We start from the raw sequence: 57,671 nt of genomic DNA on the forward strand, positions 1-57,671 counted from the left end.
GCGCCTTGCCCCCCCTCGTATCTAACAACAACCCCCTCCACCCCCCCCCCCCCCCCCCCCCCCCCCCCCCCCCCCGCTCCCACATTTTTGACCGAGTAAGTTATTCCAGAGCCGACGCCGGCCCAAAGAACTCATACCGGCTCTGCGCTTCCGGCACACCCAGGGCCTTCAAGTGACGCTTGATCGCCGCCATGAAGCCTTTAGGCCCCAGGAAGTACGCATCCACATCGCGCTCCTGCGGCAGCCACGCCGCCAGTTGCTCCTGGCTCAGCATCCCGACCTTGTCCGCCGCCGGGCTCACGCCATCATCCTCGGCGTAGCAATAGAAGCGCTTGAGTTGCGGATGCTGCGCGGCCAGGCCATCCACCCACTCACGGAACGCATGCACGCCGCCATTACGCGCGCAGTGGATAAAGTGAACCGGACGCTCGGTGGCCAGCGCCGCTTCGAGCATCGGCAATGTTGGCGTGATGCCCACGCCGCCGCTGATCAGCACCAATGGCTTGTCGCTGGCCGCCAGGGTGAACTCCCCCGAAGGCGGGAACAGATCGATGGTCGCACCCACATGGAACTGGTCATGCAGGTAGTTCGACACCCGCCCACCGGCTTCGCGCTTGACGCTGATGCGGTACTGGCCCGAATCGCCACGCGCCGACAGGGAATAGTTGCGGCGCACTTCCTCGCCCTCCAGCACCAGCTTCATGCCGATGTACTGCCCAGGCTCGGCGGCCAGGATCGGGCCGTTATCCACAGGCGCGAAGTAAAACGAGATAATTTCCGCGCTCTCCTCCACACGCTTGACCAAGGTGAACGGCCGCGCGCCACGCCAGCCGCCCGGTGCTTGTTCCTTCTCTTTATAGATAGCCGCCTCGGCACCGATCAGGATGTCGGCCAATTGGCCATAGGCGGCGCCCCAGGCACTCATCACTTCAGGGGTGGCGATTTCGCTGCCCAGCACTTCGGAAATTGCCCGCAGCAGGCAGGTACCGACAATCGGGTAATGCTCCGGCAGGATCTGCAGGGCCACGTGCTTGTTGATGATCTTTGCCACCAGATCGCCCAACTGGTCGAGTTGGTCGATATGCCGGGCGTACATCAGCACGCCGTTGGCCAAGGCCCGGGGCTGGTCGCCGCTGGCCTGGTGGGCCTGGTTGAACAGCGGGCGTACTTCTGGGTATTCGGACAGCATCATCCGGTAGAAATGGGTGATCAAGGCTTCGCCGCCACTTTCCAGCAGGGGCACGGTGGATTTGACGATGGCACGGTCTTGGGCACTAAGCATGGCAGACTCCTGAGTCTTCTTACTGAATACCCTTTACTACTCAGTATTCGTGCCAACAAATAAAACCATATAAATCATATACTTAACATTAATGTAGTCAGTATGACTCCCCACACTATATAGTCACTATGACTACAAGGAGTCATTATGACTGCGAAGCCGCTGCTCACCACCCTGCTGCCCCTGGTCGCCGACCTGTCCCGCGAGTTGCCCGAAGGCGAGCGTTACCGGCGCCTGCTCCAGGCCATGCGCGCCCTGCTACCCTGCGACGCGGCCGCCCTGCTGCGCCTCGACGGCGAATGGCTGGTGCCGCTGGCGGTGGATGGCTTGAGCACCGACACCCTCGGCCGGCGCTTCAAGGTCAGCGAACATCCGCGTTTCGCCGTGCTGCTCAGCAGCCCCGGCCCTACCCGCTTTGACAGCGACAGCGAACTGCCCGACCCCTATGACGGCCTGGTGGATGGCCTGCACGGGCATCTGGAAGTCCACGACTGCATGGGCTGCCCGCTGTTTGTCGACGACCGGCCCTGGGGCCTGCTGACCCTCGACGCCCTGGATACCGAGCGCTTCGAACGGGTGGAACTGGACGCCCTGCAAGCCTTCGCCAGTCTCGCCGCCGCCACCGTCAATGTCGCTGAACGCATTGAACGCCTGGCCCTGCGTGCCGAAGACGAACACCAGCGCGCCGAAATCTACCGCCAGGCCAGCGGCCAGCAGCACAAGGAAATGATCGGCCAGAGCAAGAGCCACAAACGCCTGGTGGAAGAAATCAACCTGGTGGGTGGCAGTGACCTGACGGTATTGATCACCGGCGAGACCGGCGTGGGCAAGGAGCTGGTGGCCCAGGCGATCCATGCTGCATCAAACCGCGCCGAGAAACCGCTGATCAGCCTCAACTGCGCCGCCCTGCCGGAAACCCTGGTGGAAAGCGAACTGTTCGGCCACGTGCGCGGGGCGTTTACCGGCGCGCTCAACGAACGCCGGGGCAAGTTCGAGCTGGCGAATGGCGGCACGCTGTTTCTTGATGAAGTGGGCGAGTTGTCCCTCACCGTGCAGGCCAAGCTGCTGCGGGTGCTGCAAAGTGGCCAGTTGCAGCGCCTGGGGTCTGACAAGGAGCACCAGGTGGATGTGCGCCTGATCGCTGCCACTAACCGGGATCTGGCCGAAGAAGTACGCAGCGGCCGCTATCGTGCCGACTTCTATCACCGTTTAAGCGTGTATCCCCTGCAAGTGCCAGCCCTGCGTGAGCGCGGTCGCGATGTGCTGTTGCTGGCGGGCTTTTTCCTTGAACAAAACCGCTCACGCATGGGCCTGGGCAGCCTGCGCCTGACCAGCGATGCCCAGGCGGCACTGCTGGCTTATACCTGGCCTGGGAATGTGCGCGAACTGGAACACTTGATCGGCCGCAGCGCCTTGAAAGCCCTGGGTAACTGCCGGGAGCGCCCGAAGATTCTCAGCCTCAGCGCGGCGGATCTGGACTTGCCGAACGCCACCGCGCCACCGCTCGAAGCGCAGCCCGACCCCGTGCCGGACGTCACCGGCGACCTGCGCCTGGCCACCGAGAACTACCAGCGCCAGGTCATCAGCGCCTGCCTGGAACGCCACCAGTACAACTGGGCCAGTGCCGCCCGTGAGCTGGGCCTGGACCGGGCCAACCTGGGACGAATGGCCAAGCGCCTGGGCCTGAAGTAATGAACGGTGATTCTCAGGTAAAGGAGATCAAATGTGGGAGCTGTCGAGCCCCCCACACTAAACCTGCTTCGCCTTGTAGATTGGATTGATCGGCGCGCCAGCCTTGGGCTTGCGAAACACCAACACATTCCCCAGCATCACCAGCACCAACCCCGCCAACGCCGGCGGCGTCCACTGATAGCCCTCGGCAAACGCCGAGACGTTCAACGCCACCACCGGGAACAGCACGGTGCAATACGCCGCCCGCTCCGGCCCCATGCGCCCGACCAGGGTCAGGTAGGCGGTAAAGCCAATCACCGAACCCGGGATCACCAGGTACAGCAGCGAACCGATGTACCGGCTGTTCCATTCCATGTCGAACGGAATGCCCTGCACCGCGCAGTACATCGCCAGCATCGACGCACCATAGGCCATGCCCCAGGCATTGGTGGTCAGTGGCTTGAGGCCCGCCTTCTGCTGCAGGCTCGACAGCATATTGCCCGCCGAGAAACACATGGTGCCGAGCAATGCCAAACCCAGGCCGAGCAAGGTTTGCGGGCTGGCGGTGTGCCCCACCAGTTCCGGCCAGAACAACAGCCCCAGGCCCAGCAAGCCAAGGCCGCCGCCCATCAACACATTGCGTGCGACCTTCTGCCCGAAGAACACCCGGGCGTTCAGCGCGTTCCACAAGGTGGCCGTCGAGAACACCACCGCCACCAGGCCGCTGGGAATCCACTGGCTGGCGGTCAGGAAGCACATGAAGTTGACGCAAAACAGGCACAGGCCCTGGGCCAGGCAGATCAGATGCCCGCGCCGGTTCATCACCTGCAGCTTGCGGCTGAGCAGCAGCATCACGAACAGCACCAGCGCCGCGAGGCCAAAGCGATAGACGATGGACACCGGAATCGCCACCACGCCCAGTTGCCACTTGAGGGCAATCCAGGTGGTGCCCCAGATCAATACGGTGAGTAAATACAGGAAAAGGTTCATGGCGGGCTCCGAGGGTTGAGCCACAGTTTCGCCCCTGGCGGCACCAGGTCTCTTGCACATTCTTGCGCTTTTGTCGGCTGCCGGGATCACAGCCGCCGCCGCGGGGAGTAGGATGCAAGCCGTCAGAGAGTACGAATATGCCGCCACTGGAAACCCTGCAAGTCTTTCAATCCCTCAACCGCTCGCCCAATGCTCGCCTCGAGCTGTGCGCCGAGCTCGGTGACGGCTTGTCTGCAGCCTTGTGGAGCAACCATCACGACGCCCAGGATTACGAAGCCCCAGACCACCACACCTTGTCCTGCTACATCGGCGGCGGCACCGGCACCTTTCGCCGCGACCAGCCCGGCACCAAGGGCGGCCCGGACAAGCTGTGCATCTTGCCGGCCGAGCATCAGTCGGCCTGGGTGATCAACGGCGAAATCCGCCTGGCCCACGTGTATTTCAGCCCCGAGCAATTCGCCTTGGGCTGCGTCACCTTGCTAGACCGCGAACCCCGCGAGTTGCAACTGCGCGAGAGCACCTTCCTCGACGATGCGCGGCAGGCCCGGCGTTTTCACCAGTTGATCGGCCTGAACTGGAAAGAGCCCGGCGAACGCCTGCTGACCAGCAGCCTGGCCCATGAAATGCTCAGCCATACCTTGCTCAGTCAGGTGGGGATGCGCGAGGGTTTGCGTTTGAAAGGCGGGCTGGCCGCCCACCAGCGCCGGCAACTGGTGGAGCACATCGACCAGCAACTGGCGGAGCCGATCAGCCTGGGGCAGTTGGCAGGCTTGTGTGCGTTGTCGGAGTACCACTTTGCGCGGATGTTTCGCGAGAGTTTTGGACTGCCGCCCCATCAATATCTGCTGGCGCGGCGCCTGGCCCGCGCCCGGGAGTTGTTGCGGGGTGGGTCGTTGCCGCTGGGCGAGATTGCCCTGGCGTGCGGGTTTTCCAGCGCGAGCCACTTTACCAACCGGTTCCGCCAGGCGATGGGCGCCACCCCTGGTGAATACCGGCAGGCGTTCCTGCCTTGAAATGCAATCTGCCTGACGGCACAGATCCAATGTGGGAGCGGGCTTGCTCGCGAAAGCGCTGGATCAATCAGTACATGTGTTGACTGTCACACCGCATTCGCGAGCAAGCCCGCTCCCACCTTTGGAACTTCAGTGCTCAATAGTCCGTGCTGTTGGCCAGTGCCGTGGCCAGGCGGTTTTCCAGCGCCTTGACCCGCGCACCTGCGACCACGTAATTGTTGGTTACCATCGAAAACACCAGCTTGCGCCCATTGGCATCGGTGACATACCCGGTCAACGACGACACACCGCTCATGGAGCCGGTCTTGCCGTGCAGGTTGTTTTCCGCAGCGGTGCCCCGCAGGCGGTAACGCAGGCTGCCGCCCACCAGTCGCTGCGGATTACCGGCAACCGGCAACGCGTTGTACCAGGCGCTGAACCAGGGCTGTTTGCTGGCGGCCAGCAGCACATCCGTGAGGTTCTGCGACGACACCAGGTTACGCCGGGACAACCCCGAACCGTCCACCTGGTTCAACGTCGCCGTATCAATCCCCTGACGTTTCAGGAACCCGGCCACCGCCGCCACACCGGCAGGCGCCGTACCGGCATTCACGGTCTTGCGCCCCATGCTCTTGAGCAAGGCTTCAGACATGTTGTTATTGGAAAGCTTGAGCAACGGCGTGATCAGTTCCTGCAACGGCGCCGACTCATGCAGCGCGAGCACCGTCGCCGTGGTCGGCGTCACACCCCCGATCATCCGACGCCCCTGCACGACAATCCCCTGCTGCGCCAAGGCCTGTTCAAACAGGTTGGCCACCAGTTGCGTCGGCTCCCACACACTGACCAGTTGCGGGCTCTGCCTGCCCGGCGCCAACGCGCCACTGAGGCGCAACAGGTTGGTGCCGTGCTGGCGATTGATTCCATAGCTGTTGCCTGCGCCGCTGACCGCACGGTTGCTGAGCTGCACGTAATCGGTAGCCGGGCTGATCTCCACCGTCACCGGGCGCCCTGCCACGACCGGCGCCCTGGCCGTGACCAGCAGGGAGCCCGCATCAAAGTCGTCATTGGGCGACACCGTCAGCGCCGAAATCTGCGCGCCGTAGTAGGTGCTTTCATCGTCCTGGGACCAGTCGGTGCCCAGGCGCTCGGCGTCGAAGAACGTGTCGTCGAACACCAGGTCGCCCCGCACCTGCCGGATGCCCTGCTGCGCCAGGTTGGCCGCCAGCGCCTGGTAATCCGCCCACTGGATCGTCGGGTCGCCCAGGCCGCGCAGGTAGAGGTTGCCGTCAAGCACCGCGCCCTGGCGGATGCCGTCGCTCAACAGTTGCGTGGAAAACCGATACTGCGACCCCAGCACATCCATCGCCGCCGCAGTGGTCAACAGCTTGAGGCTCGAAGCCGGGCTCAGCCGTGTGCGTGGGTTGTGCTGGTAGAGCGTGTTGCCGCTGCGGGCATCACGCACCATCAGCGATACGCTGGCGCCGTGCAGTGCCGGGTCGGCCAGCAACTGGTCGAGGCTGGCACTGGTGGAAGTTTTCGGCGCCGTGGCGCAACCGCCCAGCAACAAGCTCAAGCCCAGCAGCAGCCCGCCGGCGTGTGTCCATCGTCCCAACCGCATAAACCTGGTAGTCCTTGAATTTCGAGAGTGCGCAGCTTGTGGAATTCCTCCCGGTCAATCAAGGCCCGTAGGTCGTGACGGAAAACGTATTGGCATGAAACAGCGGGTCCGGCTTGGGCTCGGCCTTGCTCGGCGCCGGCTGGGTAAAGTCCATGGCCGGCAGGAATACCCGCTGGCTCGCCGGGTCGAACGCCATGTTGTAGGCCATCGGCAAGGTGCTGACGCTGGCGCGTACGGCGTAGTGGTCGGCATCCGTTTGATCCACCAGCGTCAGGTTGGCATCGACGCCACTGGGGATCAGCAAGCGCCGGTGTTGCTCGTCGTAGGCCAGGGCGTTGACGTCGCGGGTGATCGGCAGCTTCGCCTTGACTTCACCGGTTTTCCGGTCGGCAACGATCAACACCGGCACTTCACCGCGACACGCCACAAACAGTCGCTGGCGCGCCACGTCCTGGGCCAATGCGCTGGGCTTGGGGCAACCGGCAAACTGCCAGGTGTCGAGCAACGCAAAGGTGCTCGCCGAATAGCGGGTGACCTTGCCTTCATCGCGCATCGGCAGGAAGAAGCTGCCGTCGCCCTTGATCAGCAGCGGGTCGATTTTCTTCACCGCCAGTTCATGGGCGCCGGTGATTCGTTCCTGTTTCGGGTCGAATTCAAACAGCGTCGAACGATCCGCCCGACGCCCACTGACAATAATCACCTTGCCCGTCGATGGCTCGTACACCGCGCTGTTGAGGTTGCTTTGCGCCACCGGGATGCGCTTCAGGAATGTGAGTGTGGATAACTCCACCACACTCAGACTGCCGTCGGTGTTGAGCACGAATACGCGGTCTACCTCAGGCACGAACACCACGCCGTTGGCGCCTTCGGACTGCGCCACCGTCTCGACCAGGCGCTGCTGTTTCACATCAAACACGCTCAGGCCGTTTTCCCGGCGAGCCAGGAACAGATACGGCCGGGTCGGGTCCAGCCCGACAAAGCCCCAACTGTGGCCGGAGCCGGGCAATGTCACCCGGTGTTCGCGATGGTAGGTCGAGTCATCAGCCGATGCTGCGCCGCTGATCAACAGTGCTGCCAGTAACCAGTGTTTCATCAGAACTCCAGGGTGCTGGAGACGGACACCTGCCGCGCATCGCCGATGGACACGAACTGCGTGTTCACGGCCGAGGTGTAATAGGTACGGTCAAACAGGTTCTTCACGTTGAGCTGGAACTTGACCTTCTGCCCCTCGATTTTAGTGTCATAGGTGGCGAACGCATCGGCCACGGTGTAGCTCGGCAGGTCGAAATCGTTGGCGGCATTACCCGCTCGCTCCCCCACATAACGTGCACCGGCGCCCACCCGCAGTTGGTCACCGCCAAGGATGCTGCCGAAGTCATACACCGCTGACAGCGAGCCGGTGTTCTTCGCGACGTTTTGCAGGCGGTTGCCCTTAAGGTCCGGGTCTTCGGTGACAACAGCATCGGTGTAGGCGTAGCTGCCGATTACGCTCCATTTATCCGTCAGTTGACCGCTGGCGTCCAGTTCAAGGCCGCGGGAGCGGACCTTGCCGGCTACGCTATAGATCGCGGTCGGGCCGTCGCCCACCTCGACCAATACATTGCGCTTCTCGATGTTGAACAGAGCGGCGCTGGCAGTGATACGACCCGGAATGTCGAGTTTGGTACCCAACTCCCAGGACTTCGACTGTTCCGGTTCAAGGCTGCCATCCAGCACCGTTTTGTTATCCAGCGGTGCGATGGTGGAGTTGGGCTTGAACGACTCTGTGTAGCTGCCATAGAACGACAGCTCGTCGGTGTAGCGGTACACCAGGCCCGCGCGTGGCACCCACTTCTGGCCATTGCCGTCGGTGTTGGCGGTGAACGGGACACCCTTGCCAGCGTATTGGTCGTACATCTGATAACGCGCGCCACCCACCAGGATCCACTGGTCAGTGAGGTGGATCGCATCCTGCAGGAACAGCGAGTCGCTGCGCAGCAGGTCCATCTGGTTGCTGTCCGGCGCGCTGACGGTGGTGCCCGCCACTTCATTGCCATAGACCGGGTCGTTGTAGTTGAACGTGCCACGGGGCGCCTGGCGGATCAGGTCGGCCCGGTAGATCTTGCGGTATTCGTCATCCAGGCCGAAGGTCAGGTCGTGCTGCATGCCTGCGACGTTGACCTTGCCTTCAAGGCTGGCGGTGGCGAAGCGGTCGGTGGTCAGTGCGCCCTGGGTGCCGTCCATGCTGCGGGTCAGGGTGCCATTGGCGTTGACCTTGACCACACGCACCTGGCTGGCGTCGTAGGTCTCGCGGTTCCAGCTGTAGCCGAAGTGGGCTTTCCAGTCGTCATTCAAATCGTGGTCGGCCTCGAAGCGGTACAGGTCGGAGCGGCCTTCCATGTTGTTGAAGGGCTCGTCCAGGCGGCGAGTCGACGGGATGTTGAGCGGGTGGTTGGTCTTGGGGTCGATGGCGGTGCCCCGGTCGAACGGCGAGAGAAACTCCCGGTGCTCATAGGCAAACAACAGCTTGGTGGTGTCGCCGTACCAGGCCAGCGACGGTGCGATCAGGCTCTCGCGGTGAGTGCCGTAGTTGCGCCAGTAATCTTCGTCTTCGTGATCGACGATCAAGCGGTACGCCAACCCGCTGTCACCGATGGGCCCTGTGGTGTCGAGGTTGCCGCCGCTGCCGTTCTTGCCGTCGCCAAAGGTTGAGCCGCGCACGGTCAGCGAGGTGGATTGGATCAGCTCGGGTTTCTTGCTGACGATATTGACCACGCCGCCCGGATCCTGGATGCCATACAGCAACGACGACGGGCCCTTGAGCACTTCGACGCGCTCGGCGGTGGAGTTCAGCGCGCGGCCCTGCACCAGCGGCATGCCGTCCTGCATGATCGAACCGTTTCGGTTGTCACCAAAACCCCGCAGCATCACCGCGTCCTGGGTGCTGCCCAAGGTGTTGGCCTGGGTGATGCCACTGATGTTGGTCAGGGCATCGTCGAGATTGCGCGGCTGTTGATCGCGCATCACCTGGGCCGGTACAACGTTGACAGTCTGTGGGGTTTCCAGCAGCAGGCCGTGGGAACGCATCACCGAACTGGTAGGCGGCGGTTGATAGCTGGTGGTATCCGAGGCCAGGGCGGCACCGTTGATGGTGGTGGCGCCGAGGTTCAGCGCGCCGTCGGTGGGCAGCGGTTCCAGGGCCAGGGTGCGGGCGTCGATCTGGCGGAAGGTGAAGCCGGAATTACCCAGCAGGCGTTGCATGGCCTGGGCCGCACTCATCTGCCCGGTGATGGCCGGGGCCTTGATGGCGTACGGCGCTTCGTCGGTGTAGACCACGCTGATGCCGGTCACCCGGGTGAAGTCGCTCAAGGCCTGGGGCAGCGGCTTGGCGGCCAGGGCAAAGTTGAACAGCGTGCTCTGCTGCTGCGCCTCGGCCGCCTGCGCCACGCCCAAGGGCAACAGCGCCAGCCCCGAAACTGCCAATACCGAGGCTCCCAGCCAATGTTTAACCGAACCCGCCGACGTTGCCCTGGACTTCATGCTTGAGAACCCGTGTGTAAAAACGCTGTTAATGCGAATTAATCGCAGTTTCAAGCACTACACGGATGGCCGACAGGTTTACCTCACACCGATTTGAAAATAATTTCAGTCACGCCGGCTGGATCCGAAATCCGAAGCGCGGAACGTGCACATGCACGGTGCCGGCGCGCTCATCGGTGCGCCGCAGAATCAGCTCTTCGCGGCCGGCAAACAGCAACTCCCCGGCCACCGGATCGGTGCCGTAGTCGGTGGCGCTGATGGTCACTTGCTGGCCGGGCTTTAAGCCGTTCGGGTCTTCGAAGATTTCTTCCGGCAGGTTGGCCGGCGTGGCATTGCGCGCGACTTCCAGGGCTTGCTCGGCACTCATCTGGCTCGACGTGCCATGCCCGAAACCCAACACCCGGGCGAGCCAGGCGGCCACCGCAGGATAGGTTTCCACCAGCGGCGAGGTGACCGACGATCCCATGAGGAACCACAACGGGTGCGCCAGGGCGAAGTCGGCAATCGACGGCTCGCCGAACAGGAAGTCGCCCTGCTGGTGCTGCAACTGCTGATTGATACGACCGATGATCACCGGCCATTGATGCTTGGCCTGATCCAGTTGCACACGGGTGGCCGTGCCGCCACTGAACAATTTGCTGCGGTCGGCCACCAGCACCTGGAGCATTTCCGGCGGCACTTTGGCGAACTTGACCGCCAGGGATTCCGGCTGGAACACCAGGCTCACGGCATGGGAGAACACCGTCGAATCAGCCCAGGCGGCGAAGCTTTGGCTGACCAGTTCCAGGCCTTGGGGAAACAGCGCCGGCGCGGACTTTTCCTGCTCCAGGCGGCGGGCGATCAGTGCGGTGTCGCAGTAGATATCGGCGCCCACCTGCAACACCGGGGTCTTGCGATAACCACCGGTGAGGGCCGTCAAGTCAGGCTTGGGCATCACCGGCGAGATGTGCACCGAACGCCAGGACAAGCCCTTGAAGCCCAGCAACAGGCGGGCTTTTTCGGCAAATGGGGATTGCGGGTAGTGGTGGAGGATCAACTCAGTCATGCCAGGCTCCGCTCAATGAGTGAGCGTCCAGCTTAGCCTGCAAACCCGGCAAAGGCGCGCATGGGAACCTATCAGTCAAACTGATGGGCCGATCGCCGCCAGGCACTCCTTGGCGCTTTTCTTGAGTTTCTTGATCAGCCGTTCCTGGCGCAGCGCCTCGGCCTTGCTGATGCATGCCTCGGTGTACACCAGCGCCACGGCGGGGCTTGAGAGGAAAAACCGTGCGCCCTTGCCACTCTGGTGCATGGCAAAGCGGCGCACCGGGTCATTGCTGATACCGCAATAGAGCGAGCCATTGGCGGCGCGCACCAGGTAGACAAACCACGGTTTGGCTTCAGAAGGAGTCGTCACGGATCAATTCGGCAAACCAAAGGAACGCCAATCTTATCAACGACTGGCCTGGAACGCCTTCAACCCTTTCAGCGCCTGGGCCCGCACGGCGTTTTTCACCAGCGGCGTCCAGCCCAGCAACAGGCCTTTGGTGCCCAACGCCTGCCGCGACCAGCGCCACAGGTCAAAGTGGTCGTGGTGCTCGCAGATCTTGCCGTCACGAAACACAAAGCGCGCCCGGATATCGTTGACTACGGTGTTGCCCGTCGCACTGAACAGGTAGGTCGCCACCCAGTGGGCGCTGCCGGTGATTTCATCGCTGCGCACACTGTCGAAGGTCAGGGAAAAGTCCTTGGCCCGGGTGGTCAGCATGCGCCACATGTCGCCGGCATCACGGCCACGCAGTTCACCGAATGCCGGGTCGCTGAACACCACGTCGTCGCTGTAGCAGGCGCTCATGGCTTCGGCATCCAGGCGCTGGAAGGCACTGTAGAACTCGGTGATCAAGGCGTTATGGGCGTCTCTCATGGGCAGGTTCCGCAAAAGAAGTTGGGATGGCCGGTACGATAATCCCCAAGGCCGGGGAACACTACTGGCATCAACGCCAGGAATACCTCATCCCGTCCCTTCAGGGCACCATTCCGCTGCTGCGAGCATAGTGGAACAAATCCACATCGGTGGAGATACACAGCCGGTTCATCGCGGTACTTTTCTGTTTGCTGATGGTGGAGATGCTGCGGTTGACCCGCGCGGCAATCTGGCTGACGGTCATGCCGCTGGCCAGCATGCGCACCACTTCGCGTTCCTTGCCCGACAGTTGCGGCGGTTGTGATTGATCGCCCGTGCCGGCCTGCACCAACTGGGTCCGCAGGGACTCGCTGACGAAGGTCTTGCCCTCGCAGACTTCCTTGATGGCCGTGGGCAACTCCTTGGCCGACGCACTCTTGGCGACAATGCCTCGGGCGCCCTCGGCGAACGAGGCACGCAGGGTGGCGATATTGGCGAACATCGTCACCAGGATCACCGGCACCCCGGGGTATTGGCGTTGCAACAAGCCCAACAACACATAGCCGTCAGCCTGCTGCCCGCCCGGCATGGCGAAGTCCGTCACCAGCACATCGCAAGGGGTGCTGCCCAGTACCCGCAACAGCTCATCCGGGCCGTTGGCCTCACCGACCACCTTGCACTTGCCGTTGGCCTCGATCACCACCTTCTGCCCGATCCGAACAATGGGATGATCGTCAGCAATAATTACGCGAAGCATAGAAATCCATGAGTGATGGCAAATTGATTTGCGCAAAATAACCCTGTCCGTCCCGGGCAACAACCGCCCACCTGGGAGCGGTTTTCAATGGCGTCCCGTGTTCTTAAGCGGGTGATTTTTTACTTACAACAAAAAAGGAAACCACCTACAAACTAAGCCCACAGACAGAGGTAATACCCCCTACAGAATCGCTGAAAATGTCATAAATCTGTCAAATAGCGCAGATACACCAGCAGGTCCTGGTCGAACCGCTGCAATGCCCGCCTGTTGCACCGGATCCCGTGCTTGCGCACCTGTTCGATCAACTCCCCCGCACAGCGATCCAGCTCCGTCTCGCCAAAAAACGCCAGGCTTCCCGCCAGGCGATGCAGGCAGTCGACCAATGCATGCGGGTCGACGATGCGGCAAGCCTGTACCAGGCCGGCGTAATCAGCCTCGGCCTCGCGCACCAGGGTGCGCAACATCTGGTTCACCACCTGTTCATCACCAAATGTCCTGATCAGTTCGGCACGAGTCGGCCAGTGCGCCGCGGCGCAGGCTGTGGCAGGCGGGTTCGTACTGGCGCCCGGCGGCTGTGGCAGCCACTGCTCCAGCACCCCGCGCAATTGTTCCAGGGTCAGCGGCTTGAGCAGCCAGGCATCCATGCCGGCCTCAAGGCAGCGGCGCGCATCGTCCGCAGAGAGTTTGGCGGTCAAGGCAATGATCGGCACACGCGGGCGGCTGTGTACGGCCTCTCGCCGCCTGATCTCACGAGCCATGCTATAGCCATCCAGCACCGGCATGCGGCAATCGCTGATCACCAGGTCGAAATGCCGCAGGGCGATGGCGGTCAACGCGGCCTGCCCGTTGCACACCAGTTCGTGATCGACTTCGAATTTTTGCAGGAACCAGCCCATCAAGGCGCGATAGGCCTGATGGTCCTCGACGATCAGCACGCTCAGGTGCTTCCAGTGAACAGGAGGACTGCGCCATGGCACCGTTTGCTGCCTGGGGGCGTCGTCAGCAAACACGCTTGGCATCATGGCCACCTCGATATCGGCGCCGACCTGCCAGGGCCATCAGACGGCCCTGGCATATCGTCTAGTGAGGGTGCGCTTGACGGTGATCCTTAACCCATCCGCCTGGCACCCATTACCGAATCAAGCTATCCACATGAATACCACTCTTGCGATACAAGAACTACGAAAAGACAGTTTTTCCTACAGCTCCGCCCACCTATTCCGACTTGACGCAGGCGAGCTAGAGGGATAGCGGATTGTCGTAATTCTTGTATTTCCCCTCCTCCCCCCCGGCGCTAAATTGCGCCCCACCCCAAGAGGGCAACCCGCCAACTCACCTGGCGGCCAACTATCCGAACTGACCCGACGCCCAACCGCGCCTCTTTCTGCGCTGCGGTGAGCTGCACCCGTCAGTTGATCCAACACCGAGACAATACAACCATGAACAAGCATCTGATCGCCGTCGCCAGCGCCCTGCTGATCACTGGCACCGCCCCCGCCTTCGCCGCCAGCACCGTGGACCTGACAGTCAAGGGCATCATCACCCCGAATGCCTGCACGCCGAGCCTGTCCAGTGGCGGGGTCATCGACCACGGCAAGATGTCGGCCAAGGACTTGAACGCCACCCAGATCACCCTGTTGCCGAAAGTCACGCTGCAAATGACCGTGACCTGCGATGCGCCGGTGATCTTCGCCCTCAAGGCGACCGACAACCGTATTGGCTCCGGCAGCGGCAGCGGCTTCGGGCTGGGCTTTATCAACGGCACGCAAAAGCTGGGTTCCTATAGCTTGACCCTTGGCGCCAACGGTAGCCCGCCCCAGGCCGACGGCGAAACCGTGCAAGCCATCGGGTCTTTCGACAATGGCGTCACCTGGGAGCGTTGGAACAGCTTTGAAACCGGCACCTATCTCTCGGTCGCCACCCTGGCAGACGCCAGCACCCCGCGTGCCACCCAGCAACTGGTCACCCCCGTGGCCTACAGCGGCTACATCAACCGCACCGACGGCCTGGACCTGAGCAACGAAGTCAATATCGACGGCTCGGCCACCATTGAAGTGCTCTACCTGTAACCCACCTTCGCCCCTGACCTGCAACCAAAAGGTGCTGCTCGATGATGAATTCCTCACCCGCTGTCTTTCTCGCCACGTTGCTGCTGGCCCCCACCGTACTGGCCACCAGCAGTACCGACTTCGCCGTCACGGGCACCATCACGCCGAATGCCTGTGAACCCATGCTCTCCGGCGGAGGCGTGGTGGATTACGGAAAAATGCCGGCCAAGGAACTCAACACCGACAGCCCGACCTCACTGCAGCCGCAGACCATGCAAATGGAAGTCCTGTGTGAAGCGCCAACGTTCATCGCGCTGAGCACGATCGATAACCGCGCCGGCACTTCGGCAATTAACGACTACTGGCATGGCCTGGGGCTGACGGACAGTGGCGAAAAACTTGGCGCCACCGCATTCGGCCTGCTCAACCCGGTCGCGGACGGCGTCACGGTCAAGACGATCAACTCGACCGATGGCGGGGTGACCTGGCTCCCGTCGATTTACCTGGGCCACTACACCCAGACCTCGGTCGCCACCAACGGCGGTGCGAACACCCCGATTGCGATACGGCAATTCAGTGCCGACCTGCGCGTGTACACGATGGTCGACGGCACCGACCGCCTGACCGTGCTCGACGAAGTGCCGCTGGACGGCCATGCCACCGTGCAACTGAAGTACCTGTAACCCTTTATTCAACCGGCCCCACTCGAAAGGAAACGTGTGCCCCATGAAACTTACGCTCAATGCCCTGGCCACCGCGCTGCTGCTCAGCACCAGCGCCTCTGCCCTGGCGGCGTCCACCGTCGACCTGACTGTCAAAGGGGTGATTACCCCCAACGCCTGCACACCTGGCCTGTCCGGCGGAGGGATGGTGGACTACGGCAAGATCTCCGCCAAAGACCTGAACCTCACGACCCCCAAACAACTGCCACGCACCACCTTGCAACTGACCATCACCTGCGACGGCGGCACCCTGTTTGCCGTCAAGGGCACCGACAACCGCGCCGGGTCCAACTCCAGCGGCGGCACCTACGGCCTGGGGTTGATCAACGGTACCCAGAAGCTGGGGGCCTACGACCTGATGCTGAATAACGCAGTCGCAGACTCTGTCGCCGTCACGGTGCTGGAATCCGGGGATAACGGCACGACCTGGGCAGAGTCGGCGGACGCGATCCTGCCACCCAGCGCATTGGCGGCTTTCGGCGATAGAACCTCGGGCACCTGGCTGCCGGTGCCGATCCAGCAAGTCGTCAGCGACCTGGTGGTGTACGCGCAGATCGCCCGGGCCGACAGCCTGGACCTGAGCGATGAACACCCGATCGACGGCTCGGCCACGCTGGAAGTGAAGTACCTGTAAACCCGCGGCCTCGCCGTTCGCGGCGAGGCGCCTTACTTGCACCGAACACATTGAAGACCGAATGATGAACAGAACCCTACGCCTGTGCACGGCGCTGTTATTGCTCAACACCGGCTCTAGCGTGTTTGCCAGCACCGCCACCGAGATGACCCTGTCGGGCCTGGTCACCCCCAGTTCCTGCACCATCGCACTCTCCGGCAGCGGCATCATCGACCACGGCACCATCCCTGCCCATCTCCTCAACCAGGTGGCTCCCACCCCGTTGCCCACCCAATGGCTGGAGGTAGAGATCCACTGCAGCGGCCCCTTGTTGTTTGGCCTGATTGGCCTGGACAGCCGCGAAGATTCGTCCGCCGCACCGGACACTACCTACGGCCTGGGGAGAAACCCCATCGCGCCCGCGGAGCAGTTGGGTTACGTCGACCTGGCGTTCGAAGCGGCGCAAGGAGACGGCCAGGCCATGCAGTCACTTGTGTCAAACCCCGAAGGCGGCCTCTGGGCTCCCCAACCGGCCATCCACCCCAAGACACTCATGGGCTTTGCCCGTCCCGGCCGACCGTTTCCGGAACCCATCGTCACCCTGACCACCCGGATCCGCGCACAGACCACCATCCACCCGGCGAACCGTCTGACCCTCAGGCAAGACGTTCCCCTCGATGGCTCACTGGTCCTGGATTTGCGTTACCTCTAAGCCCTGTGATCATTTTAGGAACTGCGTCATGAAGACCTATCCAACCTTGCTGGCCCTGGGCTGGCTGCTGAGCACCCAGGCGTTTGCCGACGGCATGATGCCCGACACCTCGGTGGTGATCGTCAACGAGGCCGACGGCGAAGCTTCGGTGTCGGTGACCAACACCGACGGCAAACTGGCCCTGCTGCACGTCACCCTGGAAGACATTCCGGAAGACACCGAATCGCTGCTGTTCGTCACCCCACCCCTGTCCCGAGTCGAGGCCGACAAAAGCCAGCTGGTGCGCTTTATCCTGCGCAACCCCACGCCCCTGAAAACCCAACGCCTGAAGCGGGTGATCTTCGAAGGCATGCCCAAGGACCGTGACGTCGCCCAGGCTGGCCATGCGCGGGTGGGCGTGACCGTGCGCCAGAACCTGCCGGTGATCATTCATCCCAAGGGCCTGGCGCCGAACCGCACACCCTGGACCGGGCTGACCTGGTCGTTGAACGCCGGTCACCTGAACGTCGCCAACCCCACGCCTTACGTGGTGCGCCTGGCCCAGGAGCTGCAATTGCTGCCCGGCAAGCAGAGCCTGGTGCTGCCGCGCACTTATGTGTTGCCCGGCGAAACCCTGCGGCTCAGCACGCCCCACACCGCCACGGCCGTACGCCTGCAACCGGCCACCGTGTACGGCTTTGCCGTCGCCGCCTATGAAGCACCGATAACCGCCGCAAACGCTGAATAACGAAGTGACAGCCCTGTGACTGTCACCGGGAAGCCCGCCAACCGTTGCCGGCTTCCATAACCTGAGTGCCTTTACGTGAACACAGTAACCACTGACCCGGCTGGCGAAGCCGTGCCCGACTGTCCTTTACGCCCCGCCCGGATGCGGGCCGCGCTGCCACTGACCATGGCGTTGCTGTCGGCCGATGCCTGGGCCGATGCCTTCGACGCGCAAACCCTGCACCAGCGCGGTATCGACCCGGAGCTGGCCTACCTGCTGCTCGACGCACCGCGCTACACCAGCGGCCGCCATGCCGTGAGCCTGACGGTGAACGGCCAGCGCCGTGGCCGCCTCGATGTGCAGTTCGACAGCCAGGGCGCGCTGTGCTTCGACCGCCCGCTGCTGGACGCGGCCGACCTGGTGATACCGGCCCCGCTGGCCGACAGCCGCTGCCATGACTTCCTCGGCGAATACCCGCAAACCGTGGTGGAGCAAGACCCCGCCAGCCTGAGCGTGAGCCTGATGGTGCCCACCGATGCCCTGCGCCCGCGCCAACGTGAGCTGTCCGGTTATGAAACCGGAGGGTTCGCCGGCTTGCTCAACTACGACCTCACCGGTTTGTACAACCGTTATGGCGACGACGCCAGCCGCTTCGGCTCGGCCAATACCGAGCTGGGCTTCAACGCGGGCGACTGGATCGTGCGCAGCCGCCAGGTCCAGACCTGGCAAGACTCCCGGTCCCGCAGTACCCACCTGGAAGCCTATGCCCAGCGCACCTTCGCCGAGCAGCAGGCGGTGTTGCAGGCCGGGCAGATCAACCTCTACAACCCGGTGCTGTCGTCCGCGCAGATCACCGGCATGCAGCTGTTTACCGAACAGGCCCTGCAGGACCAGGAACAGGGCTCGACCATCAGCGGCATCGCCAACAGCCCGGCCCAGGTCGAGGTACGCCAGAACGGCGCGCTGATTCACTCCACGGTGGTGCCGGCCGGGCCGTTCTCCCTCACCGACGTACGGCGCCTGAACACACGCTCCGACGTTGAAGTGACGGTCAAGGAAAGCACCGGCGAAGAGCGGCGCTTCACCGTGCCGGCGGCGATGCTCGGCATCGGCTTGCCAGCCCCGGGTTACTCGTTGGGGGCGGGCCGGGTGCGCAATATCGGCGATACGCGCGGCGACGATCCGTGGGTGATCAGCGGCGGCTGGAGCGGTGCGTTGAACCCGCGCCTGAGCCTGGGGGCCGGCGCACTTGCCGCCGAAGACTACCGTGCCACGGGTGCCAGCCTCGGCCTGTTGCCGTGGCCAGACGGCCAGGTACAACTGTCGACCCAGATTGCCGATGCCCAACGCCTGGGTGAACGCGGCGTACAGACCGACCTGAGCCTGTCCCAGCGCCTGGGCCGGCAATGGTCGATCACCGCCGGCGCCTCCCACCGCACCATGGGCTACCGGGAGCTGGAAGACGCCGCCTACTACGACTCACGGGACGACGAGGGTCGCCTCACCCGCTATCGCGACCAGCAGAGCCTGGCCCTGGGCTGGGCCCATCCATGGCTGGGCGCCTTCAATGCCGGCCTGTCGCGCACCACCACGTTCAACGGCGAAAACAGCAGCCGTGCCCTGGCCTCATGGGGCACCAGCGTGCGCGGCGTGTCGCTGTCGGCCAGTGCCGAGTGGCAGGTCAGCGGCCGGCAGAATAACGAGAACGCGGTGTACCTGAACCTGAGCGTGCCACTGGGTGAGAACCGGCGTGGGCGCTCCTGGGTGCGCAACTCCGGTGGCGAGCATCGCATCGGCCTGGGGGTGAACGAGCAGGTCAACGATCAACTCAGTTACCGGGTCAGCGCCGAGCACGACAGCCGCGACCAACAAGTGGAATCCACCCTCGGCGTCTCCTATCTGCCGCGCTATGCACAACTGGACATGAACTACAGCCGCTCGGACGCCGAACGTTCCAGCTACCAGGGCGGCGCACGCGGTGCGGTGGTGGCCCACAGCGGGGGTGTGACCTTCTCGCCTTACCCGGTGCGCGACACCTTTGCGCTGGTGTCTGTCGGCGATATGGCCGGGGTCAAGCTCACCACACCCAGCGGCCCGGTATGGACCGACTTCCAGGGCCAGGCCGTGGTACCGCAGGTGTCCGCCTACGGGCGCAGCCCCGTGGAAGTGCAAACCCAGTCGCTGCCACGCAACGCCGATATCAGCAACGGCCTGGCCGTCATCAGCGCCGGGCGCGGCGCGGTGGATCGCGTGGAGTTCGGCGTGGCGCTGACCCGTCGCGCCTTGCTCACGGTGGCAACCGACCACGGTACGCCACTGCCCCGTGGCGCCACGGTGAGTACCGCCGATGGCGAGTTCGTGACCCTGGTGCAGGAAGGCAGCCAGGTGTTCCTGCCGAACGTGCTGGACCCACGCCCCCTGTGGGTCAAGGCACCGGGCATGAGCCGCTGTGAACTGCAGGTTGAACTCGCGGAAAAAGCCGACCCGCAGGTGTATTTCGAAACCGCCCCGGCCCGCTGTGTGATGCCATGAGGAAGACTGTGATGAAGCGATTGTTACTGCTGGGATTGGCCCTGGGCGCCATCGTCCAGGGCCGGGCGCACGCCGACGAATGCCAACTGACCCTAAGCCAGTCGCGCCTGGATTTCGGCGTGATGAACCGCGCCGTGCAGCGCAACCCCGGCGCAGAAATCCTGCTGGGAGAACGCCGCCTGAGCCTCAACCTGAACTGCCCGACGCCCACCGATATGCACGTGTTCTACCGAGCCCTGGCCGCGACCGCCGAGCGCTACCGCTTTACCGAGCGTGGCAGTTACCGCGTGCACATCAGCGATGCGGTACTCGACGGCCAGGCTGTTGAACTGGGGTTGACCAGCGGGCAAGGCCAGGCGCCCAGTGCCAGGGGCAGGACACTCGACTGGCGGCCCGACCAGGCCATCGTACCGTTGCGCGACGGTGCGCCGACCACCGGCAGCAGCTTCTCGGCGCAATTGCTGGTCAATGCCTGGGCGCAGGCCGACGCCCTGCAAGTGCGCGACGCGGTGACCTGGGAAGCCAGCGGCTTGATCGACGCCGTCGCCAGCGGCCGCGCACGGGAGTTGTCGCTGCAAGCCGGCTTCGCTCCGGCGGCCTGCGAGACCACGCTGTCCAACGGCGGCATCATCGACTTTGGCCGTATGTGGTCCAGGAGCCTTAACACCGACAAGGAAACCGGGCTGGTCTCCCGCAGCCTGCTGCTGAGTATCGGCTGCGACGGCCCGACTCATTTCGCCTTGCGCATGCATGACAACCGCAAAGGCTCGGCCACCGGCGGCATCGACGAAACCGCCTACGGCCTGGGAGTGGACGACAGCCGTAATAAAATCGGCCGGTACTTCCTCTATTTCGACCCCTTCGACCTGCGCGCCGATGCCCTGCCCCAGGTATATCGCACCGACTCCACCACTGGCGGCGTGGCCTGGAGCAGTTCCAGCGCCTACCCCATTCCCATCGGCAGCAGCAGTTTGCTCGGCTTTACCGCTCTACCCGGCAGCAATGCCGGCCCGACCGCGATCCAGAACCTGAGTGGGCAGATCAGCGTGCGCGCCGTCCTGTCCCCCATGAACAGCCTGGACCTGCGTACGGAAGTACTGCTCGACGGTTCGGGCACGATTGAAATCATCTACCTCTGATCAAGGAGTATGGTCATGCACCTACGCCAGCGTTCTCTCGCAACACTTGCCCTGCTGACCCTCAGCAGCGGTGCCACGGCAGCCTCCAGTGTCGAACTCGGCGTCACCGGCTTGCTCACTCCCAGTGCCTGTACACCGGCGCTGTCGAGCAACGGGCTGATCGACTACGGCAAGATTTCCCAACAGGAGTTGAACATTGATCGCGGCAAACGCCTGCCGGTGCGTTACCTGAGCGTGACCATCAACTGCGAGGCAGCGACTCGCTACGCCCTGCGCATGAGCGACAACCGCGACGGCACCGCCAACGTCAACAGCGAAATCTACTACGGGCTGGGACTGGACCCGAGCGGCAACAAGATCGGGCTGTACTCCCTGACCTTCGACCCCAAACAGACGGTGATCGACAGCCTGCCGGAGGTTTACGGCACCGAGTCCACCAGCGGCGGGATCGCCTGGCGCACCGCCAACAGCAACCCGATCGACATCGGTTCGCGCAGCTTTCTCGGTTTTACCGACACCGTCGGCAGCACCAGCGGGCCGACGGCCTTCCAGACGCTGAGCAGCCTGGTCAGGGTCGATACGGTGATCGCTGCCAAGAACAATCTCGACCTCAGCAGCGACGTGCATATCGATGGTTCCAGCACTATGGAAGTGCTGTACCTCTAGACCTTTTCGCTGGTCACGCCGACATACCGCGCACGCCCGGCGCCCAACCCCGCGATGATCGCGCCCAGGCCGATCACCGCGAAAATCCAGCCGGTGGCGTTCCAGCCACCGGTCCAGTCATGCACCAGCCCGACCGCGAACGGCCCCATGGACGCCAGGGTGTAGCCGATGCCCTGGGCCATGCTCGACAGGTTGGCGGCTACATGGGCGTCCCGTGAACGCAGCACGATCAAGGTCAGCGCCAGGCTGAAAGTGCCACCCTGGCCCAGGCCCAGCAGAATCGCCCAGCCCCACAAGCCGTCCAACGGTGCATACAGGCAACCGAACAGGCCGCCCAGGGTCAGCACCATCACCACCACGATGGCCAGGCGCTGGTCCTTGCCGCGGGTGGCCAGCCAGGGCGCAGCCAGGGAACTGGCCAGTTGCACAATCACCGAACCGGAAAGCACCAGGCCCGCCTGGGTGGCGCTCAGGCCACGGCCGATCAGGATCGACGGCAGCCAGCCAAACACAATGTACGCCAGGGAGGATTGCAGGCCCATGTACAGGGTCACCTGCCAGGCCAGCGGATCACGCAACAAGCCCTTCACGCGATAGGCCACCTGGTGCGCGCCGTGTTTCTGGCCGACCTGTGGCAACCAGAACAACGCCGCGACCAACGCCGGGAGAATCCAGAACCCCAGGCCGATGTTCCAGCTGTCGCCGAAGTAATGACTCAGCGGCACCGTGGATCCCGCCGCCAGCGCTGCACCCAGGCACAGGGCCATGGTGTACACGCCGGTCATGGTGCCGGCCTGTTTGGCGAAATCGCGCTTGACGATACCGGGCAACAGCACCCCGATGATGCCGATACTCGCGCCCGCCAGCAGGCTGCCGGCGAACAGCCCGGCCTCACCGAATGAACTGCGCAGGATGATGCCGCCGGCCAGGGTCAGCAGAATGCCCAGCACCACCCGCTCGGCGCCAAAACGTCGGGCCAGGATCGGAGCCAGTGGCGCGAACAGGCCCAGGCACAAGACGGGCAGCGTCGTCAGCAACCCGGCCTTGGCCGCCGAGAGACCCAGGCTGTGGGAGACCTCAGCGAGCAGCGGCGCCATGCTCGACAACGCCGGGCGCAGGTTCAGCGCCACCAGGATCAGGCCCAACAGCAACAACCACGGACGGCTTACCACCGGCGGGCTGTGCTGGACCTCATCGTCATCGGCTTCGGCGTCGATCAGCAGTTCATCAAGGGCATTTTCTGAACGGGGCATGGTGGTCTCGGGTTCAAGGTTCATTGATCAACTGCCGGGACAGGGCCTTGGCGCGTTCCGGGTCCTGTTGCTCCACGGCATCGAGCAAGGCGCCGTGCAGGTCGAATACCGCTTGCCGGCGCGGCTGGATGTTCAGGGTCTGGCGCAGTTGCGCGCCGACAATGCTCGAGAAGTACTGATACAGCTCGCTCAAGGCCGGGTTGTGGGCCGCGTCCACCAGGCGTTTGTGGAACACCAGGTCGCAGCTGATGTAGTGCTCAAGATCACCGTGGTAATGGTCGCCGCTGGCGTTGAGGGCCGCGCGCAAAGCGACCAGGTCTTCATCGGTGCGGCGCAACGCGGCCAAGCCGACTGCCTCGACTTCAAGAATCTGCCGCGTCTCCTGCGCCTGAGCCAGGGTGCAGTGGGACAAGGCTTTCATCGCGCCCAGCGGGTCGGTCATGGAGCGCAAATAGCTGCCGTCGCCCTGGCGGATCTCGATCAACCCGGAGAATGCCAATACGCGCATGGCTTCACGCACGGTGTTGCGGCTGATCCCCAACTCGGCAGACAACTCGGGCTCGGTGGGCAGGCGTTCGCCGATGGCCCATACGCCTTGGGTGATGCGCTGGCGCAACTGTTCGAGGGCTTGATCGACGAGGGAGCGTTTGATCAGGGGGGCGATGTCTGTCATGGGTTTCGTCCTTTCATCCAATCATAGGATGAATTTTCCCACAGCCTATTCGGAGTTGCCTACAAAGGCAACGCACTAGGGTTCTTGGGCAGGCAAAGCAGCAGTATTTTCGATTGGTAAAATTACCCTCAGAGGGTAATTATTGGACTCAGGTGTCTTATGGAAAAGTACACACCTCATTACGATCTGGCGGTGATAAAGGCGGATGTCAGGCGGCTTGGAAAGCAAGCATTTACTCAAAGCGCACGCCGTTGCGGCGAGGATCTTGATTTAAGCATCGAACAAATGCAGGCGGTCATTTTCGAGTTGAAAAACACGATGTTGTACAAGTCGATGACCACTCATGACGACCATCGAGTTTGGCAAGATGTGTATCACATTCACTCACATGATCTGGAGATCTACATCAAGGTGACCTACCGCACGGATGGTAAACCTCCGGTGATCTCCTTCAAGGAGAAAAACCCATGAAAACAGAGCAATGCTTCAGCTGCGGCAGGCATGACGGAATGCATCACTTTTCAGGACGTAGCGAAACATCGGAAGTCAAAGGTTTGCATCGCCGTATAGACGATCTGTCTGGATGGGAGTGCCAGGCATGTGGAGAGGTGATCCTGGACCCCGAAGACGCGGAACGCTATTCAGACCACTGCGATGAAATCGTTCACAGTTTCAGGCAGATGGTCGGCACCGAGATGAAGCGCATACGCCGCAAACTGCACCTTTCACAAAAAGAAACGGTACAACTGCTATCGGGTGGTGGCCACAACGCCTTATCTCGTTACGAGCGCGGTGAGGTATTGCCCCCCAAATCCCTGGTAGTCCTGATGCGTTTGCTTGAGCGTCACCCCCACTTGCTGGTCGAAGCAAAAATCCTGAGTGAAGGCGCAGATCTTCGCAATTCCGTGCATACGGTACATAAAGAGCACGAGACCCTGACGACAACTTGATTGATGGCAAAAATAAACCCGGCACCAGGCCGGGTTTATTATTTCAAGCATTACCCATGGATCAATGCAAAATCTGGCTCAAGAACAACTTGGTCCGATCATTCTGCGGGTTGTCGAAGAAGTCATTCGGCGCCGCCTGTTCAACGATCTCGCCCTTGTCCATGAAGATCACGCGGTTGGCCACGGTGCGCGCAAAGCCCATTTCGTGGGTCACGCAGAGCATGGTCATGCCGTCTTCCGCCAGGCCGATCATGGTGTCCAGTACCTCTTTCACCATTTCCGGATCGAGCGCCGAGGTCGGCTCATCGAACAGCATGATTTTCGGCTTCATGCACAGCGCACGGGCAATCGCCACGCGCTGTTGCTGGCCGCCGGACAACTGCCCCGGAAACTTGTGGGCCTGCTCCGGAATACGCACGCGCTCAAGGTAGTGCATGGCAATTTCTTCAGCCTTGCGCTTGGGCATCTTGCGTACCCACATCGGGGCGAGCGTGCAGTTCTGCAGGATGGTCAGGTGCGGGAACAGGTTGAAGTGCTGGAACACCATGCCGACTTCGCGGCGGATCGCTTCGATCTGCTTGAGGTCGTTGGTCAGTTCCACGCCATCGACCACGATGCGGCCCTGCTGGTGCTCTTCCAGGCGGTTGAGGCAGCGGATGGTGGTGGACTTGCCGGAACCCGACGGGCCGCACAGCACGATACGCTCGCCCTGCTTGACGTTCAGGTTGATGTCTTTCAACACGTGGAACTGGCCGTACCACTTGTTGACGCCCTGCATCTGAATAATGCCTTCAGGGCTCACAGGCTGTTTGATCGCTTCACTCATCACAAAACTCCTAACGCTTGTGGCCTGTGTCCAGCTTGTGTTCCAAATGAATGGAATAGCGGGACATACCAAAACAGAAAATCCAGAACACCAGGGCGGCGAACACGTAGCCTTCAGTGGCCATGCCCAACCATTTCGGGTCGGCGGCGGCTTGCTTGACGCTGTTGAGCAGGTCGAACAGGCCGATAATGATCACCAGGCTAGTGTCCTTGAACAACGCGATAAACGTGTTGACGATGCCCGGGATCACCATCTTCAGTGCCTGGGGCAAAATCACCAGGCCCATGCTGCGCCAGTAACCCAGGCCCATCGCGGCCGCAGCCTCGTATTGGCCCTTGGGAATCGCCTGCAAGCCACCGCGCACCACTTCGGCCACATAGGCCGACTGGAACAGGATCACGCCGATCAAGGCCCGCAGCAATTTGTCGATGCCCATGCCTTCTGGCAGGAACAGCGGCAACATTACCGACGACATGAACAGCACCGTGATCAACGGCACGCCGCGCCAGAACTCGATGAAGGTCACGCAGACCACACGAATCGCCGGCATGTTCGAACGCCGACCCAACGCCAGCACGATGCCCAGCGGCAAGGCCCCGGCAATGCCGACGGTGGCGATCACCAGGGTCAGCATCAAGCCGCCCCACTGGCTGGTGGCCACGTTGGTCATGCCGAAGATCCCGCCGTGCAGCAGGAAGTAGGCAACGATCGGGTACACCACCAAAAAGCTCAGGCCGTAGACCGCCTTGCGCGTGAAGCGCGAGATGAACAACGGCGCCACACCCACGATGGCCAACCACACGGTCAGGTCGACACGCCAGCGCAGGTCGCCGGGGTAGTAGCCGTACATGAACTGCCCGAAGCGCTGTTGGATAAACACCCAGCAGGCGCCCTCCTTGGTGCAGTCGGCGCGGGTGGTACCGACCCAGTTTGCATCGAGGATCGCCCAGTGCAGGATCGGCGGCACGACCAGGTAGATCAGGTAGAACGCCAGCAATGTCAGCAGGGTGTTGAGCCAGCTGGAAAACAGGTTGGCGCGCATCCATGCCATCGGCCCGAACACTTTGTTCGGTGGCGGCATATCAGGTTTGAAAGTATGCGTACTCATGCAGGTTTCCTCACCGCTCGATCAGCGCAATGCGCTTGTTGTACCAGTTCATCAGCAGGGAAATGCTGATGCTGATCGCCAGGTACACGCTCATGGTGATGGCAATAACCTCGATGGCCTGGCCGGTCTGGTTGAGCACCGTGCCGGCAAACAGCGAAACCATTTCCGGGTAACCGATACCGGCCGCCAGTGACGAGTTTTTCGCCAGGTTCAGGTATTGGCTGGTCAGCGGCGGAATGATCACGCGCAGGGCTTGCGGGATGATCACCTTGCGCAGGGTCGGACCGTTGCGCAGCCCGAGGGAACGCGCCGCTTCGGTCTGGCCGTGGCTGACGGACTTGATGCCTGAACGCACGATCTCGGCGATAAACGCCGCGGTATACACGGTCAGGGCCAGGGTCAGCGCCAGCAACTCGGGAATCAGTACCCAGCCGCCGACGAAGTTGAAGCCTTGCAGCTTGGGCATTTCCCAGTGCAGCGGCGCGCCGAACACCAAAGCGCACAGCGCAGGGATCACCACCAACAGCGCCAGGCCGGCCCAGAACTTGTGGAACGGAACACCGGTGGCTTCAAAGCGTTTATTTGCCCAACGGGCCATCAGCACAATGGCGATGATTGCCACCACGACGCTGATCACAAACGGCCAGAAACCCTCCGCCATCAACGCGGCGGGCATGTTCAGGCCACGGCTGCTGACAAAGAACGTGTCGCCGAAGTTGTGGCTGTTGCGCGGCCCCGGCATCGTCAGGAATACCGCGAAGTACCAGAACAGGATTTGCAGCAGCGGCGGAATGTTGCGGAACACTTCCACATACACCGTGGCCAGCTTGTTGATCATCCAGTTGGGCGACAAGCGCGCCACACCGATGATGAACCCGAGGATGGTCGCCAGGACCACACCGATTACCGTCACCAGCAGGGTGTTGAGCAGACCGATCACAAAGACCCGGGCATAGCTGTCCGATTCGGTGTAGTCGATCAGGTGCTGAGCGATGCCGAAGCCGGCACTGCGCTCAAGAAAGTCGAAACCCGAGGTAATGCCCCGGTGTTGAAGGTTGGTTTGCGTGTTGTTGAACAGGTACCAGCCCAACGAGACCACCGCCACAATCGTGATGATCTGGAATAGCCACGCACGCACTTTTGGATCACTGAAGCTGAGCTTCTGTTTTGGTGCGCCGATTTGATTTTGCATTAAGTGCCCCAGAAATAATGGAACAGAACATCACCCGGCGGTTGGCCCACCGGGTGATAGAACCATCAGCGATCAGCGCACAGGTGGTGCGTATTGAATGCCACCGTTGGTCCACAGAGCGTTCAGGCCACGATCGATTTCCAGAGGCGTGCTCTTGCCGAGGTTTTTCTCGAACACTTCGCCGTAGTTACCGACCTGCTTGACGATCTGTACGACCCAGTCCTTCTTCACTTTCAGGTCTTTGCCGTATTCGCCGTCAGCACCCAGCAGACGGGCAACGTCCGGGTTCTTGGTGGACTTGGCTTCAGCTTCGACGTTTTTGGAGGTGATACCGGCTTCTTCGGCGTTGAGCATGGCGTAGCCAACCCAGCGCACGATGGCCAGCCACTCGTCGTCGCCGTTACGCACGACAGGGCCCAGTGGTTCTTTGGAAATGGTTTCCGGCAGTACCACGTAGTCTTTCGGCGAAGCCAGCTTGCTGCGCTGTGCGTAGAGCTGGGACTTGTCGGAGGTCAGTACGTCGCAACGACCGGATTCCAGCGACTTGGCGCTTTCATCGGAGGTGTCGAACGTGATCGGGGTGTACTTCAGGTTGTTGGCGCGGAAGTAGTCGGAAACGTTCAGCTCAGTGGTGGTACCGGCCTGGATGCAGATGGTTGCACCGTCCAGTTCCTTGGCACTTTTCACGCCCAGCTTGTTGTTCACCAGGAAACCAACACCGTCGTAGTAGGTGATGAAGCCCGGGAATTTCAGGCCCATGCCGGCATCGCGGGAGCTGGTCATGGTGGTGTTGCGCGACAGGATGTCGACTTCGCCAGACTGAAGCGCGGTGAAACGCTCCTTGGCATTCAACTGGCTGAATTTGACCTTGGTTGCGTCGCCGAATACGGCAGCGGCAACAGCACGGCACACGTCAGCGTCGATCCCAAGGATCTTGCCGCTGGCGTCCGGCACCGAGAAGCCCGGCAGACCGTCGCTCACGCCACACTGCACAAAGCCTTTCTTCTGCACGGCATCCAGAGTGGCGCCAGCCTGGGCGAAACCACTGACACCCAGTACGGTAGCCGCGGTCACGATGGCCAGGGTGGATTTCAATACCTTCATTCAAACCTCCAGTTTTGCTCTTGTTGTGTCGGAGCTCAAACCCCACCGCACCCTTATGAGGCGACATCGACCCGTGTTGGCTTTTTTTGGGGTCAAACAGCATGAGGTTTTTGCTTTAAGTCCAGTTGCTATCCCACAGGCGCCAGTCACTGATAGTGTTACCGCCTGGGGTGAGCCTTGACATCGGGTTTCATATAGCAAGCCCCGTACCAGACTGATGGCTGAGTCGTTTCAGCCCATGGTCAAGAGCAAAAGATTCAACCTTGCGACATTCTCTTAACAGATCAACCCGTCGCGCACCGTTCCGACGCACTCAATCGGAGCGCACGCACATATATGGAGCAGACATGACCGAACCCTTGATTCTTCAGCCCGCCAAGCCCGCAGACGCCTGCGTAATCTGGTTGCATGGCCTGGGTGCCGATCGCTACGACTTCCTGCCCGTGGCCGAAGCCCTGCAGGAAAAACTCCTGTCGACGCGCTTTGTCCTGCCCCAGGCGCCGACACGCCCGGTGACCATCAATGGCGGCTACGAGATGCCGAGCTGGTACGACATCAAGGCCATGAGCCCGGCGCGTTCCATCAGTGTTGAAGAGCTGGAAGCCTCGGCAAAAATGGTTACCGACCTGATCAAGGAACAAAAAAGCAGCGGGATAGACGCCTCGCGGATTTTCCTTGCCGGTTTTTCCCAGGGTGGCGCCGTGGTGTTCCACACCGCGTTCCTGAAATGGCAGGGTGCTTTGGGTGGCGTGATTGCCCTTTCCACCTACGCTCCCACTTTCGGTGACGAACTCGAATTATCGGCCAGCCAGCAACGGATTCCGGTGATGTGCCTGCACGGCCAATACGACGACGTGGTGCAGAACGCCATGGGTCGCAGCGCCTATGAGCATTTGAAGTCGCGCGGTGTCACCGTTGCATGGCAGGAATACCCAATGGGCCATGAAGTGTTACCCCAGGAGATACACGATATTGGCAGCTGGTTGGCCGCCCGCCTGGGCTGAAAACCAGCCATTGTGTAGCCGCATGACCAACGCACTACGCCGCGCCCGATTCTTGCATTACACTGGCCGGCGTACATTCCTTAACCAATTGATGAGATGACCGTGCTCAAAGCACTCAAGAAGATGTTCGGTAAAAGCGAGGCTGAGCAGCTCGCGCCAGGTTCCAGTGCCCCCGCCCACGTTCAAGGCAGCCGCAATGACGGCCAGCAGCCTGGCCGGACCGCACCTGTAGCCTCGCCAAAAAAAGAGCCGGTGACCACACCCGCCACGGTTAACGTCGCTGAAGAGCCAGCCGCCGACCAACCACGCCAGGAGCCACGCCAGGAAAAGCCGCGCCGTGAACGCGCGCCCAAACCTGTGGTTATTCCCTGGAAACTGGAAGACTTCGCCGTCGAACCCCAGGAAGGCAAAACCCGCTTTCATGATTTCAAACTCGCCCCGGAACTGATGCACGCCATCCAGGACCTGGGTTTCCCGTACTGCACGCCGATCCAGGCGCAAGTGCTGGGCTTCACTCTCGCCGGCAAAGACGCCATCGGTCGCGCCCAGACCGGTACCGGCAAGACCGCTGCGTTCCTGATCTCGATCATTACGCAGTTGTTGCAGACCCCACCGCCAAAAGAGCGCTACATGGGTGAACCCCGCGCACTGATCATCGCCCCGACCCGGGAGCTGGTGGTACAGATCGCCAAGGACGCCGCCGACCTGACCAAGTACACCGGCCTCAACGTGATGACGTTTGTTGGCGGGATGGACTTCGACAAGCAGCTCAAGCACCTGGAAGCGCGCCACTGCGACATCCTGGTGGCCACCCCGGGGCGCTTGCTGGACTTCAACCAGCGCGGCGACGTGCACCTGGACATGGTCGAAGTGATGGTGCTGGACGAAGCCGACCGCATGCTCGACATGGGTTTCATCCCGCAAGTGCGTCAGATCATTCGCCAGACCCCGCCGAAAAACGAGCGCCAGACCCTGCTGTTCTCCGCGACCTTCACCGAAGACGTGATGAACCTCGCCAAGCAGTGGACCACCGACCCGTCCATCGTCGAGATCGAGGCACTCAACGTCGCCAGCGAGAACGTCGAACAGCATATCTATGCCGTGGCCGGTGCCGACAAATACAAGCTGCTCTACAACCTGGTCAACGACAACGGTTGGGAGCGGGTCATGGTGTTTGCCAACCGCAAAGACGAAGTGCGCCGCATCGAAGAACGCCTGGTGCGTGATGGCGTGAATGCCGCGCAACTGTCCGGCGACGTGCCGCAGCACAAGCGCATCAAGACCCTGGAAGGTTTCCGCGAAGGCAAGATTCGCGTGCTGGTGGCCACCGACGTGGCCGGACGCGGGATTCACATCGATGGCATCAGCCACGTGATCAACTTCACCCTGCCGGAAGTGCCGGACGACTACGTGCACCGGATTGGCCGTACCGGCCGCGCGGGCGCGGCGGGCGTGTCCATCAGCTTTGCCGGTGAAGACGACTCGTATCAGTTGCCGTCGATCGAAACCTTGCTGGGCCGCAAGATCAGCTGCGAAACGCCACCGACGCATTTGTTGCGTCCGGTGGAGCGCAAACGCCCTTAAGCTGGAAGACCTCAGGCCGAATTCCATTCGGCCAGGATGGGTTGGCGAACACGCGAGGCCTCCTGCGAAAAGGCCTCATGGAAAGTGAAGCTGCTGCCCGACATATCGACAAGGCGATGGGCCTGAGGCTGGGGTTGCGGCTGCCCCAGTGGCTGCTGCAAGTTCTCGGCATCGCCCCCGATAGGCGCTGCCGGCTGGCGCTTTCTGATCCGACCGTCGACCGAGCGGTACAGATTGACCACGCGCAAGCCAAAACGCGTCACCCCCCAGGCTTGGCTTGGCAGCGTAATGTCATTGAAGAACTTGTAAGAAGCACCGGTCAGCAACTTGCCAGCGGCCTGCAATCCGGCCCTTGTTTGGGAACTCAATAGACTGAAGCTTCGGACCGCCGGGCTTGCGGCGACTTCAACCGCCCGGGAAGCGCCCGTCGCCGCTATGCCTGCGCCCCCTAAACTGGCCGCGACACCCACCGCTGCAAAGGTCAGCGATGCCCAGTTCAGGACGTTGATTTGACTGGAGCGATCCCAGCCCATCTGATTGTCGACCGCCTCAACGCTCAGTGCGGCAATCCCCAACGTCCCACCTACCGAGGCCGCGCCTGAGGCTACCAACAGCGCGCTCTTGCCGGCAATGGTCAGTGCAGCGGCTTGAGCGCCGATGGCAGCGAGCAAGCCCGCGGTTGCAAGCCCAGCGGTGACCACCGACATGCCCAGTGCAACACCGGTCAGTGCCCACCGGGCCCATGTTGGAAAACTGAAGAGGCCGCTGGGGTCCGACCAATTCACCGGGTCACCGCCACAATAGGCGTAGCTGTTGATCCCGCCCTCGTCAAAAGGACTGAGGGGATCAGGAGAGAGAAACACCATGAGTTCGGGATCATAGGCACGGCGCCCATTACCCAGGTGATAGAGGTTGACCGGTACGTCCAGCCGTTCGCCGTTGTAGGCGGGCAATTGCATTTCCATCATCGTGGGCGACACGTCATCCCGCAACTCGATCCTGGCGTCACCGTAGGGTGCGTAATGCCGGCGCACCTGGTCCGTGATCGGTGCCACCACACCGCGGACGCTGCCAGCGCCGTCAAGAACCAGTAGTTTCTGGTAATTACCACTATCTCGGTAGGCCACCACCTGGTCACCGTCGCGCACGTAACGTGCCCGCATGCTGACCTGCGCCAGCGTGTCGAGCCGATCCCCGGCATAGGCCAGCATCACGGGAGCTTCGTTGCCTCGCGCAGCAAGCACCTGGCGTGCTTCGCCGTCGTACTGGTAGCTGTACTTGTCTGTGGCGGTCTGTACAGCAGTGAGCTGGTCAAAACCGTTGTACGTGAAACCGCGACCGAAGGTGCCCTGTTGCAAATTACCGGCGGCGTCATAGCTCAGGGTCAGGTTTCGTACCGGGTTTGTATGGGTCAGGTGCGTCAGGCAGGCAGGGTCCTTACCCTGGAAAAACCGCTCGCTGCGGTCGCTACTGCCATCGATAAACGTTGTCCGCACTTCAGTCATATTATCGAGACCGTCATAACTGAAACGCTGTTCCTTGATCGCCCGATCCAATTTATCCATCGGGTATTGCGTGCCCTCGCACACATAGGATTTGAGTCGCGAATAACCATCGTAAGTGAACGTCTCGCCCGTGACCACGGCGTCATTCGCGTCTTTCAACGTGCGAGTGGCCAGCAGGCCATCGTCGTAATAGGTGCTGACAATGTTCTGCAGTAGCGCACCGTCCTGTTCCAGCTTGCGTTCCGACTCACGCCCCCATGCGTCAAAGGTCACCGAGTCGGTAAGACGCATTTGATAATTGAGGGTTCGCGCCGAAAGGCGGCCCAGACTATCGTAAGTCCGGATCATGCGGACGAAACCGGTGGTGGTCTGTTGGAGGCGTCCGAACTGGTCATATACGAGGTCACTGTGCTGCCCATCCGCCGCGGAGTGCCGCAACAGCCGCCCACCCGGCGAATAACTCGTCAGGCTAGTCAAGGGCTGGCTGCCCAGCGTCTGGACTTCCTTGGCGAGATAGCCGTTCTCGTCGTAACTCATCTCATGCTTGAGCCCGGCGGTGAGTGATTGTCGCATCGCTCCACTGATGGGGTCGTACTCAAGGTCTATCGGTGCATGCCCTGCCATCTTGACGCTCGTTAATGTCTCCAGCTCAGGATCATGACCGTACTCTTGACGATCACCGCGCGGCGAAGTCACCGCCACTGGCGCAACCTGGTTGGGCTTGTACTCCCAGGTCGTGGCTGTTGCGTTGCCACGCGCTTGGGAAATGACGCGGCCCAGGCTGTCGTATTCACGCGTGCCAAGCAGCTTGCTGTCTACGGTGAGGGTGCGCACCATTGGCTCGCTGGTGCCAAGCGCATACGTCGTCAACCGCTCACGGGGCGGCGTTCCGTCGGATGGGGTTTCCAGGCTGCGCACCACACGATCAAAAATGTCATAGGCGTATTCAGTCTTGGTCTTCCTGGCATCGATGCGCTCCGTGCAGCGGCCCAGCCCGTCATAAGTACGGGTTTCCACCACAATGCGCGCACCGCCAATGCTCACCCGCTCAACCCGTGCCGGTTGATTGTGTTCGTTGAACCAGGTTTCCAGTTGCGCGTCACCTTGCACCCCCGTCACCCGGCGGTTGAGGAGCGGGTCATATTCATCGATCAATACCCGACCATCGGGTTGAGTTACCGTCCACGGGTTGCCCCAGATGTTATAGGCGTGGCTGGTTTTCAATGTACGCGGCCCATCACCCAGATAATCCAGACGGGTTTGCTTCACGAGCCGCCCGAGTGCGTCGTACGCCCAGGAACCCAGAAGCCTGTCATTGTCCGCGATGCCATCAAGCGATTGCGCAGCAGAGAGCTGGCGTCCCATGCCATCGAAATACGTGAAGAGCACGGTGCCTTGTGCATCCGTGGTGACCAAATGGGCCATCTTGGCCCCGGCCGAAAAGTGATAGGCATAACGACGTCGGGCCATCTGGAGCGTGGCTGGCGCGGCGGTTTCCGATGTCAGCCGCCCACTGACATCGTACGTCATCGCCAGGCTGCCGACGGCATCACGTGTCATGTCGAGCAGACGCTGATTGGTCAGTGACCACGTGCGCGCGGACTCGAGCCATTGACCAGGCTCACGCCCCTTCAAGCTCCGGACTTCGGTGATCGAGTCGCCATTGAAGGTGCAGGTGAAATCGGAGACCAGAGAGAGTTTGTCGATCGTCGTCGTGGAGCTTTTCAAGCGACCATGCAGGGCGGGGTTGGCGGCCACAGAATGATAGGTATAAGACGTATGGGTGCCCCCTTCAAGGTTGATGGCAAGCGGCATGACGAAGTAGCCGCCCCCCGTTATCGAGACGTCGGTGTGGGAATGTTCAGTGGTCCGAGCCGCAGTGGTCGATCTGGCCGGGAAAAGCTTTTCCAGCTTCAGGTAACGTTGAAAGAGTCCATGGGGGTCGGCAGGGCATCTTCGGGGCTCGCCGGTCACCGGGTAATAAGTGTATTCGGTGCGTACGCCGGAGGCCTCGGTGCGGCTTAGTTCGTTGCCGAAGTCATCGGTGGTGATACTGACCACTTCCGCCCTTGGGGGTTTGCCACCCTGGGGATACAGCTCAAAGGTCTTGGTGATGCGGCTCGGAAGTTGGAGATTGGCGGGCTGATTTGGAAACTGGACGCCCCGAACTTCATTGTAGACAGTCTCGGTTTTGACCTGGCTGCCATTGGCTAGCATTAATTCCTCAGTCATCAGGTGAAAACGATTATAAGTGGCGCGGGTAGACCGCAGGGGCTTGCCATTATTATCAACGTAAGTTTCTTCCGCCCAATAAGCGTACTCGCTATCCACCCGATACAAATTATCCTGGCCCTGGCCGAATCCGCCATTCAGAGGATATCCCGTGAAGTTACGGTTGGGACTGTAGTTATAGGAGCGGACGACAGAGGGCTGCCCGCGCCCAGGGTTTTGCTCCCAGTGGGTGACGACCGGAATATACAAACGGGCATCGTATTGAAGCCCATTGGGGTTATACCGAATTATCTCCTGCCCCCCCATGGGTGTCATAACCTGCGAAATAGCCACCATTGCGTCAGGCAACCTGAGGTACTGAAACGAATAGGCCTCACTTGCGACTGGCCCGGCCAGGTCATAAGGAACCGTGACCTTGGTCAGTTGGTTGTCGATATGACTATATTCAAATCGCGTACGGGCATAACGATTACCATCAATTAGTGTATCGGCGGTTACCAGCGATCCGGCGGAATACTTCAGCATCAACAGGTCGGTTTCTTTATCGTCAACAATGCTCTGCAATAAGTTATTACCGCCATACCGGAAGCTCAGCCGCTCGCCATTTTCGAACTGGATAGCACTGATCTTATAGGGACCGGGAATGCTGAGGGGACGCAGGATTTCGACAGTGCCATCCTTGTAAATTACGTGCAGCGTATTTTGCGCAACCCGTTTTATGGTGAGGTCCTTCAACTTATGGTCGGTAATAACAGCATTGTCCCCTACGGAGGGCAGCCCTTGGGTTAGATATTGTTCACCGTTGAGTAGCGTAAGCTTGAAGCTGTTCGGGTCAAATTCGGTATTCGACAAGCTCCAGCCTTTACCGTAGCCACTGTTGCGGGTATCCATCATCGAGAACGCCAAGGCAATCTCTCGACTGACCTCTAACGGCCCTTTTGGGCTCAAGACTGCCAAACGAATCAGACACCCATACTGCCCGGTACGCAGGTCAACCGAACCGCCGAGGTGGGCACTGAAATTAAACGCGTTCGAATAGATGTCCATAGGTCCACCGCTTCGCACTTGGAGAGGGGATGAAATGCCTGGAACGTCAGGGTTTTGAAGTGGCGCGCAGCACCATCACATTGTAATTGTCGGTCTCGGTCAGGTAATAGTGATGCGAGCAGCCATAACTATCGACCATTGTCCAAATACTGGCCCCTTGTTGATCGGTGTTGGGGTTATCCAACCAGGCCTTGACTCGCGCAGCACGCATGATGGTATTGCGCTTGTTCGCAGGAATTGGGTCATTTCCCCCTGAAGATTTTTTCAGCAGGCTATTCATTGTGATGTTTCCAACAGTATTACCCCGTATGACACCGCCGATCTGTCTAATACCGTGCCCAATGTCCCGAGTGTAGTAAATATCAAAGTGATCCCCCTGAACAGATGAATCTTTTAATTTTACGGGATCAGTCGGAGGTATATTCTCGACAAATCTCAACCCAAGGGGGGGCGTCCAATAATAAATATCCACATCCACACCCTGCACTGAAAAGGCGTCGGTATCAGCCCAATGATCGAGCCGCTCAGCAGACAATGTATAGGGCTCTTGACACTTAACAGTGACAGATGATTGATAATTAACATTATCTCTCTCCATATTAGTTGTATATGTTTTACGTCCCACCGTAATTTTTGCCATAAACTGCTGATTACCACTTGATCTCAGATCACACCTCAGGTATCGCTTCTCATTTTCGAGCGGACCAATACCGGGCATCGGCTGAATAATAGGGTTAGAAGGGGCTGTAGCCATGCTGGGTTCCTCAAGCACCCCCGACCACCGACCCATGTTAAATTCGTTCCTTTTTGTATCACAATACCATCCGGCCGGAATTGTCGCTTCTGGGTTTGTGGAATACTCAACCACCGTGGCACTTTCAAGCTCCGTCGCCTCAAAGGCTGCCAGCTCCCATATACCTTCAGCGTTTCTTCTCTCCTTTTGGACAATTATATTGACTTGACATTGCTGTTTGCCACCCAGATACACCTCATTATTAACTACATTGCCACCATCGCGAGGAAATTCAATATCAAACGTTTTTAAACGAACATTGGGATCTTCCGCTTTCATTTCCTTCTCCTTATCCAACATAGAGAACAGTTATCATCAACGCCACATCTTGTACCGGCCTGATGCAAGTAAGCGCTTTATAGAAGGGACCGCCTACTGTTAGAAATAACAGTTTTTCCGGAATTTTCAGGTCAAAAGGAAATAGCGATTTCCTGCTTTATCGCCAGGCTGAATATAAATGTGAAAGCGGGCTTGTGGAGGAGCAAGCAAGCCTGCACATTTGGTTTCAGCATTTTCAAATCCAGGAGGAACACATGAACCAGGCCGACTACCTCATCATCGGCGGTGGCATCGCCGGCGCATCCGCCGGCTACTGGCTGTCACACCATGCCCGCGTCATCGTGCTGGAACGCGAGTCGATGCCGGGTTACCACTCCACCGGCCGTTCCGCCGCCCTGTACATCGCCGCCTATGGCACGCCCCAGGTCCGCGCACTGACGCTGGGCAGCCGCGCCTTCTTCGATCAGCCGCCCGCAGGCTTTGCCGAACACCCATTGCTCACCCCACGGGGCGAATTGCTGGTGGACTTGATTGGCGACCCCGATGAGTTGCAGCGCCACTACCTGAGTGCCAAAGCCCTTGTGCCAGAAACGCGACTGCTCGACGTCGAGGAGTCGATGGCCATGATGCCGATCCTGCGCCGGGAAAAAGTCCATGGCGGGATCTACGACCCGACCGTGTGTGATATCGATACCGATGCGCTCTATCAAGGTTACCTGCGCGGCATTCGGCGCAATGGCGGAGAAATCCACACCGACAGTGAGGTGCAGAAACTGACCCGCGACGGTCAGGGACTGTGGCAAGTGCGCACGGCCCAACAACACTTCAGCGCCCCGGTGATCATCAACGCCGCCGGCGCCTGGGCCGACCATATCGGCGAGTTGGCCGGTGCACAGAAAATCGGCCTGCAACCCAAACGTCGCAGCGCGTTCGTCTTCTCTCCACCCGCCGAGCTGAACATCCACGCATGGCCGGAGCTGGCGGCCCTCGATGGTTCGTTCTATATGAAACCCGACGCCGGCATGTTCCTCGGCTCACCGGCCAATGCCGACCCGGTGGAGCCCCACGACGTGCAACCGGAAGAGCTGGACATCGCCACGGGCATCTATCACATCGAGGAAGCCACCACCCTGAGCATCCGCCGGCCTGCGCGGACCTGGGCCGGGCTGCGCAGTTTCGTCAGCGATGGTGATCTGGTCTGCGGGTTCGATCCACAGGTGGAGGGATTATTCTGGATTGCGGCTCAGGGCGGCTACGGGATCCAGACCTCACCAGCGATGGGCCAGGCCAGTGCGGCGTTGGTGCGCGGCAAGCCTTTGCCGGATGCATTGGCGGCGTTCGGGTTGACCGAAGCGATGCTTTCTCCACACCGGCTGCACGCCTCGACCTGACCTGTGTGGCGGGGGAGCTTGCTGTGGGGAGGGAGCTCCCTCGCCACACGTTATTTCCAGCGGTCAGCGGCTGCGTGATCGCTGTCGCGCCCTTCCACCCAGCGCGGCCCTTCGCTGGTGTTTTCCTTCTTCCAGAACGGAGCGCGCGTCTTCAGGTAGTCCATCACAAAGGCGCAGGCATCGAATGCCGCCTGACGATGGGCACTGGCCGCCGCAACAAACACGATCGGCTCACCCGGCTCCAGGGCGCCAATGCGATGCAACACTTCCAGCTTGAGCAGCGGCCAGCGTTGCTCGGCCTCCACGGCGATTTTGCCGAGGGCCTTTTCAGTCATGCCCGGGTAGTGTTCGAGGAACATCCCCGCCACATCCAGGCCATCATTGAAGTCGCGCACATAGCCGACAAAACTCACCACCGCGCCTACGCCCACATTGGCCGCATGCATCGCATTGACCTCGGCGCCGGGATCAAACGCCTCGGCCTGCACCCGAATCGCCATGGTCAGCCTCCGGTCACGGGCGGGAAGAATGCCACTTCGTCGCCAGCCTGCAGCGGCTCATCAAGGTCGCACAGTTCCTGGTTACGAGCGCACATCAGGCTGGCCTCATTGAGCACTGCGAATTCCGGGTCACCGGCCAATGCCTGGCGTACAGCGTCGACCGTCGCGAAGTCACCTTCCATCTCCAGGGAGTCCAGGCCAATCGCTTCGCTGTAGCGCGCAAAAAACAGTACGTTGATGCTCATGCCTGGTCCGCCTTGAAATGCCCGCTCTTGCCGCCGAGTTTCTCCAGCAGCCGAATGGTTTCGATGGTCATGCCACGGTCCACGGCCTTGCACATGTCGTAGATCGTCAGGGCGGCAACACTGGCCGCGGTCAACGCTTCCATCTCCACGCCGGTCTGCCCGGAGAGTTTGCAGCGGGCGACGATGCGCACCGCGTCCAGGCCATCGGCACTGAGCTCGACCTTGACCCCGGTGAGCATCAACGGGTGGCACAGGGGAATCAGATCACTGGTTTTTTTTGCGGCCTGGATCCCGGCGATACGGGCCACGGCAAACACGTCGCCCTTGGGGTGGGCGCCGTCGACAATCATTTTCAGGGTCTCGGGCAACATGCGCACCCGCGCTTCGGCCACGGCTTCACGGAACGTCACGGCTTTTTCAGTGACGTCGACCATGTGGGCGCGACCTTGGGAATCGAGATGAGTCAGCACAGGGATACTCCTGATCAGGAGCTCCGATTGTAAACCCAACGCCGATCAAATGTGGGAGCGGGCTTTTGTGGGAGTCAGGCTTGCCCGCGATGCAGGCACCTCGGTATGTCAGTTACACCGAGGTGATGCTATCGCAGGCAAGCCAGCTCCCACATTGACCGTGGTTACAGGTGAGATTCGGCGTATTCGGCCAGAATCGAGCGAGGGACACCTTGCAGCGCAATGTGCACGCCGTTCGGGAAGTCCTTGAAGCGTTCCGTCAGGTAAGTCAGCCCGGAGCTGGTCGCGGACAGGTAAGGGGTGTCGATCTGTGCCAGGTTGCCCAGGCACACCACTTTGGAACCGGCGCCGGCACGGGTGATGATGGTTTTCATCTGGTGCGGCGTGAGGTTCTGGCATTCATCGATCAAAATCAGGCTCTGCTGGAAGCTGCGACCTCGAATGTAGTTGAGGGATTTGAACTGCAACGGCACTTTGCTGAGGATGTAATCGACGCTGCCATGGGTGTTTTCGTCATCCATGTGCAAGGCTTCGAGGTTGTCGGTGATCGCCCCCAGCCACGGCTCCATTTTTTCCGCTTCGGTGCCGGGCAGGAAACCGATTTCCTGGTCCAGGCCCTGCACGCTGCGGGTGGCGATGATGCGGCGATAGCGTTTGGTAACCATGGTCTGTTCGATGGCGGCGGCCAGGGCGAGGATGGTTTTCCCCGAACCTGCGGCGCCGGTCAGGTTGACCAGGTGGATGTCCGGATCAAGCAAGGCATACAGCGCCAGGCTCTGGTAAATATCACGCGGTTTCAGGCCCCAGGCTTCCTGGTGCAACAGGGGTTCCTGATGCAGGTCGAGGATCAGCAGCTTGTCGACCTGGATCTCTTTGATCCAGCCCACAAAACCCTGTTCGTCGATGATGAATTCGTTGATGTGCACAGCCGGCAGGTTGTCGATCAGCTGTACCTGGTGCCAGGTGCGGCCATGGTCCTGACGGGTTTCGACCTTGCTGACGCGATCCCAGAACGAGCCGGTCATGGTGTGATAACCACGAGACAGCATCGACACGTCGTCAACCAGTTGGTCGGTACTGTAGTCCTCGGCAGCGATCCCACACGCTCGTGCCTTGAGGCGCATATTGATGTCTTTGGTCACCAGCACCAGGCGCAGGTCCTTGTCGCGTGCGTGCAGGTCGATCAATTGGTTGATGATTTTGTTGTCGTTCAGATTTTCCGGCAGCAGGCTGTTGGGCTCGCTGCGCTTGCTCATCAGAATCGACAGCAAGCCCTTGGGCCCGCTTTTGCCACGCTGGATCGGTACGCCCACCTCGACGTCGTCGGGGGAGGCTTCGCCGAGGGTCTTGTCGATCAGGCGGATGGCCTGGCGGCATTCGGCGGCAACGCTGTGGTGCCCGCTTTTGAGTTTGTCGAGCTCCTCAAGCACGATCATCGGGATGGCGACGTGGTGTTCTTCGAAGTTGAGCAGTGCGTTTGGATCGTGAATCAGTACATTGGTATCAAGCACATAAAGGATTGGCTGGTCGGAAGAAGGGTTACGTCCATGATCATCCATACTCGGTCACCTTTGTGGGAGCCAGTCGACGCAATACCGCGACAGTGCTGCGCCTCGATTCGACCGTCGAACGCACTTGAGGGGCGTCAAGTGCGGTGCACACAAGAGGTGTCTTGGAAGACGCCACCTGTGTTGCAGGTTTCGGCTGTCTGTCTTCGTAATACCGCAAAACACATGACAGGAAAAAGCACTTTGACGCTTTTTTGAAGTTTATTTTTCAGGATGACGAATAGCACTAGGCGCGCCGGCATTGCACCGTTAAAGTCGGAAGTCCGCCTGTATCGAAATACCTCTCAAATTCCCCCCTGAAAAACCTCAGCCCCAACAGGGCCGGGCTTTTCGTGCTTTTTCAGCGAAACGCTTCGCGGCAATCCTGCCAGCCGAGTCCACTTTCTGCCGTGGCGTGTAAAAGCCAGGGTAAAGCGATGCGCGCCTTGTCCTGGGTGTCGTGGAAGACGATCACCCCGCGCCGCCACAACAGCATCAGCGTGAGCACGCGGTTCGCCGACTCATCAGCCTTGAGCTTGCCGGGTTCGTCTTCCGAGTCGATGTCCCACAAGGCCACTTGCAGCCCTTGTGACTGGAAAAATCCCTGGCTGTCGGACCGGCGCTGACCGTACGGCGGGCGGAACAGCGGCAGGTAGTTTTCCGGCATCAGGTTTTGCGCCAGGGAGGCGCTGCGAGTGATGGACGACTGCCAGTCGACCCAATGGCTATGGGAGCGGTACTGCCAGCCCTGGATGCCGACGCACTGGCCCTGGTACAGCGCCTGCACATCGGTGGCCGAGCTTTTCTCGACGCGGGTTTGCAGGCTGTTGCCCAGCACGAAGAAGAGGCTGTGCATTTTCTGTTTGCGCAGGTAGTCGGCGAGCCAGTCGGTATTGCCGCTGACCGGGGACGGTCCGCTGTCGAAGGTCAGCAGGAACATCCGGTCGTTGAGTTCGTCGCCGTTGCGCTCGTGGTCGCCGAAGCGCGCGATTTCGCTGCTGATCTGGGGGAACAGGGCGGCCTTGCGCAACTGTTCATCCAGGTAGCGCTCGTGGAATGCGCGGCTGGGGCCAGCCCAGCCTATATAGAAGGAGTTGTCGCTGACTTCGAATTTGGCGGCTTGTTCGCGCAGGTCGTCCATGTTTTCCACCAGGTAGCAGAAGGAGGCGTCCTGTTCGCAGCTTTGTTGGGCGAAGGTGTAGTTTTCCAGTAGCCGTTGCCAGAGTTGACGGCGCAGGTCGTCGATCGAGGCCTGGTTGATGATCTTCAGGCCCAGGCGCTGCTTGAGGGCGGGTTCGTCGAGGGATTCGCTGGCGAGCAGGGTGTGGGCGAACATCAGGATTTCTGCGCGTGAGGCGACGTCGAACAGGGCGGGGCTGCTGAGGCGTTCGGGCCAGGTGCCGCGGTCCAGGGTTGCGACATCCACGGGGGCGGCTTGGGCGCCCAGGCAGATGAGCCAGGCTGACAGTAAAAGCGCAATTCGCACGAAGGGTCTCCCTTTCCAGAGTCGTCGGGCACTATAGCCGATCGTGTGGGGGCGCTATTGGGTTGGTGTGTATATGCGTTATTTGAGTGATGGCTTGTATTGGTTCCGCTCTTACAGCGGCTCACTTTTGAACGCTTTTGCAAAGTGACTCGCTGTAAGAGCGAAACCATAAGCCGCCGTAACCGCAGAAACGGATATGCCCCCCCCCAACGATCGCACAGCTATCTATCACCATCATAGGTGGAGTCAAACCGCCCTACCCCCTAGAATCCCCCCACGATTAAAGGAGACGACTTCATGCTGACGGTGATTTCCCCCGCCAAAACCCTCGATTTCGAGTCAAAGCCGGTCACCCCGCGCTTCACCCAGCCGCAATACCTCGACCACTCCCAGGAGCTGATCGAACAACTGCGCGAACTCAGCCCGGCGCAAATCAGCGAACTGATGCACGTCTCCGACAAAATCGGCGGCCTCAACGCCGCACGCTTCGGCAGCTGGACCCCCGCCTTCACCCCCGCCAACGCCAAACAAGCCCTGCTGGCATTCAAGGGCGACGTCTACACCGGCCTCAACGCCGAAACCCTCAAGGACGCCGACTTCACCTACGCCCAGGACCACCTGCGCATGCTCTCCGGCCTGTACGGCCTGCTGCGGCCGCTGGACCTGATGATGCCGTACCGCCTCGAAATGGGCACCAAACTGCCCAACGCCCGTGGCAAGGACCTGTACGCTTTCTGGGGCACCCGCATCAGCGAGTGGCTCAACGAAGCCCTGGCCGAACAAGGCGATGACGTGCTGCTCAACCTCGCGTCCAACGAGTACTTCTCGGCAGTCAAACGCCCGGCATTGAATGCGCGAATCATCAACACCGAGTTCAAGGACCTGAAAAACGGCCAGTACAAGATCATCAGCTTCTATGCCAAGAAGGCCCGGGGCATGATGAGCCGCTTCGTGATTGAAGAACGCATCAACGACCCGGCCAGGCTCAAGGAGTTTGACGTGCAGGGTTATCGCTTCAATGCGGAGCAGTCGAAGCCGGATAACCTGGTGTTCCTGCGGGATCACGCACCGGAATAACCTGACAACGAAGATCCAAATGTGGGAGCGGGCTTGCTCGCGAAAGCGGTGGTTCAGTCGATGCCTTTATTGCCTGACACGCCGCTTTCGCGAGCAAGCCCGCTCCCACATTTTGTTTGCATCCAATTCCGAATTCGTCATTTATTTGGCGTCAAAAATAATTCTTCAGATTCCCTAACATTTATTTCACTCGACATTCGTCAATTTTTTTCGTAGTGGCACCACTTTTTTAAAACAGTAGTGGCACAAAACTATTCACCCCTCGCAACTCCCCGCAACTACTGGCCTAAATAGCAAGTGCTATCAGAATAGTACTAGTGCCATCTTTCCTAATATTTCAAGAAATTTCCGGAAACAGGATGAGTGGACAGGAACTATGTCCTAAAGCACCGCTCATACCACCGGTAACGATTATCTCTGAAGATGTAAGAGATGACTTACGTGGCGACCAAGGGAAGTAGCAAAGTTGTCATATAACTTTGACTCAATGGTCAAATCATCAACTGATTAGTTGAAGGCGGACGCAAAGGTTTCACTACTTTCTCCGACAAGGCCAAGGCTGAGCTCACCTGTATGGGTCAGTGAGACAACCCAAGCCGTTGATATATAAGGGCTCAAAGCCCCTGTCAACGCCTTGCGGCACTGGCGCCAGGCCCTTCCCCAGGAAGGCTGGCTGCATTTCAGGGCAAGCCCCAACAATAAGGCCAAGTTGCGCACAACTTGAGTGCATTAGTTAGTCACTCGACTTTTAGTATGCCTGCACTGGATATACCGACGTTTATTCGTCGCACTTCCCAGTGCCTGGGTGACGCTTCAAAACATGAACTCCGGCCATCTAGTGGCACGATTAACAATGAGGTAAATGCGATGCGCATCAGCATATTTGGTTTGGGTTACGTCGGCGCGGTATGTGCCGGTTGCCTGTCTGCACGGGGCCATGAGGTCGTTGGCGTAGACATCTCCAAGGAAAAGATCGACCTGATCAACGCGGGTAAATCCCCCATCGTTGAACCGGGTCTGGGCGAGCTGTTAAGCCAGGGCGTTCAAACCGGCCGACTGCGCGGCACCACCAATTTCGCCGAGGCAATCCGTGATACCGACCTGTCGATGATTTGCGTCGGCACGCCGAGCAAGAAGAACGGCGACCTGGAACTCAACTACATCGAATCGGTGTGCCGCGAGATCGGTTTTGTCCTGCGTGACAAGACCTCCCGTCACACCATCGTGGTCCGCAGCACCGTGCTGCCAGGTACCGTGGCCAATGTGGTGATTCCGATTCTCGAAGACTGCTCGGGCAAGAAAGCCGGCGTCGACTTCGGCGTCGCCGTAAACCCTGAGTTCCTGCGTGAAAGCACCGCCATCGCCGACTACGACCTGCCGCCGATGACCGTCATCGGTGAATTCGACACCGCTTCCGGCGATGTTCTGCAGTCGCTGTACGAAGAACTCGACGCGCCGATCATCCGCAAGGACATCGCCGTCGCCGAGATGATCAAGTACACCTGCAACGTCTGGCATGCGACCAAAGTGACCTTCGCCAACGAGATCGGCAACATCGCCAAGGCGGTGGGTGTCGACGGTCGCGAAGTGATGGAAGTGGTCTGCCAGGACAAGACCCTCAACCTGTCCCAGTACTACATGCGCCCGGGCTTTGCCTTCGGCGGTTCCTGCCTGCCCAAGGACGTGCGCGCCCTGACGTACCGCGCCGGCTCCCTCGACGTGGATGCGCCGCTGCTCAACTCGCTGATGCGCAGCAACGAGTCCCAGGTGCAAAACGCTTTCGACATCGTTTCCAGCCACGACAAACGCAAAGTCGCCCTGCTGGGCCTGAGCTTCAAGGCCGGCACCGATGACCTGCGCGAAAGCCCGCTGGTGGAACTGGCAGAGATGCTGATCGGCAAGGGTTTCGACCTGAGCATCTACGACAGCAACGTCGAATACGCTCGCGTGCACGGCGCCAACAAGGACTACATCGAAGGCAAGATCCCTCACGTGTCGTCCCTGCTCAACTCGGACTTCGACGAAGTGATCAACAACTCCGACGTGATCATCCTGGGCAACCGCGATGAGAAGTTCCGTGCCCTGGCGCACAACGCACCCCACGGCAAGCAAGTGGTCGACCTGGTGGGCTTCATGTCCAAGGCCACCAGCGTGAGCGGCCGTACCGAAGGCATTTGCTGGTAACAGCAACGGCAAGTTTCAAGCGGCAAGCGTCCTGATCCCCGGCGCTTGCTGCTTGAAGCCTCCTTCACCTGCGGAATGACGCCTATGTCCAAGTTAAAACACGTACTCCTCCAATCTGCCGGCTGGCTGTTTTTCCTGAGCCTGCTGATGGGACTCGCCCTGCTGTTGCCGGCGAGTACGTTCGACTCAGAGTCGAAGAATTTTATTTTCCTGATTGGCGCCGTCGGTATCTGGCGCTACTCGATGGGTGCTACGCATTTCTTTCGCGGCATGCTGTTCCTGTACGTGGTCTACCCGCACCTGCGGCGCAAAGTGCGCAAGCTGGGCAAGGCAGCAGACCCGTCCCACGTATTCCTGATGGTCACCAGCTTTCGGATCGACGCGCTGACCACGGCCCAGGTCTACAGCTCGGTGATCCGCGAGGCCATCGAATGTGGCTTCCCTACCACCGTGGTCTGCTCCCTGGTGGAAATGTCCGATGAGCTGCTGGTCAAGAGCCTGTGGGCCAGGATGAACCCGCCCGACCACGTCAAACTGGACTTCGTGCGCATCGCCGGTACCGGCAAGCGTGACGGCCTGGCCTTCGGTTTTCGCGCCATCTCCCGCCACCTGCCGGACGACCGTGCCGTAGTGGCCGTGATCGATGGCGACACCGTGCTCGCCGAGGGCGTAGTGCGCAAGACCGTGCCGTGGTTCCAGCTGTTCGGCAATGTCGGCGGCCTGACCACCAACGAGTTCTGCGAAGTGCGCGGCGGCTACATCATGAGCGAGTGGCACAAGCTGCGCTTCGCCCAGCGCCACATCAACATGTGCTCCATGGCCCTGTCCAAACGCGTGCTGACCATGACCGGCCGCATGTCGGTATTCCGCGCCAACGTGGTCACCGACCCGGGCTTCATTGCCGATGTGGAAAGCGACTCGCTGCAACACTGGCGCCTGGGCCGCTTCAAGTTTTTGACCGGTGACGACAAGTCCAGCTGGTTCAGCCTGATGCGCCTGGGCTACGACACCTTTTATGTGCCGGATGCCGCGATTCACACCGTGGAACACCCGCCGGAAAAGAGCTTTATCAAGGCCAGCCGCAAACTGATGTTCCGCTGGTACGGCAACAACCTGCGCCAGAACTCACGTGCCCTGGGCCTGGGTATGCGTCGCCTGGGCCTGTTCACCAGCATCGTGCTGTTTGATCAACGCGTGTCGATGTGGACCTCCCTGCTGGGGCTGACCGTGGCGATCATCGCCACCTTCAAATACGGCGGCGCGTTCATCCTCGCCTACCTGCTGTGGATCGGCATCACCCGCCTGATTCTGACCCTGCTGCTGTCGTGCTCCGGCCACAAGATCGGCCCGGCTTACCCGGTGATTCTCTATTACAACCAGATCATGGGCGCGCTGGTGAAGATCTACGTGTTCTTCCGCCTTGATCAACAGTCCTGGACCCGCCAGGACACCAAACTGACCCGCGATTTGGCCAGCTTTCAACGTTGGTTCAACACCTGGTCGTCTCGGACCATGACCTTCTCCGCCGGCAGCATTTTCGTCGCCGTGTTGCTGATGATGGTTTGACCCTGCCAAGCCTGAATTAACTAGGAACTAAACACCATGAATAGCCCAGTAAACGCCAACGTTGTCCACGAATCCGAAGCCCAGCGCCAACACGCCCGGGTCAAAATCCCGGCCAAGCTGCGCTTCTTCGGCGCCGATCAAACACCGATGGAAGTGCGGGTGATCGACCTGTCAGCCGGCGGCCTGGCCTTCAACGCCCCGCAGCAGCCGCTGAAAGTCGGCGATGTGCACAAGGGTCGCTTGCAGTTCGTGATCGACAACCTGGGCCTGGCGATGGACGTCGAGCTGCAGATTCGCTCCTACGACCGCCAGACCGGCCGCACCGGTTGCCAGTTCCAGAACCTCGATGCACAAGACATCTCCACCCTGCGCCACCTGATCACCTCGCACCTGGCCGGTGACATCGTGACCATGGGTGACGTGCTGGCAACCCTGCAACGCGACAACTTCACCAAGGCGCGCAAGGTCAAGGACGGCGGCAGCAACATGAGCGTCGGTGGCCGCCTGCGGGCGGTGACTTTCAGCCTCGGGATCTTCGTGGTGGGCCTGGCGGCATTCGGCTTCGTGGTCAAATCGGTGTACGGCATGTACTTCGTCAGCCACGCCACCTCCGGCCTGGTGAGCGTGCCCGGGATGAACGTGACCATGCCCCGCGATGGCACCGTGCAAAGCCTGATCAAAGGCGATGCGGTCGCCGCCAAAGGCGCGCCATTGGCAACCTTCAGCACCAGCATGCTCGACGTACTCAAGGGCCATCTGGACGAAGACCAGCTGCAACCGGCCAAGGTCGAAGAGCTGTTCGGCAAGCAAATGACCGGCACCCTCACCTCCCCTTGCGACTGCGTCGTGGCCCAGCAACTGGTCGCCGACGGTCAGTACGCCAGCAAGGGCGACGTGATCTTCCAACTGGTGCCACGCGGCAGCCAGGCCAACGTTGATGCACGTTTCTCCTATCGCCAGTTTGCCGACGTTCGCCCGGGCACCCGCGTGAACTTCCAGGTAGCGGATGAAGAGCAGGTACGCACCGGCACCATCGTCAGCAGCACCAGCCTGAACAGCAGCGAAATGTCCTCCGACATCCGCGTGCAGATCAAACCCGACGCCCCGCTGGACAGCACCTACGCCGGTCGCCCGGTTGAAGTGACCAGCGATCGCGGCCCGTCCCTGAACTGGCTGATCGACAAAGCCATGGCCAACGGTCTGTAAGCAGAGGACATGCCTGTGATGACTCTCTCAAAAACACCGCAATCCCTGTGGGAGCGGGCTTGCTCGCGAAAGCAGTGTGTCAGCCAACACATGCATCAACTGACAGGGCCCCTTCGCGAGCAAGCCCGCTCCCACATGGGAACTGTGGCGTTGCTGGCTGTTGCGGTCAGCCTCGCCGGTTGCGCCGGTCTGCCCGACCAACGCCTGGCCAATGAAGCGCTGAAACGTGGCGACACCGTCACTGCCCAGCAGAACTACCAGCAGCTCGCGGATTTGGGCTACAGCGAGGCCCAAGTGGGCCTGGCGGATATCCAGGTCGGCACCCGCGACCCCGAGCAAATCAAGCAGGCCGAAGCGACGTACCGCGCGGCCGCCGATACATCGCCCCGTGCCCAGGCACGCCTGGGCCGCCTGCTGGTGGCCAAGCCCGGCGCGACCGAAGCCGAACACCATGAAGCCGAAGGCCTGCTGAAAAGAGCCTTTGCCAATGGCGAAGGCAACACCCTGATCCCGCTGGCAATGCTCTACCTGCAATACCCGCACAGTTTCCCGAACATCAACGCCCAGCAGCAGATCAGCAAATGGCGCGCCTCGGGTTACCCGGAAGCCGGTCTCGCCCAGGTGCTGCTGTATCGCACCCAGGACACCTACGACCAGCACCTGGATGAAGTGGAAAGCATCTGCAAGGCGGCGCTGAACACCACCGATATCTGCTACGTCGAGCTGGCCACGGTCTACCAGAAAAAAGCCGAGCCGGAAAAACAGGCCGACCTGCTCAAGCAGATGGAAGCCGGCTACAGCCGCGGCACCGTCACCGCCCAACGGGTCGACAGCGTGGCTCGTGTACTGGGTGATGCAAGCCTGGGCAAGACCGACGAAAAAACCGCCCAGGCCCTGCTGGAAAAAATCGCCCCCGGCTACCCGGCCTCCTGGGTCAGCCTGGCGCAACTGCTCTACGACTTCCCGGAACGGGGCGACGTCGACCAGATGATGAAGTACCTCGACAACGGCCGCGCCGCCGACCAGCCCCGCGCCGAACTGTTGCTGGGCAAGCTCTACTACGAAGGCAAGTGGGTCCCGGCTGACGCCAAGGCCGCCGAAGAACACTTCCAGAAAGCCGTCGGCCGCGAAGTCGCCGCCGACTACTACCTCGGCCAGATCTACCGCCGTGGCTACCTGGGCAAGGTCTATTCGCAAAAGGCCCTGGACCATCTGTTGACCGCTGCGCGCAACGGCCAGAACAGCGCCGACTTCGCGATTGCCCAGCTGTTTTCCCAAGGCAAGGGCACCAAGCCCGACCCGCTTAACGCCTATGTCTTCAGCCAGTTGGCCAAGGCCCAGGACACGCCGGAAGCCAACGACCTGGCGACCCAGCTCGAAGCGCCGCTGACCCCGGAACAACGCGCCGAAGGCCAACGCCTGGTGCAACAGGAACTGGCCGTGCGCGGCACCCTGGCCCAAAGCACGCTGCAATTGCACGCCCTGCAAGAAGAAGACGGCGAGGAATCCCTATGAAGCTCAACCCATTCGTCAAGGCCGGCATCGGCCTGACCTTCGCCCTGCTGTGGTCGTGCCCGACCCTGGCGGCGCTGACCGAAGCCAAGAACTTCGGCCTGGAAGTCAAAGTCACCGGCCAGTCCGAAGATGACCGCGACCTGGGCACCCAGAAAGGCGGCGACGTCAACGGCATCGGCCTTGACCTGCGCCCGTGGATCTACGGTGAAAGCGGCAACTGGAGCGCCTACGCCATGGGCCAGGCCGTGACCTCCAGCGACATCATCGAGACCGACACCCTGCAACAGTCCTCGGATGATGCCACTCAACAGACCAGCAATGACGACCGCAAGAGCAAGAAGAACTACCTGGCGATGCGCGAGTTCTGGGTCGCCTATGGCGGCTTCACGCCCTACCCCGGCGAGATCCTCAAGCTCGGTCGCCAACGCCTGCGCAATGACGACGGCCAATGGCGCGACACCAATATCGAAGCGCTGAACTGGACCTTCGACACCACCTTGCTCAAGGCCAATGTCGGCGTCGCCGAGCGCTTCAGCGAATACCGCACCGACCTCAAGGAACTGTCGCCCAAGGACAAGGACCGTCAGCACCTGTACGCCGACGCCGCCTATCAGTGGACGCCAGGCCAGTGGATCGGCCTGCGCGCGCACCACACCCATGATGACGGCAAGCTCGACTACCCGGAACCGGGCGTGGCCACCGACTCGCTGGACAAGCGCGAGAACGGCGACCTGACCTGGCTCGGCATCGAAGCCAACAGCGACGCCTACAACTGGCGCAACACCAACACCGTCAACTACTGGGCGAGCGTCACCGGCATGCAGGGCGACCGCGACACGGTCAACGCCTTGAACGCCGACGGCACCCGCCCGGCCAACGCCAAGCGCAGCGATGACGTGAATGGCTGGGCCACCGATTTGGGTGTACGCCTGCGCCTCGACCCGCAGTGGCAAGTGGGCGCCGCCTACTCCCGCGCCAGTGCCGAATACGAGCAGAACGGCCTGCAAAGCAACCGTTCGAACTGGACCGGTACCCAGTCCCGCGTCCATCGCTTCGGCGAAGCGTTTCGCGGCGAGATGAACAACATGCAGTCGATGAGCCTGTTCGGGTCCTGGCAGCTGCGCGAGGACTATGACGCAAGCCTTGTGTACCACAAGTTCTGGCGCGTCGACGGCAACAAGCCGGTGGGCAGCAACGGCATCGATGCCGTGCAGAACAACACCGATGACGTGACCGGCGCGATCCTGTCCAGCACGTCCCTGCCGCTTGAAGACGGCAAGAAAGACCTGGGCCAGGAGATGGACCTGGTGGTCACCAAGTACTTCAAGAAAGGCCTGCTGCCGGCCGGGCTCAGCCAGTCGATCGACGAGCCGTCGGCCCTGGTGCGCTTCCGTGCAGGCGTGTTCAAGCCGGGCGACGCCTATGGCAGCCAGGTCGACTCGTACATGCATCGCGCCTTTGTCGACGTGATCTGGAAGTTCTGATGGGAGCCTGCGCAATGAAGTCTCAAAGCCTGCTCGTCGCGGCCATGCTGTTGGCCAGCGCCTCGGCCTTCGCCGACAAAGCGCCGACCATCGCCAAAGAGCTGCAACAGGCCAAGACCTACACCATCTCCAGCCCGCCGACCGAGCCGCTGGAGATGGCCAAGCCTGCGCTGCCGGACGTGTCCGGCTACACCGCGGCCAATATCGCGAAAAAGATCGTGCGTACCAAGCCAGGCAAAATCAGCATCCGCCGGATGATGCAGGAAGACGCCCTGAAGGACTTCATCGGCGGCGACAACAAGATGGCCGAATGGGTAGTGCGCCAGCACGGCATTCCCCAGGCGATCTTTGTCGACGACGGCTACATGAACCTCAAGGACCTGCTGAAGAAAGTGCCCAAGCAGTACTTCAGCGAAACCTCGCCGGGGGTGTTCCTGGCCAAGTTGCCGATCGTGGTGGGCCGTAAAGGCATCCTCGAAATCGACAAGCAGACTCAAGAGCTGCGCCTGTCCCAGGAAGCCGGTTCGTTCCTGATCAACGACGGCCAGCTGTTCGTACGTGACACCAGAATCACCGGCTGGCGCGAGAAGACCAACGGCCCGGCGACCTTCCAGTCGCCCAAGGAATTCCGCCCGTTCCTGCTGGCCTGGGGCGGCACCGAGACCTACATCGCCAACAGCAAGATGGCCAGTTTCGGCTACGCCAACAGTAAGTCGTATGGCGTGAGTATTTCCCAGTACACGCCGAACATGGCCAAGGTGCTCAAGCGCCCCGAGCCGACGGGCTGGATCGTCGACTCCGAGTTCTCGGACATGTGGTACGGCTTCTACTGCTACGAAACCACCGGCTTTGTGCTCAAGGGCAATACCTACAAGGACAACATCGTCTACGGCATTGACCCCCACGACCGTTCACACGGCCTGATCATCACCGACAACACCGTCTACGGCACGAAGAAGAAGCACGGCATCATCATTTCCCGGGAAGTGAACGACAGCTTCATCTTCAACAACCGCAGCTTCGACAACAAGCTCTCGGGCCTGGTGATCGACCGTAACAGCGTCAACAACCTGATCGCCGACAACGAGATCTACCGCAACCACACCGACGGCATCACCCTCTATGAGAGCGGCGATAACCTGCTGTGGGGCAACAAGGTGATCAGCAACCGTCGCCACGGCATCCGCGTGCGTAACAGCGTGAACATTCGCCTGTACGAGAACATTGCCATGGCCAACGGGCTGACCGGCGTGTACGGCCACATCAAGGATTTGACCGACACCGACCGCGACATCGCCCTCGACCCGTTCGACACCAAGGTCTCGCTGATCGTGGTCGGCGGTGAACTGGCCGCCAACGGCAGCGGGCCGCTGTCCATCGACTCGCCGTTGAGCGTCGAGCTGTACCGCGTATCGATGCTTGCGCCGACCAAATCCAGTGGCATCAGCTTCTCGGGCGTTCTTGGCGATCGCCAGGAAGAGATCCTCGACTTGCTGGTACGCCAGAAGAAAGCCGTGCTGATCGACCCTGTCGAACGCCAGACCGAAATGCAGGACTGAGGATGACCTTTATGCACCCACACATGATCAAACTGCTCAGCCTTTCGGGTTTGACCCTCGGCCTGCTCGCGGCCAGCCAGGGCGTGCGCGCCGACGAAATCAAGGCGCCAACCTTCACCGCCGAACCGTGCTGCAGCCTGTGCCCGGCCGCCCACGACGCGAAGAACTACACCACCCGCTACCAGCAGAACTTCACCACCCTGGTGCAAGCCCAGGGCGACTGGCTGTTCCGGACCCAGGAAGACCTGCGCACCGAATTCGACACCAGCCCCGCCGGCTACAAACGCATGCAGCAGCTGCACGATGCGTTCAAGAGCAAGGGCGTGGAACTGGTGGTGGTCTACCAGCCGACCCGTGGCTTGGTGAACCGCAACAAGCTCAACCCTGAAGAGAAAGCCAGGTTCGATTTCGACAAGGCCCTGGGCAATTACAAGACCATGCTCGGGCGCTTCGCCAAGATGGGCTACGTCGTACCGGACCTGTCGCCGCTGACCAACGAGCAACTGCCGGACGAGTTGCCGGCCCACGATTTCTACTTCCGCGGCGACCAACACTGGACGCCATACGGCGCCCAGCGCACCGCCAAAATCGTCGGTGCGAAAGTGCGGGCGATGCCTGAATTTGCCGGCATCCCGCAGCGCGAATTCGAGACCAAACGGTCCGGACGCATGGGCAAGACCGGCACCCTGCACAACATGGCCGGGCAACTGTGCGGAACCAGCTACGCGATCCAGTACATGGACCAGTTCACCACCGAGCCCAAGGGCGAAGCGGCAGACGGCGACCTGTTCGGTGATTCCGGCAACCCGCAGATCACCCTCGTGGGTACCAGCCACAGTGGCAAGAACTACAATTTCGCCGGCTTCCTGGAACAGGAAATCGGTGCCGACATCCTTAACGTCGCCTTCCCCGGTGGTGGCCTGGAAGGCTCGATGATCCAGTACCTGGGCAGCGAAGAATTCCAGAAGACCCCGCCGAAGATCCTGATCTGGGAATTCTCGCCGCTGTATCGCCTGGACCAGGAGACCATCTACCGCCAGATGATGTCGCTGCTGGACAACGGCTGTGAAGGCAAGACCGCCCAGATGAGCGCCAGCACCACGCTGAAACCCGGCAAGAACGAATTGCTGGTGAACAGTTCGAACAAAGACCTGCGCAACAGCAGTCACCAGGTCGACATCCGCTTCGCCGACCCATCGGTGAAAACCCTGCAAGCCACCCTCTGGTACATGAACGGGCGCCACGAGGACATCAAGATCGAGAAACCCGAAACATCCGATACAGACGGGCGTTTCGCCTTTGAACTGCGTACCGATGAAGACTGGGCCACGCAAAACCTGCTGGCCGTGGAAGTGCAGGGCCCTGAAGCGGGCCAGGCCGCGCAGAAAGTCGAAGCGAAAATTTGCACACGCAACGTATTCCCCGCCGGTGGTCAACAGACTGCTTCAACGGGGCAATGAGGTTACTTATGCAGAAGTTATTGATTCCAACGCTGCTGGGCCTGGCGATGTTTGCCGGCCAAGTCAACGCCGCCGCACCACTGCGTCCGCCCCAGGGTTATTTCGCCCCAGTGGAAGCATTCAAGACCGGCGACTTCAAGAATGACTGCGACGCCATGCCGGCGCCGTACACCGGCTCGCTGCAATTTCGCAGCAAGTACGAAGGTTCGGACAAGGCTCGTTCCACCCTGAATGTGCAGTCCGAAAAAGCCTTTCGCGACAGCACCGCCGACATCACCAAGCTGGAAAAAGACACCAGCAAGCGTGTGATGCAATTCATGCGCGACGGCCGTCCGGAGCAGTTGGAATGCACGCTGAACTGGCTCACGAGCTGGGCCAAGGCCGATGCATTGATGTCCAAGGACTTCAACCACACCGGCAAGTCCATGCGCAAATGGGCACTGGGCAGCATGGCGTCGGCCTATGTGCGCCTGAAGTTCTCCGACTCTCATCCGCTGGCCAACCACCAGCAGGAGTCGCAGTTGATCGAAGCCTGGTTCAGCAAAATGGCCGACCAGGTGGTGAGCGACTGGGACAACCTGCCGCTGGATAAAACCAACAACCACTCCTACTGGGCTGCCTGGTCGGTGATGGCGACCTCCGTCGCCGTGAACCGCCGCGACCTGTTTGACTGGGCCGTGAAGGAATACAAGGTCGGCGCCAACCAGGTGGATGCCCAAGGCTTCCTGCCGAACGAATTGAAGCGTCAGCAACGGGCCCTTTCGTACCACAACTACGCCCTGCCGCCGCTGGCGATGATCGCCAGTTTTGCCCTGGTGAACGGTGTGGACCTGCGCCAGGAAAACAACGGCGCGTTGAAACGCCTGGGTGACAAGGTGCTGGCCGGGGTGAAAGACCCGGAGATCTTCGAGCAGAAGAACGGCAAGGAACAGGACATGAAGGACCTCAAGGAAGACATGAAATTTGCCTGGCTTGAGCCCTTCTGCACCCTCTACACCTGCGCCCCGGATGTGATCGAGCGCAAGCACGGCATGCAGCCGTTCAAGACATTCCGCCTGGGGGGTGACCTGACCAAGGTCTACGACCCGGCGCATGAGAAAGGCAACAAAGGCAGCTGACGAAACGCACTTCAAATGTGGGAGCGGGCTTGCTCGCGAAGGCGCTGTGTCAGTCGCCCTCTGTGTTGAATGACACACCGCATTCGCGAGCAAGCCCGCTCCCACATTTTGAGCCGGTTTCGTCAGTGGGAATGTAATACCGCCCCTCTCCGTTTTCGGTGGGGGGTTTGGGGGGGCCGTTGGCCCTTGACTGTTGGTTAAACATGGAGAGATCGGGATGGTTTTCTCGTCCAATGTGTTCCTGTTCCTGTTCTTGCCGATCTTCCTCGGCTTGTACTACCTGAGCGGGCAACGCTATCGCAATCTGCTGCTGCTGGTTGCCAGTTATGTGTTCTACGCCTGGTGGCGAGTGGACTTCCTGGCGCTGTTCGCCGCCGTGACGCTGTGGAACTACTGGATCGGCCTCAAGGTCGGTGCGGCAGGCGTGCGCACCAAGCCGGCCCAGCGCTGGCTGCTGCTGGGCGTGGCGGTCGATCTGTGCATCCTCGGCTACTTCAAGTACGCCAACTTCGGTGTCGACAGCATCAACCTGATGATGAAGTCGGCCGGCCTGGAACCCTTCATCCTCACCCACGTGCTGTTGCCGATCGGGATCTCGTTCTACATCTTCGAGTCCATCAGCTACATCATCGACGTGTACCGCGGCGACACCCCGGCCACCCGCAACCTGATCGACTTTGCGGCGTTCGTGGCGATCTTCCCGCACCTGATTGCCGGCCCGGTGTTGCGCTTTCGCGACCTGGCCGACCAGTTCAACAACCGCACCCACACCCTCGATAAATTCTCCGAGGGCTGCACGCGGTTCATGCAGGGTTTCATCAAGAAGGTGTTTATCGCCGACACCCTGGCGGTGGTCGCCGATCATTGCTTCGCCCTGCAAAACCCTACGACGGGTGACGCCTGGCTCGGCGCACTGGCGTACACCGCGCAGCTGTACTTCGACTTCTCCGGCTACAGCGACATGGCCATCGGCCTGGGCTTGATGATGGGTTTTCGCTTCATGGAAAACTTCAAGCAGCCGTACATCAGCCAGTCGATCACCGAGTTCTGGCGGCGCTGGCATATCAGCCTGTCCACCTGGCTGCGTGACTACCTGTACATCACCCTGGGCGGCAACCGTAAAGGCACGCTGACCACCTACCGCAACCTGTTCCTGACCATGCTCCTCGGTGGCCTGTGGCACGGTGCGAACATCACCTACATCGTGTGGGGCGCCTGGCACGGCATGTGGCTGGCGATTGAAAAAGCCATCGGCCTCAACACCGCACCGCGCAGTTTCAACGTTGTGCGCTGGGCCTTCACCTTCCTGCTGGTGGTGATGGGCTGGGTGATCTTCCGCTCGGAAAACCTGCACGTCGCCGGCCGTATGTACGGCGCGATGTTCAGCTTCGGCGAGTGGTCGCTGTCGGAACTCAACCGCGCCAGCCTCACCGGCCTGCAAGTGGCAACCCTGGTGGTGGCGTA

General features: G+C 60.8%; 48 protein-coding genes (1 of these 48 only partly in view). 25 read left to right on the forward strand and 23 right to left on the reverse strand.

The genetic code is table 11. The features are described from left to right. Positions 1-100 precede the first annotated feature (100 nt). Positions 101-1,282: an NO-inducible flavohemoprotein gene (hmpA, locus tag ACIOMR_RS10930; RefSeq protein ID WP_003216365.1), complete on the reverse strand. Its 1,182-nt coding sequence runs from the start codon at positions 1,280-1,282 to the stop codon at positions 101-103. 147 nt (positions 1,283-1,429) lie between these two features. Here hmpA and norR point away from each other — a divergent pair, with 147 nt between their 5' ends. Further along, positions 1,430-2,974, forward strand: a complete 1,545-nt coding sequence (norR, locus tag ACIOMR_RS10935) for a nitric oxide reductase transcriptional regulator NorR (protein ID WP_102369859.1) — start codon at positions 1,430-1,432, stop codon at positions 2,972-2,974. Between the two features lie 57 nt (positions 2,975-3,031). On the opposite strand, the gene ACIOMR_RS10940 is transcribed toward norR, so the two are convergent. After that, positions 3,032-3,943 (reverse strand): DMT family transporter, encoded by a 912-nt coding sequence (locus tag ACIOMR_RS10940; RefSeq protein ID WP_102369860.1) that lies wholly within the window; start codon positions 3,941-3,943, stop codon positions 3,032-3,034. A gap of 137 nt (positions 3,944-4,080) precedes the next feature. Here ACIOMR_RS10940 and ACIOMR_RS10945 point away from each other — a divergent pair, with 137 nt between their 5' ends. After that, positions 4,081-4,956 carry a helix-turn-helix domain-containing protein gene (locus ACIOMR_RS10945; protein ID WP_008435627.1) on the forward strand — a complete coding sequence of 292 codons (876 nt, stop codon included), beginning with the start codon at positions 4,081-4,083 and terminating at the stop codon, positions 4,954-4,956. Between the two features lie 136 nt (positions 4,957-5,092). Here the strand turns inward: ACIOMR_RS10945 and dacB are convergent, their stop codons facing one another. From dacB to ACIOMR_RS10985, 8 genes are all read right to left on the reverse strand, one after another. Next, positions 5,093-6,553, reverse strand: coding sequence for a D-alanyl-D-alanine carboxypeptidase/D-alanyl-D-alanine-endopeptidase (gene dacB / locus ACIOMR_RS10950; RefSeq protein ID WP_087692813.1), 1,461 nt, complete (start codon positions 6,551-6,553; stop codon positions 5,093-5,095). Between the two features lie 58 nt (positions 6,554-6,611). Next, positions 6,612-7,646: a YncE family protein gene (locus ACIOMR_RS10955; protein ID WP_087692814.1), complete on the reverse strand. Its 1,035-nt coding sequence runs from the start codon at positions 7,644-7,646 to the stop codon at positions 6,612-6,614. Next, on the reverse strand, positions 7,646-10,072 hold the full coding sequence (locus ACIOMR_RS10960; RefSeq protein WP_401194029.1) for a TonB-dependent siderophore receptor: 2,427 nt from the start codon (positions 10,070-10,072) through the stop codon (positions 7,646-7,648). The genes ACIOMR_RS10955 and ACIOMR_RS10960 overlap by 1 nt, the downstream gene beginning before the upstream one ends. A 109-nt stretch (positions 10,073-10,181) precedes the next feature. Continuing rightward, complete coding sequence (locus ACIOMR_RS10965; protein ID WP_401194032.1) at positions 10,182-11,117, reverse strand: glutathione S-transferase family protein; 936 nt, start codon at positions 11,115-11,117, stop codon at positions 10,182-10,184. Positions 11,118-11,192: 75 nt separating this feature from the next. Continuing rightward, the gene (locus ACIOMR_RS10970) at positions 11,193-11,468 is read right to left on the reverse strand and encodes a GIY-YIG nuclease family protein (protein ID WP_003216354.1); all 276 of its coding nucleotides are present in this window, start codon (positions 11,466-11,468) and stop codon (positions 11,193-11,195) included. Between the two features lie 36 nt (positions 11,469-11,504). After that, positions 11,505-11,975, reverse strand: coding sequence for a nuclear transport factor 2 family protein (locus ACIOMR_RS10975; RefSeq protein WP_401194035.1), 471 nt, complete (start codon positions 11,973-11,975; stop codon positions 11,505-11,507). Positions 11,976-12,075: 100 nt separating this feature from the next. After that, entirely contained in the window at positions 12,076-12,711 is a 636-nt protein-coding gene (locus tag ACIOMR_RS10980; protein ID WP_003216351.1) for a response regulator transcription factor, read from the reverse strand. A gap of 200 nt (positions 12,712-12,911) precedes the next feature. Further along, a complete protein-coding gene (locus ACIOMR_RS10985; RefSeq protein ID WP_008435633.1) occupies positions 12,912-13,646 on the reverse strand; it encodes a response regulator in 735 nt (244 codons plus the stop codon). A gap of 504 nt (positions 13,647-14,150) precedes the next feature. Between ACIOMR_RS10985 and ACIOMR_RS10990 the strand changes: the two genes are divergently transcribed. The 8 genes from ACIOMR_RS10990 to ACIOMR_RS11025 all read left to right on the forward strand — a co-directional run bounded on the left by ACIOMR_RS10990 (position 14,151) and on the right by ACIOMR_RS11025 (position 21,849). Further along, positions 14,151-14,780, forward strand: coding sequence for a DUF1120 domain-containing protein (locus ACIOMR_RS10990; RefSeq protein WP_087692818.1), 630 nt, complete (start codon positions 14,151-14,153; stop codon positions 14,778-14,780). Positions 14,781-14,824: 44 nt separating this feature from the next. Then, positions 14,825-15,442: a DUF1120 domain-containing protein gene (locus ACIOMR_RS10995; RefSeq protein ID WP_168197537.1), complete on the forward strand. Its 618-nt coding sequence runs from the start codon at positions 14,825-14,827 to the stop codon at positions 15,440-15,442. Between the two features lie 43 nt (positions 15,443-15,485). Next, positions 15,486-16,115, forward strand: coding sequence for a DUF1120 domain-containing protein (locus ACIOMR_RS11000; RefSeq protein ID WP_008435636.1), 630 nt, complete (start codon positions 15,486-15,488; stop codon positions 16,113-16,115). Between the two features lie 64 nt (positions 16,116-16,179). After that, a complete protein-coding gene (locus tag ACIOMR_RS11005; protein WP_250884758.1) occupies positions 16,180-16,806 on the forward strand; it encodes a DUF1120 domain-containing protein in 627 nt (208 codons plus the stop codon). A 28-nt stretch (positions 16,807-16,834) separates the two neighbouring features. After that, positions 16,835-17,533 carry a fimbria/pilus chaperone family protein gene (locus ACIOMR_RS11010; RefSeq protein ID WP_401194040.1) on the forward strand — a complete coding sequence of 233 codons (699 nt, stop codon included), beginning with the start codon at positions 16,835-16,837 and terminating at the stop codon, positions 17,531-17,533. 141 nt (positions 17,534-17,674) lie between these two features. Beyond that, positions 17,675-20,044 (forward strand): fimbria/pilus outer membrane usher protein, encoded by a 2,370-nt coding sequence (locus tag ACIOMR_RS11015; RefSeq protein ID WP_401194105.1) that lies wholly within the window; start codon positions 17,675-17,677, stop codon positions 20,042-20,044. A gap of 11 nt (positions 20,045-20,055) precedes the next feature. Beyond that, the gene (locus tag ACIOMR_RS11020; protein WP_134327294.1) at positions 20,056-21,183 is read left to right on the forward strand and encodes a DUF1120 domain-containing protein; all 1,128 of its coding nucleotides are present in this window, start codon (positions 20,056-20,058) and stop codon (positions 21,181-21,183) included. Between the two features lie 15 nt (positions 21,184-21,198). Further along, complete coding sequence (locus ACIOMR_RS11025) at positions 21,199-21,849, forward strand: DUF1120 domain-containing protein (RefSeq protein WP_087692824.1); 651 nt, start codon at positions 21,199-21,201, stop codon at positions 21,847-21,849. Here the strand turns inward: ACIOMR_RS11025 and ACIOMR_RS11030 are convergent. After that, on the reverse strand, positions 21,846-23,126 hold the full coding sequence (locus ACIOMR_RS11030; RefSeq protein ID WP_087692825.1) for a CynX/NimT family MFS transporter: 1,281 nt from the start codon (positions 23,124-23,126) through the stop codon (positions 21,846-21,848). The two genes, ACIOMR_RS11025 and ACIOMR_RS11030, sit on opposite strands and share 4 nt — an antisense overlap. Then, positions 23,116-23,775 (reverse strand): FadR/GntR family transcriptional regulator, encoded by a 660-nt coding sequence (locus ACIOMR_RS11035; RefSeq protein WP_003216331.1) that lies wholly within the window; start codon positions 23,773-23,775, stop codon positions 23,116-23,118. Before ACIOMR_RS11035 ends, ACIOMR_RS11030 begins: the two co-directional genes overlap by 11 nt. Positions 23,776-23,934: 159 nt before the next feature. Here ACIOMR_RS11035 and ACIOMR_RS11040 point away from each other — a divergent pair, with 159 nt between their 5' ends. Further along, positions 23,935-24,246: a type II toxin-antitoxin system MqsR family toxin gene (locus ACIOMR_RS11040; protein WP_003216329.1), complete on the forward strand. Its 312-nt coding sequence runs from the start codon at positions 23,935-23,937 to the stop codon at positions 24,244-24,246. Further along, positions 24,243-24,725, forward strand: coding sequence for a type II toxin-antitoxin system MqsA family antitoxin (locus tag ACIOMR_RS11045; RefSeq protein ID WP_003216327.1), 483 nt, complete (start codon positions 24,243-24,245; stop codon positions 24,723-24,725). Before ACIOMR_RS11040 ends, ACIOMR_RS11045 begins: the two co-directional genes overlap by 4 nt. 61 nt (positions 24,726-24,786) lie before the next feature. Here the strand turns inward: ACIOMR_RS11045 and ACIOMR_RS11050 are convergent, their stop codons facing one another. From ACIOMR_RS11050 to ACIOMR_RS11065, 4 genes are all read right to left on the reverse strand, one after another. Further along, entirely contained in the window at positions 24,787-25,551 is a 765-nt protein-coding gene (locus tag ACIOMR_RS11050) for an amino acid ABC transporter ATP-binding protein (RefSeq protein ID WP_003171943.1), read from the reverse strand. Between the two features lie 10 nt (positions 25,552-25,561). Beyond that, complete coding sequence (locus tag ACIOMR_RS11055) at positions 25,562-26,659, reverse strand: amino acid ABC transporter permease (RefSeq protein ID WP_003216325.1); 1,098 nt, start codon at positions 26,657-26,659, stop codon at positions 25,562-25,564. A 10-nt stretch (positions 26,660-26,669) separates the two neighbouring features. Beyond that, on the reverse strand, positions 26,670-27,851 hold the full coding sequence (locus tag ACIOMR_RS11060; protein WP_003216323.1) for an amino acid ABC transporter permease: 1,182 nt from the start codon (positions 27,849-27,851) through the stop codon (positions 26,670-26,672). 72 nt (positions 27,852-27,923) lie between these two features. Continuing rightward, positions 27,924-28,955 carry an amino acid ABC transporter substrate-binding protein gene (locus tag ACIOMR_RS11065; protein ID WP_003216321.1) on the reverse strand — a complete coding sequence of 344 codons (1,032 nt, stop codon included), beginning with the start codon at positions 28,953-28,955 and terminating at the stop codon, positions 27,924-27,926. Positions 28,956-29,302: 347 nt separating this feature from the next. Here ACIOMR_RS11065 and ACIOMR_RS11070 point away from each other — a divergent pair, with 347 nt between their 5' ends. Beyond that, entirely contained in the window at positions 29,303-29,959 is a 657-nt protein-coding gene (locus ACIOMR_RS11070; protein WP_177049056.1) for an alpha/beta hydrolase, read from the forward strand. Positions 29,960-30,055: 96 nt separating this feature from the next. After that, positions 30,056-31,543, forward strand: a complete 1,488-nt coding sequence (rhlB, locus tag ACIOMR_RS11075; protein ID WP_032899430.1) for an ATP-dependent RNA helicase RhlB — start codon at positions 30,056-30,058, stop codon at positions 31,541-31,543. An 11-nt stretch (positions 31,544-31,554) separates the two neighbouring features. On the opposite strand, the gene ACIOMR_RS11080 is transcribed toward rhlB, so the two are convergent. After that, positions 31,555-36,327, reverse strand: coding sequence for an RHS repeat domain-containing protein (locus tag ACIOMR_RS11080; RefSeq protein WP_401194051.1), 4,773 nt, complete (start codon positions 36,325-36,327; stop codon positions 31,555-31,557). A 46-nt stretch (positions 36,328-36,373) separates the two neighbouring features. After that, positions 36,374-37,399 (reverse strand): hypothetical protein, encoded by a 1,026-nt coding sequence (locus tag ACIOMR_RS11085; protein WP_087692829.1) that lies wholly within the window; start codon positions 37,397-37,399, stop codon positions 36,374-36,376. A gap of 254 nt (positions 37,400-37,653) precedes the next feature. Here ACIOMR_RS11085 and ACIOMR_RS11090 point away from each other — a divergent pair, with 254 nt between their 5' ends. After that, on the forward strand, positions 37,654-38,790 hold the full coding sequence (locus ACIOMR_RS11090; protein ID WP_401194054.1) for an NAD(P)/FAD-dependent oxidoreductase: 1,137 nt from the start codon (positions 37,654-37,656) through the stop codon (positions 38,788-38,790). A gap of 50 nt (positions 38,791-38,840) precedes the next feature. On the opposite strand, the gene moaE is transcribed toward ACIOMR_RS11090, so the two are convergent. From moaE to ACIOMR_RS11115, 5 genes are all read right to left on the reverse strand, one after another. Continuing rightward, the gene (gene moaE / locus ACIOMR_RS11095) at positions 38,841-39,290 is read right to left on the reverse strand and encodes a molybdopterin synthase catalytic subunit MoaE (protein ID WP_087692831.1); all 450 of its coding nucleotides are present in this window, start codon (positions 39,288-39,290) and stop codon (positions 38,841-38,843) included. A gap of 2 nt (positions 39,291-39,292) precedes the next feature. Next, a complete protein-coding gene (gene moaD / locus ACIOMR_RS11100; protein WP_401194057.1) occupies positions 39,293-39,535 on the reverse strand; it encodes a molybdopterin converting factor subunit 1 in 243 nt (80 codons plus the stop codon). After that, a complete protein-coding gene (moaC, locus tag ACIOMR_RS11105; protein ID WP_008435663.1) occupies positions 39,532-40,005 on the reverse strand; it encodes a cyclic pyranopterin monophosphate synthase MoaC in 474 nt (157 codons plus the stop codon). The genes moaD and moaC overlap by 4 nt, the downstream gene beginning before the upstream one ends. Before the next feature lie 164 nt (positions 40,006-40,169). Beyond that, positions 40,170-41,564 carry a PhoH family protein gene (locus ACIOMR_RS11110; protein WP_010170407.1) on the reverse strand — a complete coding sequence of 465 codons (1,395 nt, stop codon included), beginning with the start codon at positions 41,562-41,564 and terminating at the stop codon, positions 40,170-40,172. A gap of 349 nt (positions 41,565-41,913) precedes the next feature. Further along, complete coding sequence (locus tag ACIOMR_RS11115; RefSeq protein ID WP_003216300.1) at positions 41,914-43,038, reverse strand: polysaccharide deacetylase family protein; 1,125 nt, start codon at positions 43,036-43,038, stop codon at positions 41,914-41,916. Between the two features lie 297 nt (positions 43,039-43,335). Here ACIOMR_RS11115 and yaaA point away from each other — a divergent pair, with 297 nt between their 5' ends. The 10 genes from yaaA to ACIOMR_RS11165 form a co-directional block, all read left to right on the forward strand. Continuing rightward, a complete protein-coding gene (gene yaaA / locus ACIOMR_RS11120; RefSeq protein WP_008435666.1) occupies positions 43,336-44,115 on the forward strand; it encodes a peroxide stress protein YaaA in 780 nt (259 codons plus the stop codon). An 867-nt stretch (positions 44,116-44,982) separates the two neighbouring features. Continuing rightward, on the forward strand, positions 44,983-46,299 hold the full coding sequence (locus tag ACIOMR_RS11125; RefSeq protein ID WP_003216295.1) for a nucleotide sugar dehydrogenase: 1,317 nt from the start codon (positions 44,983-44,985) through the stop codon (positions 46,297-46,299). Between the two features lie 84 nt (positions 46,300-46,383). Further along, positions 46,384-47,865 carry a mannuronan synthase gene (gene alg8, locus ACIOMR_RS11130; RefSeq protein ID WP_017477650.1) on the forward strand — a complete coding sequence of 494 codons (1,482 nt, stop codon included), beginning with the start codon at positions 46,384-46,386 and terminating at the stop codon, positions 47,863-47,865. A gap of 36 nt (positions 47,866-47,901) precedes the next feature. Continuing rightward, a complete protein-coding gene (locus ACIOMR_RS11135) occupies positions 47,902-49,071 on the forward strand; it encodes an alginate biosynthesis protein Alg44 (RefSeq protein ID WP_003216292.1) in 1,170 nt (389 codons plus the stop codon). Between the two features lie 135 nt (positions 49,072-49,206). Continuing rightward, complete coding sequence (gene algK / locus ACIOMR_RS11140; protein ID WP_401194064.1) at positions 49,207-50,586, forward strand: alginate biosynthesis TPR repeat lipoprotein AlgK; 1,380 nt, start codon at positions 49,207-49,209, stop codon at positions 50,584-50,586. Further along, the gene (locus tag ACIOMR_RS11145) at positions 50,583-52,070 is read left to right on the forward strand and encodes an alginate export family protein (RefSeq protein ID WP_003216288.1); all 1,488 of its coding nucleotides are present in this window, start codon (positions 50,583-50,585) and stop codon (positions 52,068-52,070) included. Before algK ends, ACIOMR_RS11145 begins: the two co-directional genes overlap by 4 nt. Continuing rightward, positions 52,070-53,629, forward strand: coding sequence for a mannuronan 5-epimerase AlgG (gene algG, locus ACIOMR_RS11150; RefSeq protein ID WP_043225844.1), 1,560 nt, complete (start codon positions 52,070-52,072; stop codon positions 53,627-53,629). The genes ACIOMR_RS11145 and algG overlap by 1 nt, the downstream gene beginning before the upstream one ends. An 11-nt stretch (positions 53,630-53,640) precedes the next feature. Further along, positions 53,641-55,089, forward strand: a complete 1,449-nt coding sequence (locus ACIOMR_RS11155) for an alginate O-acetyltransferase (RefSeq protein ID WP_076014451.1) — start codon at positions 53,641-53,643, stop codon at positions 55,087-55,089. 8 nt (positions 55,090-55,097) lie between these two features. After that, positions 55,098-56,207, forward strand: a complete 1,110-nt coding sequence (locus ACIOMR_RS11160) for a mannuronate-specific alginate lyase (protein ID WP_008434173.1) — start codon at positions 55,098-55,100, stop codon at positions 56,205-56,207. 217 nt (positions 56,208-56,424) lie between these two features. Beyond that, positions 56,425-57,671, forward strand: partial view of an MBOAT family protein gene (locus ACIOMR_RS11165; RefSeq protein WP_177080108.1) — the 5' portion only. Its footprint extends 319 nt past the window's final position; the window shows 1,247 of its 1,566 coding nt (coding positions 1-1,247); the start codon lies at positions 56,425-56,427; its stop codon lies beyond the right edge, outside the window.

The organism is Pseudomonas sp. NPDC087814 (genome assembly GCF_044742865.1).
In the GTDB taxonomy this organism is placed as follows: Bacteria; Pseudomonadota; Gammaproteobacteria; order Pseudomonadales; family Pseudomonadaceae; genus Aquipseudomonas.

Bases quoted from the DNA above. Each gene is read 5' to 3' on its own strand.
- hmpA (WP_003216365.1), bottom strand. From the start codon at position 1,282: ATGCTTAGTGCCCAAGACCGTGCCATCGTCAAATCCACCGTGCCCCTG.
- norR (WP_102369859.1), top strand. From the start codon at position 1,430: ATGACTGCGAAGCCGCTGCTCACCACCCTGCTGCCCCTGGTCGCCGAC.
- ACIOMR_RS10940 (WP_102369860.1), bottom strand. From the start codon at position 3,943: ATGAACCTTTTCCTGTATTTACTCACCGTATTGATCTGGGGCACCACC.
- ACIOMR_RS10945 (WP_008435627.1), top strand. From the start codon at position 4,081: ATGCCGCCACTGGAAACCCTGCAAGTCTTTCAATCCCTCAACCGCTCG.
- dacB (WP_087692813.1), bottom strand. From the start codon at position 6,553: ATGCGGTTGGGACGATGGACACACGCCGGCGGGCTGCTGCTGGGCTTG.
- ACIOMR_RS10955 (WP_087692814.1), bottom strand. From the start codon at position 7,646: ATGAAACACTGGTTACTGGCAGCACTGTTGATCAGCGGCGCAGCATCG.
- ACIOMR_RS10960 (WP_401194029.1), bottom strand. From the start codon at position 10,072: ATGAAGTCCAGGGCAACGTCGGCGGGTTCGGTTAAACATTGGCTGGGA.
- ACIOMR_RS10965 (WP_401194032.1), bottom strand. From the start codon at position 11,117: ATGACTGAGTTGATCCTCCACCACTACCCGCAATCCCCATTTGCCGAA.
- ACIOMR_RS10975 (WP_401194035.1), bottom strand. From the start codon at position 11,975: ATGAGAGACGCCCATAACGCCTTGATCACCGAGTTCTACAGTGCCTTC.
- ACIOMR_RS10980 (WP_003216351.1), bottom strand. From the start codon at position 12,711: ATGCTTCGCGTAATTATTGCTGACGATCATCCCATTGTTCGGATCGGG.
- ACIOMR_RS10990 (WP_087692818.1), top strand. From the start codon at position 14,151: ATGAACAAGCATCTGATCGCCGTCGCCAGCGCCCTGCTGATCACTGGC.
- ACIOMR_RS10995 (WP_168197537.1), top strand. From the start codon at position 14,825: ATGAATTCCTCACCCGCTGTCTTTCTCGCCACGTTGCTGCTGGCCCCC.
- ACIOMR_RS11000 (WP_008435636.1), top strand. From the start codon at position 15,486: ATGAAACTTACGCTCAATGCCCTGGCCACCGCGCTGCTGCTCAGCACC.
- ACIOMR_RS11005 (WP_250884758.1), top strand. From the start codon at position 16,180: ATGAACAGAACCCTACGCCTGTGCACGGCGCTGTTATTGCTCAACACC.
- ACIOMR_RS11010 (WP_401194040.1), top strand. From the start codon at position 16,835: ATGAAGACCTATCCAACCTTGCTGGCCCTGGGCTGGCTGCTGAGCACC.
- ACIOMR_RS11015 (WP_401194105.1), top strand. From the start codon at position 17,675: ATGCGGGCCGCGCTGCCACTGACCATGGCGTTGCTGTCGGCCGATGCC.
- ACIOMR_RS11020 (WP_134327294.1), top strand. From the start codon at position 20,056: ATGAAGCGATTGTTACTGCTGGGATTGGCCCTGGGCGCCATCGTCCAG.
- ACIOMR_RS11025 (WP_087692824.1), top strand. From the start codon at position 21,199: ATGCACCTACGCCAGCGTTCTCTCGCAACACTTGCCCTGCTGACCCTC.
- ACIOMR_RS11030 (WP_087692825.1), bottom strand. From the start codon at position 23,126: ATGAACCTTGAACCCGAGACCACCATGCCCCGTTCAGAAAATGCCCTT.
- ACIOMR_RS11035 (WP_003216331.1), bottom strand. From the start codon at position 23,775: ATGACAGACATCGCCCCCCTGATCAAACGCTCCCTCGTCGATCAAGCC.
- ACIOMR_RS11040 (WP_003216329.1), top strand. From the start codon at position 23,935: ATGGAAAAGTACACACCTCATTACGATCTGGCGGTGATAAAGGCGGAT.
- ACIOMR_RS11045 (WP_003216327.1), top strand. From the start codon at position 24,243: ATGAAAACAGAGCAATGCTTCAGCTGCGGCAGGCATGACGGAATGCAT.
- ACIOMR_RS11050 (WP_003171943.1), bottom strand. From the start codon at position 25,551: ATGAGTGAAGCGATCAAACAGCCTGTGAGCCCTGAAGGCATTATTCAG.
- ACIOMR_RS11055 (WP_003216325.1), bottom strand. From the start codon at position 26,659: ATGAGTACGCATACTTTCAAACCTGATATGCCGCCACCGAACAAAGTG.
- ACIOMR_RS11060 (WP_003216323.1), bottom strand. From the start codon at position 27,851: ATGCAAAATCAAATCGGCGCACCAAAACAGAAGCTCAGCTTCAGTGAT.
- ACIOMR_RS11065 (WP_003216321.1), bottom strand. From the start codon at position 28,955: ATGAAGGTATTGAAATCCACCCTGGCCATCGTGACCGCGGCTACCGTA.
- ACIOMR_RS11070 (WP_177049056.1), top strand. From the start codon at position 29,303: ATGACCGAACCCTTGATTCTTCAGCCCGCCAAGCCCGCAGACGCCTGC.
- rhlB (WP_032899430.1), top strand. From the start codon at position 30,056: ATGACCGTGCTCAAAGCACTCAAGAAGATGTTCGGTAAAAGCGAGGCT.
- ACIOMR_RS11080 (WP_401194051.1), bottom strand. From the start codon at position 36,327: ATGGACATCTATTCGAACGCGTTTAATTTCAGTGCCCACCTCGGCGGT.
- ACIOMR_RS11085 (WP_087692829.1), bottom strand. From the start codon at position 37,399: ATGAAAGCGGAAGATCCCAATGTTCGTTTAAAAACGTTTGATATTGAA.
- ACIOMR_RS11090 (WP_401194054.1), top strand. From the start codon at position 37,654: ATGAACCAGGCCGACTACCTCATCATCGGCGGTGGCATCGCCGGCGCA.
- moaE (WP_087692831.1), bottom strand. From the start codon at position 39,290: ATGGCGATTCGGGTGCAGGCCGAGGCGTTTGATCCCGGCGCCGAGGTC.
- moaD (WP_401194057.1), bottom strand. From the start codon at position 39,535: ATGAGCATCAACGTACTGTTTTTTGCGCGCTACAGCGAAGCGATTGGC.
- ACIOMR_RS11110 (WP_010170407.1), bottom strand. From the start codon at position 41,564: ATGGATGATCATGGACGTAACCCTTCTTCCGACCAGCCAATCCTTTAT.
- yaaA (WP_008435666.1), top strand. From the start codon at position 43,336: ATGCTGACGGTGATTTCCCCCGCCAAAACCCTCGATTTCGAGTCAAAG.
- ACIOMR_RS11125 (WP_003216295.1), top strand. From the start codon at position 44,983: ATGCGCATCAGCATATTTGGTTTGGGTTACGTCGGCGCGGTATGTGCC.
- alg8 (WP_017477650.1), top strand. From the start codon at position 46,384: ATGTCCAAGTTAAAACACGTACTCCTCCAATCTGCCGGCTGGCTGTTT.
- ACIOMR_RS11135 (WP_003216292.1), top strand. From the start codon at position 47,902: ATGAATAGCCCAGTAAACGCCAACGTTGTCCACGAATCCGAAGCCCAG.
- algK (WP_401194064.1), top strand. From the start codon at position 49,207: ATGGGAACTGTGGCGTTGCTGGCTGTTGCGGTCAGCCTCGCCGGTTGC.
- ACIOMR_RS11145 (WP_003216288.1), top strand. From the start codon at position 50,583: ATGAAGCTCAACCCATTCGTCAAGGCCGGCATCGGCCTGACCTTCGCC.
- algG (WP_043225844.1), top strand. From the start codon at position 52,070: ATGGGAGCCTGCGCAATGAAGTCTCAAAGCCTGCTCGTCGCGGCCATG.
- ACIOMR_RS11155 (WP_076014451.1), top strand. From the start codon at position 53,641: ATGCACCCACACATGATCAAACTGCTCAGCCTTTCGGGTTTGACCCTC.
- ACIOMR_RS11160 (WP_008434173.1), top strand. From the start codon at position 55,098: ATGCAGAAGTTATTGATTCCAACGCTGCTGGGCCTGGCGATGTTTGCC.